The organism is Nocardia sp. NPDC004123 (genome assembly GCF_053603795.1).
Window position 1 is genome coordinate 169,790 of record NZ_JBSGGG010000011.1, and the last position, 55,944, is coordinate 225,733.

Annotated in this window: 54 protein-coding genes (2 of these 54 only partly in view); 30 read left to right on the forward strand and 24 right to left on the reverse strand. The window is 68.9% G+C overall.

The features are described from left to right. The 5 genes from ACWEQQ_RS17895 to ACWEQQ_RS17915 all read left to right on the forward strand — a co-directional run. On the forward strand, positions 1 to 1,514 hold the 3' portion of the coding sequence (locus ACWEQQ_RS17895) for an LVIVD repeat-containing protein (protein ID WP_452343755.1). The gene continues 64 nt to the left of window position 1, outside the view; 1,514 of the gene's 1,578 nt are visible here — the last part of the coding sequence; its start codon lies off the left edge, out of view; it ends in the stop codon at positions 1,512 to 1,514. Between the two features lie 74 nt (positions 1,515 to 1,588). Next, a complete protein-coding gene (locus ACWEQQ_RS17900) occupies positions 1,589 to 2,173 on the forward strand; it encodes a DUF305 domain-containing protein (protein ID WP_452343772.1) in 585 nt (194 codons plus the stop codon). A 129-nt stretch (positions 2,174 to 2,302) separates the two neighbouring features. Further along, complete coding sequence (locus ACWEQQ_RS17905) at positions 2,303 to 3,301, forward strand: adenylate/guanylate cyclase domain-containing protein (protein ID WP_452343754.1); 999 nt, start codon at positions 2,303 to 2,305, stop codon at positions 3,299 to 3,301. A 204-nt stretch (positions 3,302 to 3,505) separates the two neighbouring features. Then, the gene (locus tag ACWEQQ_RS17910; protein ID WP_452343753.1) at positions 3,506 to 4,228 is read left to right on the forward strand and encodes a PaaI family thioesterase; all 723 of its coding nucleotides are present in this window, start codon (positions 3,506 to 3,508) and stop codon (positions 4,226 to 4,228) included. Between the two features lie 101 nt (positions 4,229 to 4,329). Then, positions 4,330 to 4,833 (forward strand): DUF4231 domain-containing protein, encoded by a 504-nt coding sequence (locus tag ACWEQQ_RS17915; protein WP_452343752.1) that lies wholly within the window; start codon positions 4,330 to 4,332, stop codon positions 4,831 to 4,833. Between the two features lie 67 nt (positions 4,834 to 4,900). Here the strand turns inward: ACWEQQ_RS17915 and ACWEQQ_RS17920 are convergent, their stop codons facing one another. From ACWEQQ_RS17920 to ACWEQQ_RS17930, 3 genes are read right to left on the reverse strand one after another with little or no spacing between them, the layout of a single operon-like run. Continuing rightward, positions 4,901 to 6,190, reverse strand: coding sequence for an acyl-CoA dehydrogenase family protein (locus ACWEQQ_RS17920; RefSeq protein WP_379402010.1), 1,290 nt, complete (start codon positions 6,188 to 6,190; stop codon positions 4,901 to 4,903). Positions 6,191 to 6,192: 2 nt separating this feature from the next. Beyond that, positions 6,193 to 6,834: a TetR/AcrR family transcriptional regulator gene (locus ACWEQQ_RS17925; RefSeq protein WP_452343751.1), complete on the reverse strand. Its 642-nt coding sequence runs from the start codon at positions 6,832 to 6,834 to the stop codon at positions 6,193 to 6,195. Next, entirely contained in the window at positions 6,831 to 7,577 is a 747-nt protein-coding gene (locus ACWEQQ_RS17930; protein ID WP_452343750.1) for an SDR family NAD(P)-dependent oxidoreductase, read from the reverse strand. The genes ACWEQQ_RS17925 and ACWEQQ_RS17930 overlap by 4 nt, the downstream gene beginning before the upstream one ends. Positions 7,578 to 7,760: 183 nt before the next feature. Here ACWEQQ_RS17930 and ACWEQQ_RS17935 point away from each other — a divergent pair, with 183 nt between their 5' ends. The 3 genes from ACWEQQ_RS17935 to ACWEQQ_RS17945 all read left to right on the forward strand — a co-directional run bounded on the left by ACWEQQ_RS17935 (position 7,761) and on the right by ACWEQQ_RS17945 (position 11,412). Next, positions 7,761 to 9,944 carry a malate synthase G gene (locus ACWEQQ_RS17935; RefSeq protein ID WP_452348943.1) on the forward strand — a complete coding sequence of 728 codons (2,184 nt, stop codon included), beginning with the start codon at positions 7,761 to 7,763 and terminating at the stop codon, positions 9,942 to 9,944. A 102-nt stretch (positions 9,945 to 10,046) separates the two neighbouring features. Then, a complete protein-coding gene (locus ACWEQQ_RS17940; RefSeq protein WP_452348944.1) occupies positions 10,047 to 10,634 on the forward strand; it encodes a Uma2 family endonuclease in 588 nt (195 codons plus the stop codon). Positions 10,635 to 10,836: 202 nt separating this feature from the next. After that, the gene (locus ACWEQQ_RS17945; RefSeq protein ID WP_452348945.1) at positions 10,837 to 11,412 is read left to right on the forward strand and encodes a TetR/AcrR family transcriptional regulator; all 576 of its coding nucleotides are present in this window, start codon (positions 10,837 to 10,839) and stop codon (positions 11,410 to 11,412) included. Here the strand turns inward: ACWEQQ_RS17945 and ACWEQQ_RS17950 are convergent. After that, positions 11,403 to 12,374 (reverse strand): helix-turn-helix transcriptional regulator, encoded by a 972-nt coding sequence (locus ACWEQQ_RS17950; RefSeq protein WP_452348946.1) that lies wholly within the window; start codon positions 12,372 to 12,374, stop codon positions 11,403 to 11,405. The two genes, ACWEQQ_RS17945 and ACWEQQ_RS17950, sit on opposite strands and share 10 nt — an antisense overlap. A 109-nt stretch (positions 12,375 to 12,483) precedes the next feature. Here ACWEQQ_RS17950 and ACWEQQ_RS17955 point away from each other — a divergent pair, with 109 nt between their 5' ends. The 3 genes from ACWEQQ_RS17955 to ACWEQQ_RS17965 all read left to right on the forward strand — a co-directional run bounded on the left by ACWEQQ_RS17955 (position 12,484) and on the right by ACWEQQ_RS17965 (position 14,832). Continuing rightward, positions 12,484 to 13,323, forward strand: coding sequence for an alpha/beta fold hydrolase (locus ACWEQQ_RS17955; protein ID WP_452348947.1), 840 nt, complete (start codon positions 12,484 to 12,486; stop codon positions 13,321 to 13,323). Between the two features lie 106 nt (positions 13,324 to 13,429). Further along, positions 13,430 to 13,834 (forward strand): MerR family transcriptional regulator, encoded by a 405-nt coding sequence (locus ACWEQQ_RS17960; protein ID WP_452348948.1) that lies wholly within the window; start codon positions 13,430 to 13,432, stop codon positions 13,832 to 13,834. Further along, complete coding sequence (locus ACWEQQ_RS17965) at positions 13,831 to 14,832, forward strand: alkylmercury lyase family protein (RefSeq protein ID WP_452348949.1); 1,002 nt, start codon at positions 13,831 to 13,833, stop codon at positions 14,830 to 14,832. Before ACWEQQ_RS17960 ends, ACWEQQ_RS17965 begins: the two co-directional genes overlap by 4 nt. A 257-nt stretch (positions 14,833 to 15,089) precedes the next feature. Here the strand turns inward: ACWEQQ_RS17965 and ACWEQQ_RS17970 are convergent, their stop codons facing one another. From ACWEQQ_RS17970 to ACWEQQ_RS17980, 3 genes are read right to left on the reverse strand one after another with little or no spacing between them, the layout of a single operon-like run. After that, positions 15,090 to 16,052 carry an NAD(P)-dependent alcohol dehydrogenase gene (locus ACWEQQ_RS17970; RefSeq protein ID WP_452348950.1) on the reverse strand — a complete coding sequence of 321 codons (963 nt, stop codon included), beginning with the start codon at positions 16,050 to 16,052 and terminating at the stop codon, positions 15,090 to 15,092. Continuing rightward, positions 16,049 to 16,276, reverse strand: a complete 228-nt coding sequence (locus ACWEQQ_RS17975) for a helix-turn-helix transcriptional regulator (RefSeq protein WP_452348951.1) — start codon at positions 16,274 to 16,276, stop codon at positions 16,049 to 16,051. The genes ACWEQQ_RS17970 and ACWEQQ_RS17975 overlap by 4 nt, the downstream gene beginning before the upstream one ends. Then, on the reverse strand, positions 16,270 to 16,695 hold the full coding sequence (locus ACWEQQ_RS17980) for a hypothetical protein (RefSeq protein WP_452348952.1): 426 nt from the start codon (positions 16,693 to 16,695) through the stop codon (positions 16,270 to 16,272). The genes ACWEQQ_RS17975 and ACWEQQ_RS17980 overlap by 7 nt, the downstream gene beginning before the upstream one ends. A gap of 99 nt (positions 16,696 to 16,794) precedes the next feature. Here ACWEQQ_RS17980 and ACWEQQ_RS17985 point away from each other — a divergent pair, with 99 nt between their 5' ends. Continuing rightward, positions 16,795 to 18,012, forward strand: coding sequence for a cytochrome P450 family protein (locus tag ACWEQQ_RS17985; RefSeq protein ID WP_452348953.1), 1,218 nt, complete (start codon positions 16,795 to 16,797; stop codon positions 18,010 to 18,012). A 12-nt stretch (positions 18,013 to 18,024) separates the two neighbouring features. Here ACWEQQ_RS17985 and ACWEQQ_RS17990 read toward each other — a convergent pair whose 3' ends face one another. After that, positions 18,025 to 20,577 carry a cytochrome P450 gene (locus ACWEQQ_RS17990; protein ID WP_452348954.1) on the reverse strand — a complete coding sequence of 851 codons (2,553 nt, stop codon included), beginning with the start codon at positions 20,575 to 20,577 and terminating at the stop codon, positions 18,025 to 18,027. A 119-nt stretch (positions 20,578 to 20,696) separates the two neighbouring features. Between ACWEQQ_RS17990 and ACWEQQ_RS17995 the strand changes: the two genes are divergently transcribed. Beyond that, positions 20,697 to 21,974, forward strand: coding sequence for a glycosyltransferase (locus tag ACWEQQ_RS17995; protein ID WP_452348955.1), 1,278 nt, complete (start codon positions 20,697 to 20,699; stop codon positions 21,972 to 21,974). Then, a complete protein-coding gene (locus tag ACWEQQ_RS18000; RefSeq protein WP_452343737.1) occupies positions 21,971 to 22,750 on the forward strand; it encodes an ABC transporter permease in 780 nt (259 codons plus the stop codon). Before ACWEQQ_RS17995 ends, ACWEQQ_RS18000 begins: the two co-directional genes overlap by 4 nt. A gap of 4 nt (positions 22,751 to 22,754) precedes the next feature. Here ACWEQQ_RS18000 and ACWEQQ_RS18005 read toward each other — a convergent pair whose 3' ends face one another. From ACWEQQ_RS18005 to ACWEQQ_RS18040, 8 genes are read right to left on the reverse strand one after another with little or no spacing between them, the layout of a single operon-like run. Continuing rightward, a complete protein-coding gene (locus ACWEQQ_RS18005) occupies positions 22,755 to 23,702 on the reverse strand; it encodes a hypothetical protein (RefSeq protein ID WP_452348956.1) in 948 nt (315 codons plus the stop codon). Continuing rightward, the gene (locus ACWEQQ_RS18010) at positions 23,699 to 24,331 is read right to left on the reverse strand and encodes a nitroreductase family protein (protein WP_452348957.1); all 633 of its coding nucleotides are present in this window, start codon (positions 24,329 to 24,331) and stop codon (positions 23,699 to 23,701) included. Before ACWEQQ_RS18010 ends, ACWEQQ_RS18005 begins: the two co-directional genes overlap by 4 nt. Continuing rightward, positions 24,331 to 25,335, reverse strand: a complete 1,005-nt coding sequence (locus ACWEQQ_RS18015; RefSeq protein WP_452348958.1) for a ScbA/BarX family gamma-butyrolactone biosynthesis protein — start codon at positions 25,333 to 25,335, stop codon at positions 24,331 to 24,333. Before ACWEQQ_RS18015 ends, ACWEQQ_RS18010 begins: the two co-directional genes overlap by 1 nt. Further along, complete coding sequence (locus ACWEQQ_RS18020) at positions 25,332 to 26,267, reverse strand: nucleoside-diphosphate kinase (RefSeq protein WP_452348959.1); 936 nt, start codon at positions 26,265 to 26,267, stop codon at positions 25,332 to 25,334. Before ACWEQQ_RS18020 ends, ACWEQQ_RS18015 begins: the two co-directional genes overlap by 4 nt. Continuing rightward, positions 26,264 to 27,373: an SDR family oxidoreductase gene (locus tag ACWEQQ_RS18025; protein ID WP_452343732.1), complete on the reverse strand. Its 1,110-nt coding sequence runs from the start codon at positions 27,371 to 27,373 to the stop codon at positions 26,264 to 26,266. The genes ACWEQQ_RS18020 and ACWEQQ_RS18025 overlap by 4 nt, the downstream gene beginning before the upstream one ends. Beyond that, a complete protein-coding gene (locus tag ACWEQQ_RS18030) occupies positions 27,370 to 27,651 on the reverse strand; it encodes a phosphopantetheine-binding protein (protein WP_452343731.1) in 282 nt (93 codons plus the stop codon). Before ACWEQQ_RS18030 ends, ACWEQQ_RS18025 begins: the two co-directional genes overlap by 4 nt. Beyond that, a complete protein-coding gene (locus tag ACWEQQ_RS18035) occupies positions 27,648 to 31,259 on the reverse strand; it encodes an AMP-binding protein (RefSeq protein WP_452348960.1) in 3,612 nt (1,203 codons plus the stop codon). The genes ACWEQQ_RS18030 and ACWEQQ_RS18035 overlap by 4 nt, the downstream gene beginning before the upstream one ends. Beyond that, on the reverse strand, positions 31,256 to 33,982 hold the full coding sequence (locus tag ACWEQQ_RS18040; RefSeq protein ID WP_452348961.1) for a phosphoenolpyruvate synthase: 2,727 nt from the start codon (positions 33,980 to 33,982) through the stop codon (positions 31,256 to 31,258). The genes ACWEQQ_RS18035 and ACWEQQ_RS18040 overlap by 4 nt, the downstream gene beginning before the upstream one ends. Before the next feature lie 518 nt (positions 33,983 to 34,500). Between ACWEQQ_RS18040 and ACWEQQ_RS18045 the strand changes: the two genes are divergently transcribed. From ACWEQQ_RS18045 to ACWEQQ_RS18060, 4 genes are all read left to right on the forward strand, one after another. Next, on the forward strand, positions 34,501 to 34,629 hold the full coding sequence (locus ACWEQQ_RS18045) for a hypothetical protein (RefSeq protein ID WP_452343728.1): 129 nt from the start codon (positions 34,501 to 34,503) through the stop codon (positions 34,627 to 34,629). Then, entirely contained in the window at positions 34,626 to 35,492 is an 867-nt protein-coding gene (locus ACWEQQ_RS18050; RefSeq protein ID WP_452343727.1) for a metallophosphoesterase, read from the forward strand. The genes ACWEQQ_RS18045 and ACWEQQ_RS18050 overlap by 4 nt, the downstream gene beginning before the upstream one ends. Before the next feature lie 437 nt (positions 35,493 to 35,929). Next, positions 35,930 to 36,562, forward strand: a complete 633-nt coding sequence (locus ACWEQQ_RS18055) for a TetR/AcrR family transcriptional regulator (protein WP_452349014.1) — start codon at positions 35,930 to 35,932, stop codon at positions 36,560 to 36,562. A 133-nt stretch (positions 36,563 to 36,695) separates the two neighbouring features. Continuing rightward, positions 36,696 to 38,615, forward strand: coding sequence for an alkyl/aryl-sulfatase (locus ACWEQQ_RS18060; RefSeq protein WP_452348962.1), 1,920 nt, complete (start codon positions 36,696 to 36,698; stop codon positions 38,613 to 38,615). Positions 38,616 to 38,718: 103 nt separating this feature from the next. On the opposite strand, the gene ACWEQQ_RS18065 is transcribed toward ACWEQQ_RS18060, so the two are convergent. Continuing rightward, positions 38,719 to 39,288, reverse strand: a complete 570-nt coding sequence (locus tag ACWEQQ_RS18065; protein ID WP_452343725.1) for a TetR/AcrR family transcriptional regulator — start codon at positions 39,286 to 39,288, stop codon at positions 38,719 to 38,721. A gap of 179 nt (positions 39,289 to 39,467) precedes the next feature. Between ACWEQQ_RS18065 and ACWEQQ_RS18070 the strand changes: the two genes are divergently transcribed. The 7 genes from ACWEQQ_RS18070 (at position 39,468) to ACWEQQ_RS18100 (ending at position 45,651) form a co-directional block, all read left to right on the forward strand. Continuing rightward, complete coding sequence (locus ACWEQQ_RS18070) at positions 39,468 to 40,094, forward strand: AMP-binding protein (RefSeq protein ID WP_452343724.1); 627 nt, start codon at positions 39,468 to 39,470, stop codon at positions 40,092 to 40,094. Next, on the forward strand, positions 40,091 to 40,963 hold the full coding sequence (locus ACWEQQ_RS18075; protein ID WP_452343723.1) for an SDR family NAD(P)-dependent oxidoreductase: 873 nt from the start codon (positions 40,091 to 40,093) through the stop codon (positions 40,961 to 40,963). Before ACWEQQ_RS18070 ends, ACWEQQ_RS18075 begins: the two co-directional genes overlap by 4 nt. A 74-nt stretch (positions 40,964 to 41,037) precedes the next feature. Continuing rightward, positions 41,038 to 42,603 (forward strand): aldehyde dehydrogenase family protein, encoded by a 1,566-nt coding sequence (locus tag ACWEQQ_RS18080; RefSeq protein WP_452348963.1) that lies wholly within the window; start codon positions 41,038 to 41,040, stop codon positions 42,601 to 42,603. Between the two features lie 25 nt (positions 42,604 to 42,628). Continuing rightward, complete coding sequence (locus tag ACWEQQ_RS18085) at positions 42,629 to 42,769, forward strand: hypothetical protein (protein WP_452348964.1); 141 nt, start codon at positions 42,629 to 42,631, stop codon at positions 42,767 to 42,769. A 124-nt stretch (positions 42,770 to 42,893) separates the two neighbouring features. After that, positions 42,894 to 43,328, forward strand: coding sequence for a hypothetical protein (locus ACWEQQ_RS18090; RefSeq protein WP_452343720.1), 435 nt, complete (start codon positions 42,894 to 42,896; stop codon positions 43,326 to 43,328). A gap of 191 nt (positions 43,329 to 43,519) precedes the next feature. Next, a complete protein-coding gene (locus ACWEQQ_RS18095; protein WP_452348965.1) occupies positions 43,520 to 44,761 on the forward strand; it encodes a 3-hydroxy-9,10-secoandrosta-1,3,5(10)-triene-9,17-dione monooxygenase oxygenase subunit in 1,242 nt (413 codons plus the stop codon). Then, complete coding sequence (locus ACWEQQ_RS18100; protein ID WP_452343718.1) at positions 44,758 to 45,651, forward strand: IclR family transcriptional regulator; 894 nt, start codon at positions 44,758 to 44,760, stop codon at positions 45,649 to 45,651. The genes ACWEQQ_RS18095 and ACWEQQ_RS18100 overlap by 4 nt, the downstream gene beginning before the upstream one ends. Before the next feature lie 5 nt (positions 45,652 to 45,656). On the opposite strand, the gene ACWEQQ_RS18105 is transcribed toward ACWEQQ_RS18100, so the two are convergent. The 6 genes from ACWEQQ_RS18105 to ACWEQQ_RS18130 all read right to left on the reverse strand — a co-directional run bounded on the left by ACWEQQ_RS18105 (position 45,657) and on the right by ACWEQQ_RS18130 (position 50,423). Continuing rightward, positions 45,657 to 46,439, reverse strand: coding sequence for a hypothetical protein (locus ACWEQQ_RS18105; protein WP_452348966.1), 783 nt, complete (start codon positions 46,437 to 46,439; stop codon positions 45,657 to 45,659). Beyond that, positions 46,436 to 47,179 (reverse strand): hypothetical protein, encoded by a 744-nt coding sequence (locus ACWEQQ_RS18110; RefSeq protein ID WP_452348967.1) that lies wholly within the window; start codon positions 47,177 to 47,179, stop codon positions 46,436 to 46,438. Before ACWEQQ_RS18110 ends, ACWEQQ_RS18105 begins: the two co-directional genes overlap by 4 nt. Positions 47,180 to 47,647: 468 nt before the next feature. Next, on the reverse strand, positions 47,648 to 47,953 hold the full coding sequence (locus ACWEQQ_RS18115) for a DUF202 domain-containing protein (RefSeq protein ID WP_452343715.1): 306 nt from the start codon (positions 47,951 to 47,953) through the stop codon (positions 47,648 to 47,650). Further along, positions 47,950 to 48,354 (reverse strand): YidH family protein, encoded by a 405-nt coding sequence (locus ACWEQQ_RS18120; protein ID WP_452343714.1) that lies wholly within the window; start codon positions 48,352 to 48,354, stop codon positions 47,950 to 47,952. The genes ACWEQQ_RS18115 and ACWEQQ_RS18120 overlap by 4 nt, the downstream gene beginning before the upstream one ends. Positions 48,355 to 48,673: 319 nt before the next feature. Next, positions 48,674 to 49,486, reverse strand: coding sequence for an amidohydrolase family protein (locus ACWEQQ_RS18125; protein WP_452348968.1), 813 nt, complete (start codon positions 49,484 to 49,486; stop codon positions 48,674 to 48,676). Further along, positions 49,434 to 50,423, reverse strand: coding sequence for a LysR family transcriptional regulator (locus tag ACWEQQ_RS18130; protein WP_452348969.1), 990 nt, complete (start codon positions 50,421 to 50,423; stop codon positions 49,434 to 49,436). Before ACWEQQ_RS18130 ends, ACWEQQ_RS18125 begins: the two co-directional genes overlap by 53 nt. Before the next feature lie 276 nt (positions 50,424 to 50,699). On the opposite strand from ACWEQQ_RS18130, the gene ACWEQQ_RS18135 reads away from it, so the two are divergent. The 5 genes from ACWEQQ_RS18135 (at position 50,700) to ACWEQQ_RS18155 (ending at position 54,074) form a co-directional block, all read left to right on the forward strand. Continuing rightward, positions 50,700 to 50,825 carry a hypothetical protein gene (locus ACWEQQ_RS18135; RefSeq protein ID WP_379386308.1) on the forward strand — a complete coding sequence of 42 codons (126 nt, stop codon included), beginning with the start codon at positions 50,700 to 50,702 and terminating at the stop codon, positions 50,823 to 50,825. Positions 50,826 to 50,878: 53 nt separating this feature from the next. After that, a complete protein-coding gene (locus ACWEQQ_RS18140) occupies positions 50,879 to 51,424 on the forward strand; it encodes an HNH endonuclease (protein WP_452343711.1) in 546 nt (181 codons plus the stop codon). A 77-nt stretch (positions 51,425 to 51,501) separates the two neighbouring features. Next, positions 51,502 to 51,768, forward strand: coding sequence for a WhiB family transcriptional regulator (locus ACWEQQ_RS18145; RefSeq protein ID WP_354831710.1), 267 nt, complete (start codon positions 51,502 to 51,504; stop codon positions 51,766 to 51,768). Between the two features lie 130 nt (positions 51,769 to 51,898). Further along, the gene (locus tag ACWEQQ_RS18150; protein WP_452348970.1) at positions 51,899 to 53,575 is read left to right on the forward strand and encodes a VWA domain-containing protein; all 1,677 of its coding nucleotides are present in this window, start codon (positions 51,899 to 51,901) and stop codon (positions 53,573 to 53,575) included. 88 nt (positions 53,576 to 53,663) lie between these two features. Beyond that, entirely contained in the window at positions 53,664 to 54,074 is a 411-nt protein-coding gene (locus tag ACWEQQ_RS18155) for a DUF7144 family membrane protein (RefSeq protein ID WP_452348971.1), read from the forward strand. 123 nt (positions 54,075 to 54,197) lie between these two features. On the opposite strand, the gene gcvP is transcribed toward ACWEQQ_RS18155, so the two are convergent. Then, a protein-coding gene (gene gcvP, locus ACWEQQ_RS18160) for an aminomethyl-transferring glycine dehydrogenase (RefSeq protein ID WP_452348972.1) crosses the window boundary here: on the reverse strand, positions 54,198 to 55,944 show its 3' portion. It continues 1,094 nt past the right edge of the window; only the last 1,747 of its 2,841 coding nucleotides appear in the window; its start codon lies beyond the right edge, outside the window; it ends in the stop codon at positions 54,198 to 54,200.

Sequence of the window (55,944 nt, forward strand, 5' to 3'; positions counted from 1 at the left end):
GGGCGGCCCTGCTGCCGATGCAGGGTGCGACGGCGGATCTGCAGTCCGACATCGCGAATCAGGTGCAGCAGTTCCTGGATGTCGGGCGCACCTCGGTGCCGCGGGCGGACTGCGGGGACGACGCGCTGCCGGAAACCGGTCTGCAGGGCGATGTTCCGGCCGAGGATCGCAACAGCGGGCGCAGCACGCTGGGGTATCGGTGCAATCTGTCGTTCGTCGGCGGCTATGTGGGCAGGGGCGCGGGGATCACCTCGGCGACCTACGACCACTGCTCCTACACCGGGTCGATGTTCCCGGGCAATATTCTCGGGCCCGCGCAGGGTGTGCAGGTGCTGGATGTATCGGATCCGGCGAACCCGGTGGTGACCGGCAGCCTCACCGAACCCGCCATGCTCGCCGGCACGTGGGAATCGCTCAAGGTCAATGCCGAGCGAAAGCTGCTGGTGGGCACCGGCGTTCCCGTCGGCGAGGGCGCCGGGTTCCTGTCGGTCTACGACATCTCCGACTGCGCCCACCCGAGGCTGCTCAATCCGGGTGCGGGCACGAATCTGCTGATGCCGCTGCCGATCACGACCCACGAGGGCGGGTTCTCCCCGGACGGCCGGACCTACTGGGCCTCGGGCATCGCGCCCGGTTTCGTCAGCGCGGTCGACCTGACCGACCCGGCGAATCCGCACGTGATCTGGCAGGGCCTCACCGGCATCGAGGCGCACGGCTTCGGGATCAGCCCGGACGGCAACCGCATGTACCTGTCCGCCCTGGCCGGTTTCACCGTGCTGGACATCAGCGCGGTGCAGCGCCGGGATCCGAACCCGCAGGTCAACCATCTGGGACGGGTGTTCTGGACCGATGGCTGGGCGACCCAGCACAGCATTCCGGTCACCTATGACGGCAAGCCGTACCTGTTCACCGTGGACGAGGGCGGCGCGGGCGGGGTGAAGCTCATCGATATCTCCGACGAGACCAACCCGACGGTCGCGGCCAAGATCAAGCTGGAGATCAACCTGCCCGAGCATCAGGATTCGATGCTGGCCTCGGCCATGGGCGGCTCGGTGTTCTCCTACGACGCCCACTACTGCGCCGCCGATCGGCCGGAGAATCCGACCGCGCTGGCGTGCGGCTGGGAGGAATCCGGCATCCGGGTGTTCGATGTGCGGGATCCGTTCCACGCCAAGGAGATCGCGTACTTCAATCCGCCCGCCCGCAAGGGCCGGAACCTGGAGCTGTGGAACTCCCCGCACGCCCTGGCCTCACTCATCGGTGTGCCGGTGATGGAGTTCCCGTCGGCGGCGCGGGCGGTGCTGGAGGGCAAGTTCGATCCGAACAAGGCGCTCTCGTCGCGGTCCGGCATGGTCGCCTTCGGTGACCTGTCCACCGACTGGTGCTTCTCCCCGCCGGAGTGGCACGGCAACCAGTTGTGGGCCACCTGCAATGACAACGGCTTCATGGTGTTGCAGCTCGCCGACGACGTGTACACCCCGCCCGCCGACCAGCAGTCCGTGGTGGGATCGTGACGGCTGGCCCGGGCGCTCGGGTCCGGCGGCCGGCGGCGCTGGCGGTGCTCGCCCTCGCCCTGCTGGCGGCCGGGATGCTGCTGCGCCCACTGCTGATTCCCGAGAGCCGTTCCGCGCCACCGGTGCTCAGCCGGGTCGAGATCGGCTTCAGCCAGGACATGACCGCCCATCACGAGCAGGCGCTGATCATGGTGCAGCGCTTGGATTCCGCGGTGGATCCCACGGTGCGCCGGCTGGCCCAGCAGATCGCCGATGCCCAGCGCATGGAGATCGGCACCATGCTCGGCTGGCTGCGCCTGGCCAACGCCTCGCCCGACTCCACCCATCCGATGGCGTGGATGACGGCGGATGCGGCTGCCGCGCACGACCATTCGATGCCGGCCATGACCGGTACGAACGGCACCTCCATGCCCGGCATGGCCACCCAGGCCGAACTCGACTCGCTGGCCGCCGCCCGGGGCAAGGCCGCCGAGGTCCTGTTCCTGCAGCTCATGCTGCGCCACCACCGCGGTGGCGTGGCCATGGCGCAGGCGGCCGATCGGCTGCTCGCGTCGGGTCCGGTGAAGGAGGCCGCGCGGGGCATGATCACGGCCCAGTCGCAGGAATCGGGGCTGATGACGATCCTGCTCGCGCAGCGCGACGCCCAGCCCCTCTCCTGAGGTGCGGCTGAGGTACTGCCTGTCGCCCACGGCCGCAACGGTTTTGGAGTCTTCATCGCTCGACTGGCGGAATCGGACGCTGCCGCGGGACGCCCCTGTCTCCGCCACTCGATGTGCTGTACTGGCGGCATGATCGAATCTGGTGGCCTGACCGAGGCGGTCGACGCGGTGGTCGAACGGTCGTTGCTCGGCGGCCCGCGCCGGTACACCCGCGCGCAGGTGGCCGAGCTGTCCGGTGTGCCCGCCGACCGGGCCCGCAAGCTCTGGGTGGCGCTGGGCTTTCCGGCCGCGGCCAGCGACGACGAGGTGGCGTTCACCGACAACGATGTCGCCGCGATTCGCGCCTTCACCAGCCTGGACCAGGCCTCGATCGCGAACGAGCAGAACCAGATCGCCGCCGCCCGCACGCTGGGTCAGGCGATGGCGCGGCTCGCCGAGTGGCAGGCGGATCTGATCACCCGTGAGATCGGCGGCCGGATCGCGGCCGGCGCCGGGCGGCCCGAGGCGGGCCGGGAGGCCACCGAACAGGCCATCGCGGTCCTCGCCGAATTGCAGGACTACGCCTGGCAACGGCACATGGCCGCGGCGCTCACCCGCTCGCTCGCCTCCGGCGGAGCCACCCGCCACCTGCTGGTCGGCTTCGCCGATATGGTCGGCTACACCCGCCTGTCCCGCCACCTCGACCCCGACGAGCTGACCGAACTGCTGGAGACCTTCGAGTCCGCGACCACCGAGGTGATCACCGCGCACGGCGGCTGGGTGATCAAGAATGTCGGCGACGAGGTGATGTTCGCCGCCGAGGACGCCCGCTCCGGCGCCCGCATCGGGCTGGACCTCAATACGGCGATCACCCGTGCGGCCCAGACGATTCCGGAGATGCCCCAGATCCGGGTGGGCCTGGCCTACGGACCGGTCCTGACCCGCTTCGGCGACCTCTACGGCACGGTCGTCAATGTGGCTGCCCGGCTCACCGGTGTGGCCCGCCCCGGCACTGTCCTGGTCGACGACGGCGCGGCGGCCGAACTCGACGGCGACGATGAACTGACCATCCGCCGTCTGCGCAGCGTGCGGGTCAAGGGCTTCTCCCGCTTGCGTTCCCACCTGGTCCGCGAGCGCAAGCGCCGCTAGCCCGACCGCTCCGCCGCGGCCGGGCCCGGGCAACCGTGGGCCGGCCCCGGTGATCCCCGCCCGAACCTCGGCTGTTCCGGCCGATGCCCGGCCTCGTCATCGCTCTCACCGCGAGTGGGAAATTTCACCGGCTGCGCCCCGGCCTGCCGTGGGTATGGTCGAAGGGATGATCGGCCGACCGGCCGGGAGAGGTTGACTGTCAGCATGACTCGGGCCGAGGCGCTCACCATTCCGACGCATGTCCACGGCTATCCGGAGATCGCGTTCGGCGGCTACCTCGCGGGCCTGCTGGCCGCCCATTCCGGCGCGGACACCGTGCGCGTCGACTTCCGGCGTGCCGTCACGGTCGACACCCCGATTCTGCTCTCGCGTCCCGGCGACGGCCGCGTCGCCTTCACCGCCACCGACGACACCCTGCTGGTCGAGGCCGCGCCCGCGGCGCTCACCCTCGATCCGCTGCCCGCGCCCACTTGGGCGGCGGCGAAATCCGCTGTCGAACTGGGGTTGTCGGGCGACCGGACGGTCACCGACTGCTACGGCTGCGGGCTGGCCTGCGAGCCGGGCCGCGGGCTGCTGCTGTTCCCGTCGGAGCTGCCCGGCGAGCAGATGATGGCCGCCGCCTGGACCCCCGACGCCGGGCTCGCCGACGAGTCCGGGGAGCTCCCGCCCGAGGTGGTCTGGTCGGCGCTCGACTGTCCGGGCGGCCGCGCCGCGTTCGTCTTCTCGCGAATGGGCAGCGGCGCGTTCACCGCCGCCATGACCTCACAACAGCTGCGCCCGATGTACGCCGGGGCCGACTACATCTCGCACGCCTGGGTGGTGGCGCGCGACGGCCGCAAACACACGGTCGGCGTGGCGCTCTCGACCGCCGACGGCGAACTGTGCGCCCTGTCCGAAGCGCTCTGGATCGAACCGCGCCGGGGCTGAGCCCGCGCGCCGCGCGCGCCGCGCCGCCGATGCCGTTGGCCGCGAGGCGGACTCGCCGCAACCGCTGAGCGCGGCAACGGCACGCGTGCCACACTGACCGGGTGGCAGGATCTTCGTCGCCCCAGGCCCAAACCGACGCCATGGCAGCGGTCATCGACTGGAATGTCGTCGGCCCCGCGTTCCACGATTTCTGGACCAGCACCTACGCCCGCGAGATCGCCAACACCGGCCGCCTCACCGGCCGATTCCGCAGCTGGGGGCAGATTCTCCGGTTCATCGCGATGGTCGCCAGCGCCGTGGTGACGGGACTGGCCGGATTCGAGGGCTCCCTCATCCGCGCCGCCACCGCCTTCGCCGGCGGGGTGGCCGTGGTGGCCACCGGCAGCGCCGCCATCTTCCACGCCGACCAGCGGGTGGCGACCAACCGCCGCACCCAGCAGTTGCTGCTCTCCGAAGGCTGGCGCTTCGTCGCCGGCGCGGGCGATTACGCGGGCGGCCCCACCCCCGCGAACGCCACCAAGTTCCTGCTCAGTGTCGAGCAGATCCTCTCCACCTACGTGGACGACTACATCAAGACCATCGACGAACCCTCGCCGGCGCCCTGATCGCCGATCGGCCCGCGGACGAGAGGCACCGGATCGCCCTCGTCCGTGGGCCTTTCGATCAGGCGGGCTAGAGGTTTCCGACGGCGTGCTCGAGCCGGTCGGCCACCAGCTGCCGCGCTTGTTCGCGCAGGGCGGGCCGGAAACCACTGGGGTAGACCGGATCTGCGGGCGCGTAGGTCTTCAGGACCTCCTTCGCCAAGGTGATCTTGTGCACCTCCGTCGGCCCGTCGGCGATCGCCATCACCTGGGCGTAGTTCATCATGTCGAGGAACGGCAGATCGGTGCTGACGCCGATGGCCCCGTGCAGATGCATGGCACGCTGGGCGATATCGTGCATGACCTTGGGCATGGCCACCTTGATCGCGGCGATGTCGTGGCGGACCTTGCGGTAGTCCTGTTCCTTGTCGATGCGCCAGGCGGTGCGCAGCACCAGCAGCCGGAACTGCTCCATCTCGATCCAGGATTCGGCGATCTTCTCCTGGGTCAGCTGCTTGCCGCCGAGCACGCCCTTGCCCATCGGCCGCGACACGGCCCGCTCGCACATCATGTCGAAGGCCTTGCGCACCAGCGCGACCGTGCGCATGGCGTGGTGGACGCGGCCGCCGCCCAGGCGGGTCTGGGCCACGACGAAGCCGAGGCCCTCCGCGCCCAGCAGCGCGTCCGCCGGAATGCGCACGTCGGTGAAACGCAGGTGGGCCTCGTGCTCGCTGAAACCGGGGACGGTGAAGTTCCGCACGATCTCGAGACCGGGGGCGTCAGCGGGCACGATGAACATCGACAGCCGCTGATGCGGCGGCGCGTCCGGATCCGTCACCGCCATGACGATGTGGAAGGCGGCGAACTCGGCCGCGGAGTTGAACCACTTCTCGCCGTTGATGACCCACTCCTCGCCCTCGCGCACCGCGCGGGTCCGGAAGGCCGTCGGGTCCGAACCGCCGGTGGGCTCGGTCATGACGTAGCACGAGCCGATCTCGCCATCGAGCAGGGGCTGCAGGTATTTCGCCTTCTGCTCGGGCGTGCCGAAGTGGGCCAGGATCTCGGCGTTGCCGGAATCCGGTGCCTGACAGCCGAAGACGAGCGGGGCCCACAGGGACGTGCCCAGCATCTCGTTGAGCAGCGCCAGCTTCAGCTGCCCGTAGCCCGGTCCGCCCAGCTCGGGTCCCAGGTGGCAGGCCCACAGCTGCTGCTGTTTCACCTTCTCCTGCAACGGTTTCATCAGCGCCCGGATCTCCGGGTTCCGACGGTCGTAGGGGTTGGGGTAGAGCAGGTCCAGAGGTTCCACCTCGGTCCTGACGAACTCCGCGACCCAGTCCAGTTTCTTCTGGTATTCCGGGTCCGTCTCGAAATCCCAAGCCATGATCAGCCTTTCGTGCTCTTGCGCGGTTGGATGAGTCCGTCCAGGACGGTGGTGCAGAGAATGTCGGCGATCTCGTCGGGGGTGTGCTGCCCGTCCGCCCGGTACCAGAAGGTCACCGAATTGAGCATGCCCAGCACGCCGTTGGTGACCACGTGGTCGTCGGTGCGCAGCACGCCCGTGGCCCGGCCGGCGTCGATGACCTGCTGCCACAGCGCTTGCAGGCGGTCGCGCAGCTCCTGCAGCTCCCGCGCCCGTTCGCCGGTCAGCGCGGTGACGTCGCGCAGCTGGATGGCCACGGCAAGGCGATTGGCGATGATCAGCCGGACGTGGCTGTGGATCAGCTTGCGCAGCTTGGTGATCGGATAGTCGGGGCCGTCCGCGATCTGCTCGGCCTCGGCCAGCATGAGCCGGGTGTAGTCGGCGAGGATCTGCCACAGCAGCTCCTCCTTGGATCCGATGTGGTAGTACAGCGCCCCGCGCTGCACATCGGCCCGTTCCCCGATCTCGGCGACGCCGGTGCCGTGGAAACCCTGCTCCGCGAACAGTTCCAGCGCCGCGCGCACGATCCGCTCCCGGGTCTCCCCCGGTCCGCTCGCCGACGCGGGCGGGCGGCCGCGGCGGCGGGCCGGGACGGCGGCGGTCATCGGAATCCACCGTCCAGGGCGAGGGTCGCGCCGGTGCAGTAGGCGGAGGCGTCGGAGGCGAGGAACAGCACCGCCCCCGCGATGTCGGCGGGCACCCCGATCCGGCCGAGGGCGGTGTGCCGGGCCAGTTCGGCGCGCATCTGCGGCGGCCACGCCTTGGCGATATCGGTGTCGAAGGGGCCGCAGCGGATCGTGTTCACCCGCACCGACGGCCCGTAGGTGTGCGCCAGCCCCACGGTCAGGGCCTCGAGACCGGCCTTCGCGGCGGCGTAGGGCACCGCCAGCGGTTCGGGATGCGCGGCCTCGATGGAAGATATATTCACGATCGATCCGCCGCCCGCCGCGGCCATGCGCGCGCCGATGAGCGCCGAGAGCCGGAAGGGCCCCTTCAGATTGGTGGCGATCACCTTGTCGAACATGGCCTCGGAAACCTGGTCCAAGCTGGGATAGAGCAGGGACATCCCGGCGTTGTTGACCAGTACGTCGACCGTCCCGAACTCGCCGTAGGCGGCCTCGGCGAGCGTCTCGCACTGCTCCCAGTCGCCCACATTGCAGGCCACCGCCAGCGCCCGCTGCCCGGTCTTCGCGCGCACCTCGGAGGCTAGTTCCTCACATGCCCCGAGCTTGCGGCTGGCGATGACGACATCGGATCCGGCCGCCGCGAGCGCCAGCACCATCTCGCGCCCGAGCCCGCGACTGCCGCCGGTTACCACAGAGACCTTGCCGGACAAGGGTTTTCCCATGAATCGCACCTTCGCTCGGAGCGGCCGGAAAATGTTCCAACCAGTACATTAAATATACCGATCGATACAATCAACCCCCATCGTTCGAGGCCTCAACCCCGAGGCCGTGAAATACCGCCCGGTAACCGCGAGTAATATGACGCCCGTACTTTTTCCACCCGGCTTCTCGAAATGAGGCAGTAGATGACAGAGCGGATTCAGGTCGGCGGGCTGCAGGTTGCCAAGGTGCTCCACGATTTCGTGGAGAACGAGGCCCTTCCCGGCACCGGTGTTGATTCCGCCGCGTTCTGGTCGGGTGCCGAGGCCGTCATCAATGACCTCGCTCCCCGCAACCGCGCACTGCTGGCGGAACGCGACGACATCCAAGCCAAGATCGACGAGTGGCACCGCGCGAACCCGGGCGCAGGCTACGACAAGGCTGCCTACAAGCAGTTCCTCACCGAGATCGGCTATCTCCGTCCCGAACCGGCCGACTTCCAGATCGGTACCGAGAACGTGGACGCCGAAATCGCCACCCAGGCGGGACCGCAGCTGGTCGTGCCGGTGATGAACGCTCGCTTCGCCATCAATGCCGCGAACGCGCGCTGGGGCTCGCTGTACGACGCCCTGTACGGCACCGACGCCATCTCCGAGGCCAATGGCGCGGAGAAGGGTTCGGGCTACAACAAGGTCCGCGGCGACAAGGTCATCGAGTGGGCCCGCAACTTCCTCGACGACGCCGTGCCGCTGATCACCGGCTCGCACGTCGGCTCCACCAAGTACTCGATCGAGGACGGCGAGCTCGTGGTCGGCCTCGAGGACGGCACCGAGATCGGCCTGGCCGACAACGACGCGCTGGTGGGTTACCTGGGCGACCCGGCCAACCCGACCTCGGTGCTGCTGAAGCACAACGGCCTGCACATCGAGATCCAGATCGACCCGGCCTCCCCGATCGGTTCGACCGACACCGCGGGCGTCAAGGACGTGGTGCTGGAGTCCGCGGTCACCACGATCATGGACTTCGAGGACTCGGTCGCGGCCGTGGACGCCGAGGACAAGGTCCTCTGCTACCACAACTGGCTGGGTCTGATGAAGGGCGATCTGGCCGAGCAGGTGTCGAAGGTCGGCAAGACCTTCACTCGCACCATGAACCCGGACCGCGTGTACACCGCCCTCGACGGCAGTGAGCTTGTGCTGCACGGCCGTTCGCTGCTGTTCGTGCGCAATGTGGGTCACCTGATGACCTCCGACGCGATCATCGACGCCGCCGGCAACGAGGTGCCCGAGGGCATCATGGACGGCCTGATCACCGTCCTGATCGCCAAGCACGCCCTCAACGGCGAGACCCAGCTGAAGAACACCCGCACCGGCTCGATCTACATCGTGAAGCCGAAGATGCACGGCCCGGACGAGGTGGCCTTCACCAACGAGCTGTTCGGCCGCGTCGAAGAGGTCGTGGGCCTGCCGGTCAACACCCTCAAGGTCGGCATCATGGACGAGGAGCGCCGCACCACGGTGAACCTGAAGGCGTCCATCTTCGCCGCCAAGGACCGCGTGGTCTTCATCAACACCGGCTTCCTGGACCGCACCGGCGACGAGATCCACACCTCCATGGAGGCCGGGCCGATGGTCCGCAAGGCCGAGATGAAGGCCCAGCAGTGGATCAAGTCCTACGAGGACTGGAACGTCGACACCGGCCTGGCCACCGGCCTGCCCGGCAAGGCGCAGATCGGTAAGGGCATGTGGGCCATGCCCGATCTGATGGCCGAGATGCTGGTCCAGAAGGTCGGCCACCCGAAGTCCGGCGCCAACACCGCCTGGGTGCCCTCGCCCACCGCCGCCACCCTGCACGCCACCCACTACCACCTGGTGGACGTGTTCAAGCGGCAGGCCGAGATCGCCAAGGGCGGCCCGCGCGCCACCGTCGCCGAGATCCTCGAGATCCCGCTCGCCCCGAACACCGACTGGTCCGCCGAGGAGATCCAGCAGGAGCTGGACAACAACTCGCAGGGCATCCTCGGCTACGTGGTGCGCTGGATCGACCAGGGCGTCGGCTGCTCGAAGGTGCCCGACATCAAGGACATCGGCCTCATGGAGGACCGCGCCACCCTGCGCATCTCCAGCCAGCTGATGGCCAACTGGCTGCGCCACGGCATCGTGACCGAGGCGGATGTCATCGCCTCCCTCGAGCGCATGGCCCCCGTCGTCGACCGCCAGAACGCCGGCGACTCGTCGTACTTCCCCATGGCCCCGGACTTCAACGCCTCCATCGCCTTCCAGGCCGCGAAGGAACTGGTCCTCGAGGGCACCAAGCAGCCCAACGGCTACACCGAGCCGATCCTGCACCGCCGCCGCCGCGAGGCCAAGGCCTTCAACAAGTCCGTCTAGGACACATCCGCTCCACCTCATGAAACGAATCCCCGGTCGACAATGGTCGACCGGGGATTCGCTTTAGACTGGCGAAGTTCCCTGATGAAAGGACAGGAGCCGGTGAGTGTCGCCGACGAGGACGGGTACGGCTACGGACCGTACACCGTGGAAGATCTGCACGGCCTTCCCGATGACGGCAACGCACACGAACTCGTCGATGGCTGGCTGATCGAATTGCCGCCGAGCACTCGCCACGACTACCTCGCGCGGGTCCTGGCGCGCATCGTGGAACGCGCAGCCGAAGACTCCGGGACCAACTCCTACGTCCAAGCTCCGATGGATATCTCGACACCGTCGGGCGCCCGGAAACCCGATGTAGCCGTCATGAGCGCAGCCGCTGCCAGGAACGCTCGCGACCTGGGGCTTTCCCTGTACCCCGGCAATGACGTCCAACTTGCGATCGAGATCGTGTCGCGCGGCTCGGGCAGCGAGCGAGAAGACCGCGGCCGCAAGGTGATCGAATACGCCCGCACCGGAATCGATCAGTACTGGCTGGTCGATTTCGACCCGCATCCACGGATCCAGATCCGCCGCCTCAACGGCGCCGTTTACGGTGACCCGATCATTCTCGAGGAAGCAGGCGTCCTCGAGGTCTCCGACCCATTCCCGATCTCCTTCCCCTTGTCCCGCTTGGCCGACTTTTCTTGACTTCTTCGTCAGGTCAGCCGAATACCCCTCAGAGTGAAACAGCGAGCCGCCCAGGGCTTTTCAGCCTCAGGCGGCTCGTCGCGTTCGAGGTCGATCGGGAAGTTGAGCCCCCGCCTCAGGGCCGCTGGCAGCTCGCCCGGGATGATTCGCTTGGCCCTATGGATGCTAGGTTTCGGCTCAGTGGGCGTAGGAAGGAGGGCGGATGTCTCCGCGGGTTGGGTTGACGACGGAGCGGGTGGTCGGGGCGGCGGCTGAACTGGTCGATGAGATCGGGTTCGAGAAGCTCACGCTGTCGGCCCTGGCAAAGCGGGTGGGGGTGAAGGATCCGAGTTTGTATGTGCACGTGCGGGGGTTGCAGGATCTGCGGGTGCGGGTGGCGCTGCTGGCCAGTGCGGAGCTGAACGAGCGGATCGGGGCGGCCGTTCTCGGCCGTTCGGGGCGGGAGGCGTTGGTGGCGTTCGCCGACGCGTATCGGGCCTATGTGCTCGAATATCCGGAACGCTATGCGGCCACGCAGATTCGGATGGATCCGGCCGAGGTGGCGGATGAGCCGGCGCTGCTGCGCAGTGTCGAGCTGACGGCGGCGCTGTTGCGCGGGTACGGGTTGGGGGAATCCGAGGGGCTGGACGCGGCTCGCCTGCTGCGCAGTACTTTTCACGGATTCGCCACGCTCGAGTCGGCCGGCGGCTTCGCCCACTCACGCTCCCCCGGCGACTCCTGGCCGCACATTGTCGAAGCGCTGCACCAGACGTTGTCGAACTGGCCGTCCTATACATAGCGGCGGGCCATGGCGGCGGTTTCGGTGGCGATGCGGTGGCGGAGGTCTTCGGGGGCGAGGACTTCCGCGCCGGCGCCGAGGCGGAGCAGGTCGGGGATGGCGCGGTCGATGGATTCGATGGGGAGGCGGATGTCGCGGTGGCCGGTGGAGGTGGGGTCGGTGGCCGAGTCGCGGGCGGCCTGCGCGGTGGCGGGGTCGAGGAGTTCCGGTAGGCGGTCGAAGGTTTCGGCGGTGACGCGGATCAGGGCCGAATGGTGGTGGCGGCGTTGGTCGAAGGATTCCAGGTAGGTGGTCCAGTAGGCGACGAGGTCGAAGTCGGGTGGACGGGATACGGGGTCGGCGAGGACCTCGAGTTCCATGATCCGGGAGATGCGGTAGGTGCGTAGGTCGGTGGCGGTGTGGCCCACCAGGTACCAGTTGCCGGATTTGAGCACCAGCCCGAGCGGCTCGGTGGTGCGGGTGACCAGATGTGGTGTGGCCCAGCGGATGTAGGTGAAGCGCAGGGTGCGTTCGTTCCAGACGGCGTCGGCGACAGTGGTGAGGTGGGGCGTCGGCTCGGCTTCGCTGTACCAGCCGGGGGCGTCGAGGTGGAAGCGTTCGGCGACGCGGCCCGCCCGATCGCGCAGTTCCGGGGGCAGGGCGGACATGACCTTGAGGTTGGCGGCGGTGACGATGGCACCGAGTCCGAGATCGGCTGCGGCGCTGGGGAGTCCGGCGAAGAACAGGGATCCGGCCTCGTCGGTGGTCAGCAGCTCGAGCTTCGCGCGGAAGCCGTCGAGGAGGCGGTAGCCGCCGTCGTGGCCCGGATCGCCGTAGACGGGGATGCCGGCGGCGGAGAGGGATTCCATGTCGCGGTAGACGGTACGGATCGAGACTTCCAGCTGGCTGGCGATCTCCTGGGCGGTGACCCGGTCGCGTGTCTGCAACAGCAACAGGATCGACATGAGACGGCTGGCGCGCATGTCGGAAATTCTGCCCGAATCCACTGACACTAGATGTCAGTGAAGCCGACATACGGTCCTCCTCGTTCCGAACGGACCCCGTCCGACCATCGAATGAGGAGACACCACAATGCCTTTCGTCGAAACCCGCACCGGCACCTCGCTGTTCTACCGCGATTGGGGCACCGGCCGCCCGGTGCTGTTCCTGGCGGCGGCCGGGATGGACAGCACCGAACCGCGGGGTGTGATGGCCGATCTGGCCGAGCGCGGCTTCCGCACCATCGCCCTGGACCGCCGCGGCCACGGCCGCTCCGATGACCCGGGGCACGGCTACGACTACGACACCCTCGCCGATGATGTCGCCGACCTGATCGACCACCTGGACCTGCGTGATCTCCTGCTGGTCGGCCATTCCATGGGCGGCGGCGAGATCGTCCGCTATCTGACCCGCCACGGCAGCGCCCGGGTGGATCGCATCGCGCTGGTCGCGGCCGCGCTGCCGTTCCTGCTGGCCACCGACGACAACCCGGACGGCGCCCCGCGCGCGGCCGCCGATGCCCTCCGCGACTCCTGGCACCACCATCAGGACCGCTGGCTCACCGACAATGCCGACCCCTACATCGGTGCCGGCCTCCCCGGCTGCGAGGTCTCCGCGATCGCCCGCGACCGCGTCCTGCAATCCATTGCGGGAACATCGATGTGGGCGACCATCGAATGCAACCGCACGGTGGTCGAAACGGACTTCCGCGCCGAGATGCGCACCATCACCGTCCCGACACTGATCATCCACGGCGACTCCGACGCCTCGATCTCACTCGATTTCGGCGGCCGCCGCCAAGCCGCCCTCGTCCCGGACAGCGAGCTCGTCATCTACGAAAACGCCCCGCACGGCCTCTACCTGACCCACCCGGAACGCCTGACCCGCGACCTCCTCGCCTTCGCGACGTCCTTGGTTCCCGCCTCGGCGTAGCGAATTCGCTCCAGCCCGGCCGCCGCCCGCTCCACACCGATCCGGCAGCCGCGGCCCACGCCCCACTCTTGACTCTGTACCCGGGTACAGGGTTGAGAATGGCGGTATGCGCAGCAGCGAGGTGGCCGCCCGCGCGGGCGTGAACGTGCAGACCCTGCGGTATTACGAGCGGCGAGGTCTGCTGGCGGAACCGCCGCGTTCGGCGGGCGGGTACCGCGCGTATCCCGCAGACGCGGTGGCGACGGTCCGGTTCGTCAAGCGGGCGCAGGATCACGGGTTCAGCCTGGACGAGGTCGAGGTGCTGCTGCAGCTCGCCGCGGGCGGCCCCGAGGACTGCGATACGGCGCGGGAGCTGGCCGAGTCGAGGATGACCCTGCTCGCCGAGCGCATCGCCGACCTGCAACGCATGCGGCAATCGCTGGCCGAGCTGGTGGCGACCTGTGAGCGCCCGCGCGAGGACCGCTGCTGCTCATTGCTGGAGACCTTGCACGAGAAGGGAGATCGGTCGTGAAGCTCGAGATACTGCAGGTTCCGGACTGCCCGAGCGTGGCACTGCTGGAGGATCGCCTCCGGCGGGCGACTGCGGACCGTCGGATCGTGCTCGAGATCAGTCACCGGGTCATCGACGACCCGGACGAAGCGGCCGTGGCGGGCATGGCCGGGTCGCCCACGCTGCTGGTCGATGGCGTCGACCCGTTCGCTGTGCCGGGCCAGGTCCCGAGTGTCTCGTGCCGCCTGTACCGGTCCGAATCCGGTGGCATGGACGGTGCCCCGACAGTCGGCGCTCTCCGCGCTGCCCTGCAACTCGAGTCGATCGATACGCCGGAGGACTCCCGGGCTACCGGCGACTGCTGCGCACCCTCGGAGACCGGGGGCGCCCCCGCGTCCGGACTCACGACCTGGCGCAGCACCGCACAACCGGCGGACCCCGCCGAAAAGGCTATCCACCAGGCCGTTCTGCGCGGCTTCGCCGCCACGGGCCGACCACCGAGTGCAACGGAGCTGGCCCACATCGCCGCGCGATTCGACGCCTCCGCCGCATCGGTCCTGGCTCGCCTACATGAAGCGGACGTGATCCGTCTCGATGCCGCCGGCGCTATCGCCTCGGCCTATCCGTTCTCGACCTCGCCGACCCCACACCGCGTTCGAATCATCAACGGCGCAACGGTTTACGCAATGTGCGCGGTCGACGCACTCGGTATGCCCGCGATGCTCGGCACCGATACCGTCATCACTTCGGCGGACCCGACGACCGCCGACCCCATCGAAATAACCATCCACGCAGGCGAACTCACCGCTCACCCGACCACCACGGTCGTCTTCCTCGGCGCCCGAGCAGGCGAGGGCCCCTCCGCAGACTCCTGCTGCAACGACCTCAACTTCTTCACCGACCGCGAGTCCGCCGAACGCTGGTCCGAGGCCCATCCCCACCTCGACGGCACGATCCTCGATCTGCCTGCCGCCCACCGACTCGGCAACGACATCTTCGGCACCCAGCTCCAGTGCTAATTCACCTTTGCGCCAACCCATATCGCTCCCAGAATCCCTCGACCACGCTCCGCACCGTCAACCCACCCCGAGCACTGAGGAAACACCGATGGGTTCAACCGTCCTCGACATCGTCAACCTGATCCTGGCCCGCATCAACGCCGGCTGGTCCTGGGCCTCGTCGGGCTCGTCCGGCCCGATGCCGCTGTAACAGCGGGCCCTTCGATTTCGTGAACCCCCTCGCCGCACGCGGCGGCGGGGGTTCGCGCGTCTCCGCGTCAGCCGACCACGATCACGGACTTGCCCGTGGAGTGTCCGGCGGCCAGGTAGGTGATGGCGGCCGTGGCTTCGGGGAGGGCGAAGGTTCGGTCGATGCGGGGAGTCAGCGCGCCTGCGGTGGCGAGTTCGGCCAGGGTGCAGAGGGTTTCGGGTTTGGGGAGGGCCAGGAGGGAGCGCAGGCGGTGGCGGGTGAAGGGTGAGAGGAGTTGGGCGCGGACGGAGCGGCCGAGGCCGCCGAACCAGCGGCCGCCGCCTTCGCCGCCGCCGAGCACCAGGGTTCCGGTGGCGGTGAGGAGGGAGCGCAGCAGTGGGAGGGGACGGTTCCCGGCCATGTCGAGGATGAGATCGTAATGGCCGGTGAGGGTTTCGGTGGTGTAGTCGATGACGTGGTCGGCGCCGAGGTCAGCGACGAAGGCGGTGGACGCGCCCGAGCAGACGCCGGTGACCTCGGTGCCGTAGTGCTTGGCGAGCTGGACCGCGAGGTGGCCGACGCCGCCCGACGCGCCGATGATCAGCACGCGCTGGCCGGCCTCGATGCGGCCCGCGTCGCGCAGGCCCGTGAGCGCGGTCATGCCGGAGATCGGCAGGGCCGCGGCTTGTTCGAAGCTCAGATTGGCGGGTTTACGCTGGAGTTTCACGGCGGGGGCGCAGGCGAATTCGGCGTAGGAGCCGGGGACGGTGCCGAAAACCTCGTCACCGGGCCGGAATTCGGTCACCTGCGACCCGACCGCCTCGACGACGCCCGCGACATCCCAGCCGCGGACCCGTTCCCGGGGCGCGCGCAGCCCGAGCGCCAGCCGGGCGATCCGTGGCTCGCCGGTCATGAAATGCCAGACGCTGGGATCCACACCCGCGGCGCGCACGCGGACGAGCACGCCGTCCTGCCCGGTGTCGGGCGTGGGAATGTCGGCATAGAACAACATGTCGACGGTGCCGTACGCGTCCTGCGCAATAGCCTTCATGACTGGTCTTCTTCCGGATACTCGAAGATCTCGTCCAGTGGTGCACGGAACACCCGGGCGATCTGGAACGCCATCTCCAGCGATGGCGAGTACTTGCCCTGTTCAATGGCATTGACGGTCTGCCGGGTCACCCCGAGCCGGTCCGCCAGTTCGGCCTGTGTCATCTCGCCGTGCGAGAAGCGCAGCGCGCGAATGTTGTTGGTGACCCTGGTCGGCTTCACCATGGCCAGGTCCCCCGCCGGTAGGCGACGAGCTTGGCGACCGCGCCCACCACCGCGGAGAGCGTGAAGCCCAGGTAGATCGCATTCGCGATCCAGAATCGGTCGCCGTTGGCCATGGCCAGTACCAGCGCGGTGACCGCGCCGAGCACGACGAAGGCATTGCCGGCCTGCGTTCCACGCATGTCGATTTCACGGTCGCGCTGATCCCGGCGGTCCCGATCTCGTGACCCGATGGCCACGGCGATACTGGCCACGATCGAGACCACGATGGACCCGCCGACCGTCCACAGCAGTGGCTCGACATAGGCCACGTCCACCACCGCGATGTGCCGCGCACGCGCCAGCACGACGATCAGATAGATCACGTACGAGACCACGGCCGCGACACCCAGGATCCAGGTTCGCTTCTCCTCGTAGGGCATGCACCCAGTGTAAAGAAAACACGACTTCATGTACAGAATTTTTTACATTTCGACGAATTGTCGTTCGCCGCAATCGATTCCATCGACTAGGGTCGCGGTATGGCCGATATCGAAGCCCCGGACCGGATCGAATCCATCAGCCCGGAGTTCTTCGCCGATCCGCACGCCCACTACCGGCGCTGGCGCGAGCACGGGCCGGTGCGGCGAGTCCGGTTCCCCGACGGAGTGATCCGCTGGGTCATCCTCGACTACGCCGCGGGCCGCGCCGCACTCTCCGATCCGCGCCTGCAGAAGGCGGCCGCGGTCAGCGACGCACTGCTCAGCAGCAAACGCGGTGTGCCGCAGTCGGATCCGAATATGCTGGCGTTGCTATCCCACATGCTCAACACCGATCCGCCCGGCCACACCCGGCTGCGGAAACTGGTGACCCGGGCTTTCACCCCGCGCCGGGTGGCCGCGCTGGGCCCGCGCATCGAGGAGATCACCGGCTCGCTGCTGGATGCCCTGGAGGGCCGCTCCGAAGTGGACCTGCTGCGCGAATTCGCCGAGCCGCTGCCGATCACGGTGATCTGCGAGCTGCTCGGTGTGCCGCTCGGCGATCGTGCGGACTTCCAGGAGTGGACCCGGGCGCTGGTCGCGGTCGCGGGCCTGGACGAGGACCGGGCCCGCGCCTCCGAGGCCATGGCGGCCTACCTCACCCAGCTGGTGCGGGCGAAGGCGGTGGAACCCGCCGCCGATCTGCTGTCCGCGCTGGCCGTTCCCGCCGACGACGGCGATGCCCTCACCGAGTCCGAGCAGGTCGGCATGGCCTTCCTGCTGCTGGTCGCCGGGCACGACACCACCGTCAATCTGATCGCCAACGGCACTCTCGCCCTGCTCCGCAATCCGGCGCAGCTGCGGGCCCTGCGCGCCGACCCCGAGGCGATTCCCGCTGCGGTGGAGGAATTCCTGCGCTTCGACGGCCCGGTGAACATGAGCACCATCCGGCACACGGCCGAACCGGTCACCATCGCGGGCACGGACATCCCCGAGGGCGAATTCGTCTTCGTCGCCTTGGCCGCCGCCAACCGCGACGCCGACCGCTATCCGGCCCCCGACGCCCTGGATCCCGCCCGCGACACCACCGGCCATCTGGCCTTCGGCCACGGTATCCACTTCTGTGTCGGCGCCCCGCTGGCCCGCCTGGAAGCGCGGGTCGCCTTCGCCGCATTGCTGTCCCGGTTCCCGGACCTGCGCCTGTCACCGGCCGCCGAGGCGCTCGCCTGGCATCCGAGCACCCTCATGCACGGGCTGCACGAACTGCCGGTGCTGCTGTAGTACCCGCCGGGGTCAGCGGGCCCGCAGGGTGACCGGCAGCGCCGACGGAGAGAGCACGAAATCCCGGTTCGAGGCCCGCACCCGGTGTCCCGGCACCGGGGTGATCCGCCAGCGGGACAGCAGCGCCGCCGAGGCCAGCGCGATTTCGAGCATGGCGAAGTGGTCGCCGAGGCAGCGACGGCGGCCGACGCCGAAGGAGATCATCGCCTTCTTGGCGGTGTCGGCGGCGTTCTCGGCGGACCAGCGTTCCGGATCGAAGGATTCGGGGTGGGTGAACCAGCGCGGGTCGTGCTGAACCATGTAGGGGCTGAACATGATCGCGGCCCCCGCCGGAATGGTGACGTCCCCGACGGTCAGGTCGGCGCTGGCGTTGGCGGCGCTGATCCAGGGTCCCCAGAATCGAATGGTCTCGGAGACGACCTGTTTCAGGTACGGCATGGCGGCCAGGTGTTCGGGCCGCACGTCACCGGTGCCGACCACGGCGTCCAGTTCCGCGTACAGGCGTTCGGCGATGGCCGGTCGCAGGCTGACCTCGTGCCACAGCCACCCGGTCAGCGACGCCATGGATCCGACGCCGCCGGCGAGCATGAGGATGGCTTCGTCGATGATGTGGTCGTCGGACAGGCGCGCCCCGGTCTCGCTGTCGGTGTGCCGGATGAGCGCCGACACCACATCGTTGAAATCCTCGTCGCGCCTGCGGTATTCGCTCACCACCGCCCCCACGGCGGCGCGCAGGTGCCGGGACTTGCTGCGCCACCGGTAGTTCGCGATGACCCGCAGCCTGCGCAGCTGCGGCGGCAGTGCGGTGCGCACGATGACCTGACTGAGCAGCCACGGCACACTGTCGCGGATCTCGCGGCGCGCACTGTCACCGAAGTCGGCCGTGAACAGGGTCGCCGACACGGTATCGAGCACCAGTCCGTGCGCCTCGTCCATGAGATTCACCCGCTGACCGACCGGCAGTGCGGCGGCCCAGGCATTGGCGATATCGGCTGCGGCTTCGGCATATTCGGCCAGTCGGCTCTGCCGCAGCGCGGGCGAGATCATCCGGCGGCGCAACCGGTGTTCGGGCCCGCGCAGCACATTGACCGCCCCGCCGGCGATATCGTCGATGGCCTCGCGCAGGTCCTCCCGCTCGAATTCGGCGTCGCTGAGATTGACCTCGCGCAGCAGGTCCGGGGTGGTGAGCACGTAGCCCGTCTGGCGGCCGAAGTGCACGCGCACGATCGGCCCGAGCGCGGGCAGCGAGGTCACGAAGCCGGGTGCGTCGGTGAGCGCGCGCAGACTGTGCCCGAGCACCGGCACGCTGCCCGGGGCGGTGGGGATGTCCGCCAGGCTCCGCGGCATGACGGGCGGCGGCGCGGCGGCCAACCCGGCACCGGCGTCCCGGTAGACCTCCAATACCCGTGCGATCTGGTGTGATTGGCGCACGGTGTCGGCCTGTCCGGCCAGTTGCGCCCGCAGTGCGGCGAGCACCGAGCGGTCCGCCGCCAGCTTGGCGAGGGTCTCGCTCAGCGCCTCGACCGACGGATCCGCCGACCGGATGCCCGCGGGCACTGATTCGGCGAGATCGGGATCGCAGTACACCACCGGTAGTCCGACGGCGGTGGCCTCGAGCAGCACCATGCCCTGAGTGTCGAATCCATTGGAGGGGAACAGCAGTGCGTCCGCCGCGGCCATGGCGTCGAGGCAGGCCGCCTGGCTCACCCTGCCGTGCAACCGGATTCGCTCGCCGAGCCGCCGTTCCACGATGCGTCCGACGGCCGCGCCGTGCAGGTCGCCCTCGCCGTAGATGTCGAGCACGCAGTTGTCGGCGCGCCGCACCGCCTCGATGGCTTCCAGCAGCCGCTTCTCCCCCGACAGCCGCCCGCACCACACCAGCCGCAGCGGCCCGTCCGCGGGGCGCGTCACGGCGGTGCGCGCGTCGAGCAGCGCGTCGTCGACGCCGTTGGACACCACGGTGATCGGGCGGGTGAGACCGTGCGCGAGCAGCAGGTCGGCGAAGTACCGGGTCGGCGCGATCACCTGGTCGGCGGCCTGGGCCTGTCCGCTGATCGTCCACCAGGCGTGCCGGGCGGCGGCCGATTCCCCGGCCCGGTGCGGCATGTGATGGTCGTGCGGCACATAGCGGCCGTGCAACCCGCGCAGCGCCAGCGCGGTGGCGTAGGGCGCGGGCGAGGTGTGCTCGATGAAGGCGTCGTCGCGGCTCTGCGCGGTGTGCACGAGCGGAATCCGGTGCCGCCGTGCGGCTTTCATGCCCGCGATGGCGACGCCGTAGGTGCTCTGGGTATGCACGATATCGATCGGTCCACGAGCGGCGAATTCGGCGTCGATGAGCGCGGCATTGCGCCGGGTCGGTGCGACGACCGCGAATCCGTTCACGGCCGGAACCGGCAGCGGTTGCAGCGCAACGACATCCGGGTCGGGCGCGGCCGCCGGATCGGGCACGGTGAACACGGTGACCCGGTGCCCGGCGCGTTCGAGTCCGCGGCGCAGCCCGGTGACGGCGGTCTGCACCCCGCCGAGCGAGGCCGGGTGGTAGTCCACGAACATGGCGATGTGCATCAGCGCAACCCTACGCAGCGCCGCCCCTCAGTGAAATGCCCACATTTCCTAGGTCTGGACGCCGGCCCGCAGAGCACCCCAGGGTCAAGGGATCCCGTCCCCACGCCGAGAGAGGCCGCATGCGCATCGCGATACCGCTGACCGGAACCCGGGGCGATGTGCACCCGATCGTGGGCCTGGGCGTCGAATTGCAGCGCCGCGGCCATGAGGTGCTCATCGGCGCGCCGCCGAATCTGGTCGAATTCGTCACCGCCGCAGGCCTTCCCGCGCAGGCCTGCGGACCGGACGTGCAGCGGCTCTACAGCTCCGACGAGGGCCAGCGGGCGCTGGCCGCGGGCAACACGCTGCGGCTGATGCAGCTGGTCGGCAAGCAGATGGCCGAGTACGGCGAGCGGATGAACCGCGAGGTCATCGACGTGTGCGCGAAGGCCGATCTGATCGTGGCCAGCACCGTCACCGAGGATCGGGCGTCCTCGATCGCGGAGGCCATGGGCGTGCCGCTGGTCAGCCTGCACTACTACCCGGCACGGATGAACAGCGCCTACCCGTTCCCCGGTCTGCTTCCCGCACACTGGAATCCGCCCGCCCCGGTCAATCGGGCCACCTGGCTGCTGGCCGAGAACCTGCGCCGCGTGGTGTTCCTGCGCTACCTCAACGAGCTGCGCGGCATGCTGGGGCTGCCGAAGTCGTACACCAGCCCGGCCGCGGCGCTGGCGCGGGCGCGGGTGCCCGAGATCCAGATCTACGATCCTGCCCTGGTGCCGAACCTGCCGGAGCAATGGGACGACCGCCGCCCCTTCACCGGCTTCCTGACCCTGGATCACGCCACCCGCGCGGCGGTCGGCGAACTGTCGGGCAGCCACGACGACATTCTGTCCTGGGTGGAGGCGGGCGAGCCGCCGGTGTTCTTCGGCTTCGGCAGCATGCCGATTCGCGATGCCGCGGCCGTGTTCGCCATGGTGGAACAGGTGTCCACCCGGCTCGGGGTGCGCGCCCTGGTGCACGCGGGGTGGAGCGACCTGGATGTCGCGAACACCGTGACGGGCGACCGGATCAAGCTGGTCGGCAATTTCGCCTACGACCTGATCTTCCCCCACTGCGCGGCCGCCGTGCACCACGGCGGCATCGGCACCCTGTTCGAGAGCCTGCGGGCCGGACTGCCCACGGTGGTGTGCTCGGTGTCGTTCGAGCAGCCCATGTGGGGCGGGCAGGTGGAGAAACTCGGTGTGGGCGCACATCTTCCGTTCACCGCCATGACCGCCGACCGCCTGGCGGGCGCGCTGGCGCCGCTGCTGAACGCCCGGACCCGGCAGCGGGTCGAGGGCTTCGCGGCGACGCTGCGGACCACCGGGGTGGCCGGGCACACCGCGGATCTCATCGAGGCCGCCGCCCGGTGACCGCTCCCATGCTCACGGCGGTACGCCATTTCGTCCCCGACACCCTGGTCATGTTCCGGCGCTGCGCCCGCCGGACCCTGCGCAGCACGGACACGCTGGTCATCTCGCTGACCATGCCGATTCTGATGATGCTGCTGTTCACCTACGTGTTCGGCGGCGCGATCGAGGTCGGCGGGTCGTACCTGAACTATGTGGTGCCGGGAATCATGCTGCTGTGCACGGGTTTCGGCGCGTCGATCACCGCGACCAGCGTGTGCACCGATATGACGCGGGGCAGTATGGACCGCTTCCGGACGCTGCCGATGTTCCGGCAGGCACTGTCGGCGGGGCATCTGAGCGAGGGCCTCGTGCGCACCATGGCGGCCATCGCCATCGCGGTGGGTGTCGCGGTGGCACTGGGTTATCGGCCGGGTTCGGGGCCGCTGGGCTGGCTGGGCGCGGCCGCGCTGATCGCGCTGTTCGTGATCGCGATCACGGCCGTCGCGGTGGCGCTGGGCATGGCGGCGAGCAATCCCGAGGCGGCGGGCGGGCTCACCTACGCGATCACGTTCATTCCGTATGTCAGCAGCGCGTTCGTGCCGACCCGCACCATGCCGGGCTGGCTGCGCGGTATCGCCGACCGGCAGCCCGCGACCCCGGTGGTCGACACCGTGCGCGCGCTGCTGGACGGCACCGCCGCCGATCGGGCGCCGGCGGCGGTGCTGTGGTGCCTGGCCATCGCGGTGGTCGGATTAGCCTGCGCCGCCGTGTCCTTCCGGCGTTTGTCCTATCGCTGATCGGTCAGCCGCGGGTGGCCACCGCCGCCTGCGCGATCAGCGTCAGGTACAGGGTGAGGATGAACAGGACCGCGGGCAGCACCGGGTACTCGTCGTCCCGCGACCGCACGAACCGCCATGCCCCGATCGCCGGGATCAGCGTGAGTGCCAAGGGAATCCAGCCGACGACTGCGGCCACGCCGTGCCACTCCCACGGCTTTGCGACGGCGATCTCACCCACCGCCGCCGCCAGTGCGCACAGTACCGACGCCCCGGCGCTACCGAGTGCACCGAGCGCGTTCGAGTAGTACATCTCCCCCGGCCGCACGCTGCGCGAGGTCTTGCGGGCGAACTCGAATTGCAGGAAGGCTCCGGCGAACACGACGGCCACCACCGCGACCCGGCCGTGAGGCGCCGCCTCGCCGGTGTCGATGGCCGACAGCACGACATACGCGGTCACCAGCAGCTGCACCGGATAGGTGACCACGAGGTTGAGCATGATATCGGTCCGCACCGTCTCCGAAAGCTGTTCCAGCGCCCAGAGAATCAGGCCGTACGCGAGCACTGCCGCGATGGCCACCGCCGAGCGCACCGACAACGCGAGGCTGCCCAAGATGGAAACCACCGCGATCACCCCCATGGCACTGCGCAATTCGAGCGCACTCACCGCTCCGGTGACCAGCGGCCGGTCCGGATTGTGCACCCGGTCGTACTCGAGGTCCTTCTGCTCGTCGACCATGCGCAGGTACAGCAGCACGATCGCGACGATGCCGATACGGGCGGCGGTCGCGCCGGTCGGATGCCAGGCGACGCCCGGCTGCGTCAGCAGTGCCGCCGTCCCTTCGAGGGCCAGCACCCAGAGGATGCCGTACAGCAGATAGTGCGGCTTGTACATCACCTTGGTGAACCGTGCGATCCGGCCCGCCGAGGTGAGAAGGCCGGTGCGGGAAGGGATTTCGGCGAGATCGGTCACGGCGCCGCCACCTCCCCCGGCGTCGGCCAGCCGTCCCAGCCGGTCAGTTCCGCGGCGGGTGTGCGGCGCACGGGTTTGCCGCCGCCCGGCAGCAGGTGCGCGACCGGCAGCATGGCCACCTGGGTGACCTCCTCGAACGGAATGCCCAGCAGCTCGGCGACTTCACGCTCGTAGGCCAGATGCGCTGTGGTCAGCGTCGATCCGAGTCCGCGTGCGCGCAAGGCCAGCTGGAGATTCCAGACCGCCGGATAGATCGACCCGTAGAAGCTGGCCAGCCGCAGCGCCGAGGGTTCGGCGGGCGGGCGGCCCAGCGTGCACACCACGATCAGCGCGGGCACCTCGCCCAGGTGGTCGGCCAGGTGCTGCCCCGAGGCCAGATCGGCCAGCTGATCCGGCCGGGGTGTGCGGCCGGAGAGGTTGGCGGCGAACCCCTTCCGGTAGTACTCGCCGATCCGGGATTTGAGTCCGGGGTCGCGCACCACCACGAACCGCCACGGCTGCCGGTTCGAGCCGCTGGGCGCGTGCACCGCGATCTCCAGGCACTCCCGCAGGTCGCGGTCGTCGACGGGGCGCTGCAGGTCGAGGCGTTTGCGGACCGCGCGGGTGCCGGTCAGCAGATCGGTGTCCATCAGTCGCCGTCCTCCGCCAGTGCCAGGTCCCCCGCGAATTCGAGGTCGATCCGGGCCGCCACGGCGCCGGCCTGGCGGATCTCACAGTGCACGACGGTGGCGTCCACCCCGGAGTCGGTGCGCTCGGCCACGCACACGGCGGGCAGGTCGAGTTCCACGAACTGGTCGAAAGCGCTTGTCACGCTGATCAATCGGCGGTGCGGGCCCACAGTGGTGAGGGCGACCTGCCGGCAGGCCTCGATGAGCAGGTTGCCGGGCACGTGGTCGAGCTGATGGTCGAACAGGATCGGATGGGTGGTGTCCGCGACCAGCGCGGCGCGGGACCGGCCCGGGGTGGACTCCGGCGGCCCGATCACCACATTGCGGGGATTCTCCCGGCCGACCAGCGCCGCGGCGGCCCGCGCGCCCGGCGAGGCGGGAATCTCGAAGGGCCCCAGGCCCAGGTGTTTCCGGTAACCCGCACGGATGGCGGCCCACTGCCGCGGATCCACCCAGGAGAAGGAGCCGTCGACGGAACCCATCGGAACTCCCCGGCAGCTGATGTCGAGGACCAGGTCCAGGCCCTCCAGCCGCTCACCCCGATGGTGTTCGCGCAGCGCCCGCACCCGCAGTTCGAGATCGGCGGGCGCGGAACCGATCTCCCAGATCGCGCCGTCGATGCCGGTGCCGTTGAAGGTGCGCACCAGGAAGGCGCGGTCGGTGGGCACATCGAAGAACTCGTGGGTCACGGCGATGGAGGCCTGCCGGGCGGCCTCCATGACCGCGATCAGGTCGTGGTGCAGGCCCAGCGCGCCGGCGTGATCGCCGTAATGGCCGTGCATGCGCGGCAATTGGGCGCCGGCCACGAAGACGCCGGAGGTCTCGGCCTCCAGCGAGGTCACGAAGACCTCGGCGACCGCGTGCCGGTGCGCGAGCGCGCGCGGGATGGTGCGCAGGTGGGTGGCGCGCACGGCGGCGGCCCGGGTGAGCGGGTGCGCGGTTCTGGGTGGCTGTGTCGTCGTCATGGTCTGGCCTCCAGCCAATCGGTCGCGCTGACCGGGCGCAGGGTCTGCGACCCGGTCCCGGCGCGCATGGGTAGGACGTAGGAACCCAGCACGATGAGCGACCAGGGGTCGAGCTCGCGGCCGCTGAACCACGCCACCTCCAGCAGCGCGGCCTGGGCGGCCGCGGAGCCGGGTTCGGCCGCGGAGATCCGATCGTCCAGGGATTTCATTGCGGCGGAACCCAGTTCGGTGCACAGCCGGGCGATGGCGTCGGAGCGCTCGAAGCTGCGGGCGGGGGCCCGGTCGTAGAGGTCGCGGGCCAGCGCGGCGGCCGCGTCGGTGCGGTCGCGCGCCTCGAGCGCGTGGGCGAACACCTGGGCCCGGGTGGTCTCGTCGAAGTAGATGGCGAGTTCGCGCAGCACGTCGGCGGGATCGTCGGGGGAATGCACGAGATTGAGCAGGTAGTTGTGCCGGCCGAGCAGGTAGCGCAGTTCACCGGGCTGCCGTTTGCGGGGGTCGGTCGCGCCCTTGGCGGCGGTCAGGCGCACCGGTGTCGGCAGGTCGGCGACCGGGCCGCGGACCACGAGCACCAGGACGTCTGAGATCCCCACCAGCAGGTCGGCCAGCCGCCGCCGTTCCGGAGAGGCGATGTTCCACGCGAAGTACCACAGGGCGCGGGCCACATGCCGGTCCACCACCACGCGGCGGGCGTCCACCACCTGGAAGTCGTTGTCCGCCAGCCACGTCAGGGTCGGTTCGACAGCCCGGGCCACGATGGCGTCCGGTTTCAGCAGCAGCAGCGAGTGCTCGCGGGCGAAGGCGGCGGCGTCGATACCGAGCCGCTGTGCCTGCTCGACGGTCTCGAGCACATAGGTGTCGGTGAGGTAGGCGTCGACCTTCTCCTTCGACGGAGTCGCGTCGGCGAGCAGGGTGCGCAGGGCGTCGTCCGTCACGACCGGACCCCCGCTCCCGGTGCCGATGCGCCGATTCCGGTGCGCGCCAGGGTTTCCGCGATGGATGGCAGCGGCGCGCCCAGGTAGCCGGACTCCAGGCAGTGGTCCAGCAGCGCCCGCAGGTAGTCCTTCCCGGTCCGCGGTGGGAGCCGGTCCAGCAGGCGGTCCGCGTTGCTGGTGTCGAAGGACAGCCGGCGCTGGAAGTAGCTGGTGTAGAGCGCGCCGATGCGCAGGTAGTACTCGCGCTCGATGGGGTCGAGATCCTCGGCGCGGAAGGAGGATTCCGGCACGAAGGTCGCGACCTCGAAGGACGGGTACTCGGCCAGCACGTCGGAGACCTCGCGCAGTGACAGCGTGTCCCGGCCCACCGCGTGCAGGGTGGATCCGGCGACACTGTCGAAATCGGTGACCGCTGCGGCGATCACATCGGCGACGTGGTCGACCGGGGCGAGGGCGAGCGTGGCGTCGTAACGGCCCGGCAGGGTGCGCAGCTTGCCCTCGACCATGAGTTTCACCACGGTGTAGAGGTTCTTGTACTCGCGGATCACGCCGTCGCCCAGCGCGCCGGTGACGATGCCCGGACGCACCACCGCCCACCGCAGACCGCGTTCCCCGGCCGCCCGGATCACCTGTTCGGCCCGCAATTTGCTCTGCTCGTAGCCGTTTCCGAAGGATTGGCCCGCATCCAGTTCGTCCTCGCGGATGACCCCGTGCCGCAGGCCGCACACGTAGGCGGTGCTCACGTGCAGCAGCGGTACGTCCCACGCGAGGGCCACTGCGACCGCGTGCTCCGCGCCGCGCACATTGAGCTCGTCATAGGTCTCGGCGGTGGCGTCGAAGGCGGTGGTGGCGGCGCAGTGCACGATGATGCCCACCCGGCCGGCGAGATCGGCGGCCGTCGCGGGGTCCAGCCCGAAGAGCGGCCGCCGGACGTCACCGGTGATCCGCAGGTCCGGCTCGTACCCGCTGCCGTCATTGCGGCGGATATCCGAATTGCTGTGCAGCACGGCGGCTACCGGGCGGCCGGCGGCGCTGAGCCGGGCGGCGACTTCCGATCCGACCAGTCCGCTCGCGCCGGTGAGCAGGACGGTGTTCCGTTCGCTCATGCGCTCACCTCCAAGGTGCGGGTGACCAGATCGACGACCTGGCCGACCCGCAGCACCCCCATCAGCTGTTCGGGCCGGTAGCGCGGCAGCGCGAAGCTCTGTTCGAGCACCACGGTCAATTCCATCAGCCGCAGCGAGTCGAAGCCGAGGTCCTCGATCAGGCGCAGCTGGTCGGTCCGTTCCCGCGCGTCGGCGGCACCGTCGAATTCGGCGGGCCGCGGGGCCATGGTGGCGATGATGTGCCGGACGCGCTCGGCGACAGTGGCTTCGGTGGTCATGACTGCTCGCTCTCTCGCAGGTGGGGCTGCTGGCCGCCGCTGGCCAGCAGGTCGCGGGCCTCGTCCAGGGGCAGGTCGGCGTCGAGATACCCGGCCAGCCGCAGCCAGTCGTAGCCGAGGGTGAGGGTGCGCTGCCACTGCTCGCGGGAATCGAAAGAGGCCGGGAAGTCCCGGCCCGCACCGGTATCCGCGGCCAGGCGCCGCACCGTGGCGACGACGGCGTCGACACGGGCAAGATCGTTCAACGCGTCGCCGCCGTTTCGCAGGGTGCGCGAGAACCGCACGCGCGCAGCAGATTCCAGTTCCGCGATCAGCGTGTCCCGCTCGGGGGCGTGCGCGGGCAGCAAACCGGCGACCGTGCCGACCGGATCCACATCGGCGGGCAGCGGATGAATGCCGAACGCGCTCAACAGCACTCGCACACTCATGGCGATGAGCCGGTGCGCGGCGACATCGGCAACCTCGCCCTGCGCGTCCTTGACCGCGCCCACCAGATCCTCGCGGGCGTTCTCGAGCACCACGTTGGACCACACCAGATTCAGACCGGCCCCGATGAACCGCCGGGCGGGCAATGCCGACAGCGTCGCGATTCCCTCCCCGCGCGCCGCACCGGTAAGTCCCAGCGCGGGCGTCGCCACCACGGCCACCGGCGTATACGCCTCCACCGGTTTGCACATGGCCAGGGCCGGTTCGAGCACCTCGCCGCCCCGCCACTGCAACCCGACGAACCCCAGCCGGACGAACTCCGCCAGCTCCGCCCCGATATCGCGCGGAGCGCGCGCCATGACATCCCGGATCGACTGCCGGAACACCACCGAGCGCCACGCCTGGGCTCCTGCCTCGGACAGCACGAAAACCTCGCTGTCGGAACGCAGCACGTGCAGACGTCCGGCCAGCGGCCAGGTGGTGACGACGGGACGCCGCGTGAAGATCAGATCGTGCGGATCATCAGCGACGCCCGCCACCCCGAGCTCTGCGGCCAGGGCCACCGTGGCAGCCCACCGTGCACCTACCCGCTCCCGAGACACCGGGTCGGCAGTGGCGGGGATCGTCGGAGCGATCTCCCCGCCGGAATCCGATGATTCAGTCGATTCGAGCGGCGCGAGCCGCCCGGAATGGGCCTCGCTACTCGCGTCGTCCCGGTCTTCGGCGCGGGTCAGCTCGCGATAGCGGTCGATAAACGCGTCGGGGGCGGTGCGATCGAGTTGCTGTGGCAGCCATTTGGTTTCGAGGTAGGTTTCGCCGCGGCCGGCGAGCCATGCCTTCATGGCTTGCCGGAGGCCGTCTTCGGCCCAGGCCTCGGCTTCGGTGTGGGCTCCGAAGGCGCGCAGGGCGATGGCGTAGCCCAGGGCGTGGCGGGCACGGCTGGCCCACCAGTCGGCGACGAGGGTGGTGAAGGCGTCGTGGGTGAGGATTCCGCGCAGCTGGTCCAGATCGACCGTGCCGGGTCGGATGACCGTGGCGCGCAGGAAGCGCTGGCAGCGGTTGAGGCCGTCCTCGTCCGGGTCGGTGGCGGCCCGCTCGAGTTGGCGGCGCAGCTGGGCCACCGAGCGGGTGCGGACCTCGACCCGGCGGCCGTCGAGGAACAGGACGGTCGGCAGGGTCGGCAGCTCGTCCGCGCCGGGGGCCACCACCAGGAAGTCGATGTCCGAGCCCGCATTGCCGAAACCCTCGGCCAGCGAGCCCTCGAACAGGACAGCGGCGTCCGCGGGAACGACGACCGAGCGCAGCGCGCTGTCCAGGAGCTGTCGCAGCCTGTCCATGGGCATCCCGGGTCGCGGCACGGGTTGTGCCGGGTGCGGTACCGCCTCGGATCCGCCATCCGAGGCGTCGCCGACCTGCGTGAGCCCAGTCGGCTGTGGCTTGTCGACCGCGGCCCCTTCCGGCTCGGAGGAAGTGGGTTGCCCCGCAGCAGTATCCGCCTCGTGCAGTACCGCGCCTGCGAGGGCGCCGTCCCGCAGCAGCTGCCACATGTGGCGGCGGCGGGGTTTGCCGCTGGAGGTCCGGCGGATGAGGCCGCGCGGCCCGGTGACGATGTGCACGGTCTGGGCGGGTCCGAGATGGCCGCGAATGAGGGCGCGGGCCTGCGGAATCCAGTCGCCGGGCGCGGTCTCGGCGAACAGCGCGACCCCCTGGAGTCCGGCCTCGACGAGGCCGACGGCGGCGAGCTTGCCCTTGGTGAGCCCGGTTTCCTGGGCGACCCGGGATTCGATGTCCTCCATGAACACCGAGCGGCCGCGCACCTTGATGCTGGTGCCCATGCGGCCGAGGACGAAAACCTCGCCGCGGTAGAGGAATCCGGCGTCCCCCGAGTACAGGCGGCCGTTCTCCAGGCGGGTGGACGAGGTCGCGCTCGCCTCCCCGGAGTAGCCCAGCGCCACCGAGTCTCCGGTCACCACCATCTCGCCAAGGACGCCGTCGGGCAGTTCCCGGCCCTCGTCGTCGACCACGGTCACGGTGGATTCGGGGGTGGAGAAGCCGAGCCCGGTGATCCAGCCCGCACCCGCCACCCGGTGGGTGTCGTCGAGCATCGCCTCCTCGAGCACCGGAACCGCCTCGCCGAAGCGCAGATTCGGATTGTCCAGCCGCAGCGCGGTGATGGGCCGCCGGGTGGGCGAGGAGGTCACCATGAGCGTCGCCTCGGCCAGCCCGTAGGCGAGGGTGAACGCGCCCATCGAGAAGCCTTGCGGGCCGGTCAGATTCGCGAAGGCTTGTAGATCGGCCACCTCGACCGGTTCGGAGCCGATGGCCAGCGTCCGCCAGCCCGACAGATCCAGCCCGGCGATCTCCTCGGGCCGGACCCGGTGCGCCACATAGCCGAGCGCGAACGACGGCGACGGCGCGTGCTGAGCGTGGGTCATGGCGCGCAGCCAGCGCAGCGGGTCGCGCACGAACTGGTCGGGGCGCATGAGGTACAGGTCGGCCTGGTTGGTGACGCCCTGCAGGAACGCGCCGACCAGGCCCATATCGTGGTACAGCGGCAGCCACGACACCATGGTCTCGCCCGGCCGCCAGTCGATGAGGCGGGTGATCATGGCGATGTTGTTGGCCAGGTTGTGCCAGCTCACCCGCACGCCGCGCGGTGCGCCCGAGGAACCCGAGGTGAACTGCAGCAGTGCCACTTCCGACACCTCGGCGAGCTCGCGCGTCGCGGGGGCGGCGGGCAGCGCCGCGGCATGGACGACCACCGGTTCGTCGGTGCGACCGGCCGCGAGGCAGGCGCTGCGCACGAAGGTCTCGAACTCCGGGGAGGTGACCACCAGGCGGGGCGCGGCCTGTTCGACGATGCCCGCGATGTGCGCGACGATCTGCTCCAGGTCGCCGAACATGGGCGGCGCGACCGGGGTGAACACCCCGCCGCACGCCCACACCGCGTAGAAGGCCGCCACACACGGGAATCCGGTCGGCATGATCACGCACGCGCCGTCACCGCTGCCGAGTCCCGCGGCCCGCAGCAGGTCCGCGATCGACCACACCTGGTCGGCCAGCTCCCGATAGCTGCGGTACTCCCATCCGTCGGCCTCGTCGGCCAGGTACAGCCCGGTGCCGGCCGAGGGCTCGATCAGCCACCTGCGCACGGTCGCTTCGTCGTTCACGTGGTCGATCACTGGTCTCCTTCGGGAAGCACGGTGACGGTGCCGGCGGCCCCATCGACTCGAATACGCATGCCGGTGCGCAGTTGGCGGGTGATGCCGGGCAGCTGGACCACGGTCGGCACGCCCAGCTCACGTGCCACGATGGCCACGTGGGTGAGCGGGCTGCCGCGTTCGATGACCAGCGCCGACGCCGAGGGCAGGGCCGCCACCCAGCCCGGATCGGTGCGGTAGGCGATGAGGATGCCGCCGGCCACGTCGCGGGGTTCGTCCACGATCACCGCGGCCCCCTCGACAATGCCCGCCGCCGACGGGGTTCCGGTGAGCACCGTGCCGGGAGTGGCCGCGGCCGTCGCGGTGACCGGCACCCAGCCCTGCTCGGCCAGTTCGGCATTGCCCAGCCGCGGTCCGACGGTGCGGAAGCGGGCCGGGGCCACCAGCGTGGAATCCTTGGCGCGCAGCGACTTCCGCACCGTCACCACCTCGCGCAGACCGTCGGTGTCCGCGCCCTCGTAGCAGCCGCGTAGTTCCTCGACGGTCAGCTGGAAGACGTCCTCGAACTCGTCGATGACCCCGCGCGCCGCCAGATCTCGGCCCATCACCCGGATCATGCGCTTGACCATGCCGAACGCGCGGGTGCGGCAGAAGCGCAGCCGCTCACGGTGGGCGGCGCAGCGGGAGACCTTGGCGCGCAGGCGTTCGTAGACGCGCCGCCGGACGCCGTGGCCGAGGTGCTCGTCCAGGTAGGCATCGGCCTCGCCGGCGCGGTTCGCGGTCACGGTGTCGCCGACCCGGCCGACCGCACTGCGCAGCATGACGAACAGATTGGCCGGATTCTCGCGCAGATCCGGTGTTTCCAGCTTCAGCTCGTCGAGGCTGCGGTAGCCGTAGCGGTCCAGATAGTCGTCGAGGGCGGCGAGGAACTCGGTACGACCGCCGACTCGCAGCGCGTCGTGAATCGCCTCCGGCGCAGTCGAATTGATGATGTCGTTCAGTTCCGGATCAGCGCGCACGACCCGGGCGAGCTCGGTCATGGCGCGGGCCGGCTCGGCGGATTCGACATCCGCGCCCGGGCCGACCACGGCGTAGAGGAACCATTCCGGCGCCTTGGGCAGGAACAGCTTGGTCAGCAGGAACATCAGGCCGGAAAGGGTGAGCAGGATGGCGTCGAGCACCATGAGCGGCCCCCACCGCCGCACCAGGTCGCCCTCCACCGTGCGATAGGAGCGGTAGGCCTGCTCGCCGGTCAGCGCCGTGTAGTCCACGGCGTCGTACTCGTCGTAGACCCGGTAGAAGTCGGTCATGAACTGTTCGACCATGTCGTCGATGCCGAACAGGCGCCGCGCGTAGATCACCGTGGTGCGCGCCCGCGAGCGCAGCCGGGCCGCCGTGCTGTCGAATTCGAAGGGGCGCAGCGTCTTCGCGATATCCGTCGGCAGCGGTTCGGCCACGCCGAGGGCGGCCTCGAGCACCCGCCGGTTGAGCGGGTAGCCGGGCGCGATGCCGACCATACGGTACCAGTGCAGCAGGTTGTAGTAGACGCGGCCGTGAAAGCTGCCCAGCAGCACGGGAGTCCACGCATCGGTCTGCCGCAGCTGCTCGGGCGGCACCCCCAGGGAGGCCGCGTAGCCGCGGTATACGCGGCCGTAGATATCGGCGGCGGTGGTGTAGGTCAGCGGTGAGGTGACGCCGCTGAAGCTCTCGATGATGTTGGAGTTGTCCCAGATTCGTGCCTCACCGGGACCCACCCGCTCGCCCGCGCCACGCAGCTCGACCTCGCGCGCGGACAGCGTCGACGCGGTCGCGGTGATCGGCCGGGTCTGCAGCAGCCACACGCCGGTGTCGTCGATGGCCCATTCGATGTCCTGTGGCGCGCCACACGATATTTCGACCTTCCGGGCGATCTCGGCGAGCTCGGCGGTCTCGGCGTCGGTCAGCACCCGCGCGCCGCGTCGGCCGGCCTCGACCTCGACCGTCGCGCAGCCCTGCCCGTCGCCGGGATCGAAACGAATATCCTTGTCCCCCAGTGTGATATCGATCAGCGCACCGGTGTCCCGGTCCAGGATCATCGAGTCGGCGTCGACCGCGCCGGAGACCAGCCCCTCCCCCAGCCCGTAGACGGCGCTGATCACCAGCTCGTCGTCCGCGCCGGTCATCGGATTCCGTGTGAACACCACGCCACTGGATCGCGCCGAGATCAATCGCTGTAACACCACCGCGGGCGCGTAGGCGCGAGACAGGCCGTGCGCGAACGCATATCGCACCGCACGCTCGGAGAACGCCGACGCCCAGCAGTCCCGCACCCGGGCGATCACCGCTTCGAGACCGTGCACGTTCAGGTGGCTGTCGAACTGCCCGGCGAACGAAGCCTCCGCCCCGTCCTCGGCCGACATGGACGACCGCACCGCGATCGGCTCCGGCCCGAGCCGCGCCCAGGCCTCGCCGATCACCGCCACCGCCGCCTCGGACACCTCCGCGACCGCCAGCGCCCCGCGCAGCTCGGCGGCCCGCGCCACCGCGGCCTCGACCTCCCCGACCGCCGCGAACCCCGCCAATTCCCCGGTCAGGCCCGCCGCGCTCGCGAACCCATCGAACACCTCCGTGCCGAGCACCACCCACCCGGGCACCCGCACCCCCACCTCCCCCAATGCGTACAACCCCCGCGCCTTCCCACCCCCGTACGCGGCGACATCCACCGAATCCGACCAAGGGCCGAGCAACCGCACAACCTCTCCCATCCCCCTGAGGCCAGTCAGATCACAGCGAATGCCGGAGCAAGATCAGGGGTTCTACTTTGAGTAGTCCACGTTTCAAACGCGCACCAGCCCAAGGTTCTTGGGTCTGCCTCACCCCGGTTCCTCGAGCCACCATCACGGCCGAAGCCACGCCGTGCAATTCGCACACCGAGTGACACGGCCGGATAGCGTGAAGACCTCCGATAGCCCCCGGCGGGCACCGACGCGACCCGCGAACACCACGTATGCTGTTGCACAGCAACATGTTCCGGTGCAGCGCGCCGAAGCCCGATCGCCAACGGCAAGGTGGTTGGCTTTTCAGGAGAACGGGTCAGTGTGGGCGGGCATGCGTTGCTCCCGATCGGGAAAGGGCGCTGCTCGATTCGACCGATAGGCAGTGCCGATCGCCGCGCCATACCGGGCGCCACCGCACCGAGACTGGGTGCAGCACACCGCACGACCTCGGCGAAAGCCGGTGTGGTCCCAAGGAGAACCCGTGCGGTCCCGGAGAGAGGAGAGCGGTGGCCCGGCTGCAGATCGACGCGGTGTCGAAACGATTCGGCGCCGAGTACGCGGTGCGCGAGGTGGGCCTCGACATCGCCGACGGTGAATTCCTGGTGCCGCTCGGCCCCAGCGGGGCCGCATCATGAACCCGGCGAACATCCTGACCCTGGTCCAGCTCACCGACACCCACCTGCGCGCGAACGGTGAGCGCGTCCTCGACGCGGTCGACACCCATGCGGTCCTGCTGCACGTCCTCGACAAGCTCCGCACCGGCGGGCGGCGCATCGACGCGCTCATCCTGTCCGGCGATCTGGCCGACACCGGCGCACCCGAGGCATATCGGCGGCTGCGCGCGGCCGTGGAGCCGGTGGCGGCCGAGCTCGGCGCGCAGGTGCTCTATGTGATGGGAAATCATGACGAGCGAGCGGCATTCGGGGTCGAACTGTTCGGGCACGAGCCCGGTTCGGCGGCGGCCACCGCACCCTGCGACCAGGTCCTCGAGGTGGCCGGGCTGCGCGTCATCGGCCTGGACTCCACCACGCCCGGACAGCACCACGGCCATCTCGAAGACAGCCAGCTGCACTGGCTGGCCGCCCAACTCCGCGAGCCCGCGCCCCGGGGCAGCCTGCTGGTGCTGCATCACCCGCCGCTGCCCTCGGCTGTCCCCGCCGCCGAATTCCTCAAGCTGCGCAATGCCGATCGGCTGGCGGAGGTGCTCACCGGCACCGACGTCCGCATGATCCTCTGCGGCCACAACCACATGACCGCGGCCTCCGCGCTGGCGGGCATCCCGGTATGGGTCGGACCCGCGCTGGCCTATCGCATCGACGCCATGTCACCGACGGGCCGTCAATACGGCATCGCCGGTTCGGGTTTCACCCGGATCGACGTCCTGGACACGGCCATCATCGCCAGCGCGGTCGAGACGACACCCACGACCCGGCTCTACGACAAGTCCGACACCGAGGTGCAGGAGCGTCTCCAGGCTCTCGAGTCCGGAAGGGGCTAGCGGTGTTCGTCACTGTCGCCCCGCAGGATTCGCCGCCGATGCTAATCCCGGCACCGGCGGCGCGCCCGCACCGCGCCCGGCTCCGCCGCCTGATCCGCCGGGCCACGCCCTACCCGTACCTCACACCAACACTGATACTGCTGGTGGTGTGGACCTATCAGCCCCTGGTCAGCCGTTGTGTATAGCCGGTCACTGACCAGAGCAATCGATCGAACTGCTGTTGCTCGCGGTGACCGGCAGCTCGGCCGGGCATCGGACCGGTGTGCACACTGCGGGTGTGGCCGGTGCCGAATTGGGCCTTCGGCCGGACTGTCGTTCGACTGCGGGTAGCTGGTGCTGATGGGTCTCGGCGGAAGTGGACGGAGTATCGACGGATTGAGCCACGGGTGGCTACGGGTGTTGCCAGAATGGGCTAGGTTGAGGTCGTGACCGACTCGATGGGCTCGGAATCCGCTGCGGCGACGCGGTGGGCGGGCGTGCGAATGGACCAGCGGCGCAGTGAGCGCCGTGCACTGCTCATCGAGGCCGGTTTCGAGCTTTTTGGGACCGAGGGGGAGGGGGCGGTCACGGTCCGTGCGGTGTCGCGCGCCGCACAACTGCACACCCGCTACTTCTACGAAAACTTCGCGAATACAGACGAATTGCTCGGAGCGGTGTACGACGCTGTGGTCGACGCGCTGACCGAACACGTGCGGACGGCGATCACGCCGGACCCGGGGCCCGCGCGGCGTCGGCGTTTGATCGTGCGATCGGTGTTGGAGTTCTGTGCCGCCGATCCACGCCGGGGACGTGTGTTGTTCACCGAGGCACGGGCGAATCCGGTGCTGGTGGCGCGGCGCGAGGCGGGGCAGCGGATGCTGATCGAAGGGGTGCTGGAACGTAGTACCGCCGAACGACCCGGCGAGGATCCCCGCCTCGCCCGCGTCAGTGCCGCGATGTTCACCGGTGCGGTAGTCGAACTGATCCAGGAGTGGATCGCGGGTCGACTGGGTGAGGACCTGGAGGTGGCGGCCGCGTACGCGACGGAATTGTCGCTGCCGCTGCTGGCACCGTTCGAATCGGTGGTCTGACCGGCTGCAATTCGCCTGAGCAGGGCCGCGAAGGCCGACGCCGGTGGTGACTTGTGTAAACGTTCTGGACACAGTCGTATCCAATTGTTCTATTCTGGACACGCATGTAGCCAAAGTTCGATCGGAGCATTCCTTGAAACCGGCAACCGAGATCACCGCCGCCGCCAACCAGGCCGCAGCCGATTACTTCCCCTGGCAGGATCGCGCAGACTTCCACGACGTCGACCGCGGATTCCTCGCGGGCTTCGACGAGGGGCTACTCCGTGACAGGGACGGCCGAATCCACTATGACCAGCAGCCGCTGGACTACATCACCGATGACGCCCCAGCTCCGGCGGTCGTGCACCCCAGCCTGTGGCGGCAGTCGCAGCTCATCAAACGCAGCGGCCTGTACCGGGTGGTCGACGGGCTGTATCAGGTGCGGCTGGGTTCGCATCTGACGATCGTCGATGCGCCGGAAGGGCTGGTCATCATCGACACCAGCACCGGCGTCGGGCTGGCCCGGGCGGCGCTGGAGTTGTTCCGTGCGGAGTTGCGAAACGACAAACCTGTTGTGGCCGTGATCTATACGCACACCCATGCCGACCACTTCGCCGGGGTGAAGGGCGTCGTCGACGAGGCGGATGTGGCGGCGGGGCGGGTGCCGATCATCGCGCCCGGCACCATAGAGTCCTTCGACCGGCACGCCTTCGGTGAGAACGTCATCGCCGGCAATGCCATGTTGCGCCGGATGGGCTATACCTTCGGTGGGCTGCTGCCGCAATGCGATTGCGGCAGAGTCACGATGGGTTTGGCGGCCGGATCCGAGAAAATCGGCACCGATATGAGTTATCTGTCGCCGACCGACCCAATCACCCGCACCGGTGAGGTGCGCACGCTCGGCGGATGGACCTTCGAATTCCTCTACGCGCCCGATACCGAGGCGCCCGAGGAGATGCACATCTGGATTCCCGAGATCAAGGCGCTCACCTGTGCGGAGAACGCCAACCACTCGATGCACAACATCCAGACCATCCGTGGCGCCCGCACCCGCGATGCCCGCAATTTCGCCCGCTACCTCGACGAGACTCTGGTGCGCTGGGGCGATGAGGCCGAAGTGCATTTCGGCCCGCACTCGTGGCCGGTCTGGGGCAACGAGAACGTGGTGGCCTTCTTGGAAGGTCAGCGCGACATGTACAAGTTCATCCATGATCAGGCGTTGCGACTGGCCAATCAAGGACTCACCCCCTTGGAGGCCGCCGAGGTCGTCGAGTTGCCGGATGCATTGGGCAAGAAGTGGTTCAACCGCTACTACCATGGCGGTCTGCATCACAACGTGCGCGCGGTGTTCCACAAGGAGCTCGGTTTCTGGGACGGCGACCCGGCCACCATCTACCCGCTTGTTCCGGAGGAGAACGCCCGGCGGCATGTCGAACTGATCGGCGTGGACCGGATCCTGGAGGAGGGACGCAAGGCCATCGCCGCCGGTGATTACCGTTGGGCCGTACAGGTTCTGCACCATCTGGTATTCGCCGACCCCGATCACACCGAGGCCCGCGAACTGCAAGCCGATGCCTATGAACAGCTCGGTTACCAGGCCGAGGTGCCGCAGTACCGGGCGATATTCCTGACCGCCGCCCTCGAACTGCGCGACGGCATCCAACTTCGCGGTGACGTGACCGCCGACGTCCCCGACGTGATCGGCGCGATGCCGATCGACCTGCTCTTCGACTACCTCGCGATCCGCGTGATCGGCGACAAGGCCGCCGACGTCGACATCCGCGTCAACTTCACCTTCACCGACTGCGGCGCCGACTGGACGATGTGGGTCCGCAACGGCGTCCTCAACGCTCGCCCGGGTCATGCCGCCGGCGTCGGGACCACCCTCATCGGAGCTCGCGCAAGCATGGCGGCCCTGCAGCTTCCGGCTGCGGCCCGGGCGGCCATCGAGAAGGGCGATCTCCGCATCGAGGGCGACCCGGCGCCTCTGGTCGCCCTCGCCTCCATCCTGGACTCCTTCGACCCGGATTTCGCGATCGTCACCCCGGATCGCCTGGAGACCATCGGTGGCTGAGCGGTGAAGTGAATCATGTTGCCCGGCCGGATATTTCGATCTTCAGCGGCTTCCGGCCGGGCGGGGAGAGCGGCGCGGGTACGTCTATCTGGTGAACTCGCCCTCACCGTGCGGGCGCAGACAATGCGTGCAAGATCAAGGTGGTGATCTCGACGTAGGCGTCGGCGTCCGACATCCGGAGGCGCTCGACGAAGGTTCCGTCGAGCACGGACTCCAGCAACAGATTCACTGCCAAGCCCAGGAATTCCGCGTTCGCCGGACGGAACGATCCGTCCGAGATGCCCTCGTCGATGAATTCGCGCAACCGGTCGGCCGAGGCGTGGGCGTTGCGGCGGTACAGATCATCGGCAGGCTCGAAGGCTCGCATGTCCGCATAGCAGGCACGCGAGAGGGTCGCCATTTCGTCGCGAACTCCGTTGATATAGTTGATGATTCGTTCTCGCGGTGCGTCCGCCGCGCGGGCTTGCCGATCGATCTTCTCGGCTCGGACGCGAAAGACGCGCTCGAACGTTTTGATGATCAGCTGCTCGCGGCTCGGCGCAACGGCGTACAGGGTGGACTTCGAACACTGCAGCCGGCTGGCGATTTCGTCGATCGTCAGGGAGCCGAAGCCCTCGGCCAGGATGATGTTTTCCAGGTTTTGCAGGATCTCGTCGCGCCGCTCCTCGGTCATCCGGCGCACCGTGCCCGTCCGGCGTGAATTGGTCCGCGTAGCTGGCATCGGTGATCCTTCGCTTCCGACTCTCCATTGGCTCGAAATTCAGGAGCTAATCGTACAGAGACTCTTGACCGGGTACTCATTTGGGTACAAACTTACCGCGAACCGTACCCATGGCTGGCTGAAGGATCCCCATGCCCGAATCAACGGCGATCGAGCGGATACGCGAGGCCGACAGCTTCTGCGAACTGTTTCAGGCCACAGCGGCGGCACGCGCCAACCAGATCGCGCTGCGCACCTCGGATGGCGCGGTGTTGATCACCTGGCGGGAATACACCCAGCGAGTACGGCACATCGGCGCGGGCCTGGCGGCGCTCGGCGTCTCCCGCGGCGACATAGTCGCGATCATGCTGACCAACCGGCCCGAATTCCACCTGGTCGACACGGCCAACTATCACCTCGGAGCGACCCCGTTCTCGATCTACAACACCAGCAGCGTCGAGCAGATCGCCTATCTGTTCAGCAATGCCGAGAACACCGTCGTCGTGTGTGAAGCGCAGTTCCTACCGAAGGTGCTCGAGGCACGCCGCGACGGCAAGGTCCAGCACGTCGTCTGCGTCGACGGAGACGGCTGTCGCGCAGGCGAATTCGAAGCCGTTACGGGTGGAGCAGATCAAGGAGTTCACAATCCTGCCCGTGCACTGGGAGCCCGGCGGAGACGAGCTCACCCCCACCCTGAAACTCCAGCGCGGCCGGATCTCGGCGAAATACGCCAACGAGATCGAAGCGCTCTACACCACGAAAGCGAGTGTCTGATATGAACCAGCCATCGGATTCACCAAAAGGACTGCACGGCAAGACCATCGCCATTACCGGCGGCGCCCGGGGCATCGGCCGGGCGACCGCGGCGGCGTTTCTCGCTGCCGGCGCCAACGTCGCGATCGGTGACATCGACGCCGAACTCGCCGCCGAGACCGCCGCCGAACTGTCCGCCCGCACCGCCGCCCGCATCCTCGGACTGCCGCTCGATGTCACCGACCCGGCCTCCTTCGCGGCCTATCTCGACGCCGCCGAAGCCGGGCTGGGTCCGCTCGACGTACTCGTGAACAACGCGGGCATCATGCCGACCGGATTGTTCTCCGACGAGGATCCCGCGATGACCGCGCGGATGGTGGACATCAACGTGACCGGCGTCCTCACCGGCTCGCGGCTCGCCGTACAGCGGTTCCGGTCGCGGGGCAGCGGACACGTCGTCAATGTCGCGTCACTGGCCGGCGTGACGGTATTGCCGGGCCTGGCCACGTACTGCGGGACAAAGCGTTTCGTCATCGGGTTCACCGAGACGCTCGAGCGTGAGCTGCGCACCGAAGGTGTGGCCGTCACGCTCGTACTGCCGGGCGTCGTGCGTACCGAGCTGTCCGCCGGAACACGAATGCCCAGATGGATGACAGGCATCTCGACCGTCGATCCCGAGGACGTGGCTGCTGGAATCGTCGCGGCGGTCGCGAAAGGCAAACGGCGAGCGGTGATTCCGAAATCGCTCGGCCGACTTCTCGCATCGATGACGATCCTGCCCGCCACCGCACAGTACGCGCTGCTGCACGCGCTGAAGATCGACGTCGGTGCCACGCACGTCGACCCCGTGCTCCGGGAGCGCTACCACCGACGGCTCACCGGCGGCGCGGCATGAGCGCGTCGGGCCCGGAGGCGGTAGCGGAGGAGCGTAACCACGCAGGGACCCCGCTCGTGCCGGAAGAAAACGGCATGAGCGGGTCGGGTGCGGAGGATGCAGCACAGCACGACCCCGGCAGGACCGATGAGATCGAGGTACTGTCTCCGATCCACGGCACGGTCCTGGCCAGGGTGCCGAATGAGCGGCCCGAGGCGGTGGCCGCGATCGTCCGGGAATTGCGTGAGCAGCAACGGGAATGGGAGGCGATCGGGCCTCGGGCCCGGGCCGGGTGGCTGCGCAAGCTCCGCGATTGGCTGCTCGCGCAACAGGACCACATTGCCGATGTGCTGCAGTCCGAGTCGGGTAAGCCGCGTGCCGAAGCGGACATCGAATTGCCGTTCGTGGCCGAGGCGATCAGTTATTTCGCCCGGCACGCAACGGAATTCCTCGCCGACGAACGCGTCCGGCCGTCAGGACTGCTGAGCACACCGAAGCGGATGATGCGGATCCACCGTCCTTACCCGGTGGTGGGGGTGATCTCGCCGTGGAATTTCCCACTGCTGATTCCCGGCGCGGACGCCATCACGGCCCTGCTCGCCGGTGCGGCGGTGCTGCTCAAGCCCTCGGAGGTGACGCCGTTGACCGCGCTGGAATTGCAGCGCGGCTGGCGGGAGATCGGGGCGCCGCCGGTGTTCGCGGTGGTGACCGGCGACGGCGCGACCGGTGCCGCGGTGGTGGAGAACGTGGACTACGTCCAGTTCACCGGGTCCACCCGCACCGGGCAGGTCATCGCGCACCGCTGCGTGGACCGGATGATCCCCTACAGCCTGGAACTCGGGGGCAAGGATCCGGCGATCGTGCTGGCCGACGCGGACCTGGATCGCGCGGTGCGCGGAATCGCTTGGGGCGCACTGCTCAACTCTGGGCAAGCATGCGTTTCGATCGAGCGGGTCTACGTCGAGGCGCCTATCTACGACCGGTTCGTCGCGAACCTGGTGGACTACGTCGCCGCGCTACGCCAAGGCGACGACCGCGTGCACCACTCCGTCGACATCGGCGCCATGGCCACACCGGCCCAGCACGCGATCGCGCAGCGTCATATCGATCAGGCTCTCCAAGCCGGGGCCAGAGCGCTGATCGGTGGCGGTGATGGCTGCAACGGTGCCTTTCTCGCGCCGACCGTGCTCGTCGACGTCGACGAGACGATGTCGTGCATGCGCGAGGAGACCTTCGGGCCGACCATTCCGATCGTCAAGGTCGCCGACGCCGCCGAGGCCATCCGGCGCGCGAATCAGTCGGGCTATGGCTTGTCGGCGTCGGTGTGGACCCGTGACACGTCCCGCGGCGAGCGGATCGCCCGTGTGCTCGAGGCCGGTGCGATCAACATCAACGACACGGTCGCCAATCTTTTCGAGATGGGGCTGCCCCACGGCGGGTGGAAGCGGTCGGGATCCGGCGCACGTTTGGGCGGAGCAGCGGGCCTTCGCAAGTACACACGGCAGCAGGCGATCACCGCACCGCGCGTGCGTCCCCTGCCCTGGGAACCGCTGTGGTACCCGTACGGCCCGCGAAAGGCGCGGGTCGTGCGCCGGTTGCTCGCCGCGGTCGCCGCGGTCGGCAGCGCGTCGATGTGGCGGCTTCCGGCGCGCAATCGATGACGAAACACACAGTCCCCGAACATCAATGAGCATCGAGCAGAGAAGAACCGTGAATCCTTTCATCCTGGATGAAGACCACGTCGAATTCGCGGCCGGACCCTCCGCCACCTACGACGACCGTTTCGACGCGCAAACACTGGTGAAAGCGGATGCGTTGGCGAACTGATTTCGCGGAACAGCGCGGGGAACGGGGCGAGTGTGGACCCGCCGCACTCGCCTCTCGACCTCGCCGGTCGGCCGGGCTGCCGCCCGATCGACCATCGTCCGAGCACCAGGGAGACCCGTTGTCCATGGAAAACCGTGCCCCGGAGCGCATTCCGGCCGAGAGCATGCGCTCGACGGCGGCGCGGAGGTGGGCCGGCTACCTGCTCGCCGGCGTGACGGTCGGCCTGCTGTGGGTGTTGCAAACCGGGCCGTTGTGGGAACACGGCCTCCGGCTGGGGGTCGTGCTCCTGGTGGTGCCGACCGCGGCGCACCTGATCAGACAGCGGTGGGCGGCCGGCAAGCCCACCACCGCTCCCCGGATATCCCTGCGACGGCTCTCCGCGGCGAAAGCCGCCCTCGTCGCGGCCGCGATGACCGCGACCTGGCTGCTCGAGCCGATGCTGCCCGAGGTCCGTCGGCTCGTCGGCCTCGCACTCGCACTCACCATCGCGGTCGGCGGTCCGTTGCTGCATCGGCACCTGACCGTCCCGCCGGTCGATGCGGGATCCGTCCGATCGTGAAGGCAGAGCGCCCGCCACGAACGACTGCGTTCGCGACCGCAGCCGCATCGGCGCTGGACTACTGCCGCCGCGCCTCAACGCGCAGGTACACCTCGCTGAAGGTCACCTTCGCCACCGCCGCGTGACATAGCCGAAGGTAAGAGCGGGAAAACGATGGAAGGCAGGTGATTTCGTTGAGCGGAACGATACCGATGACGCGCCGATCCCGTGTGACGGACATCGCCACCGAGTCGCGATTTCGGATGCGCTCGGCGGCCGGTGCGGTTATCGACGCCCGCGACGCGGTGTCGGCCGCGATCGCGGCGCTGACGCCGATGGTCCGAGAGCACGCCGAACGCGCCGATCGCGATCACGTTGCAGAGCAGGCGGTGATCACGGCGATAGTCGAGACCGGGCTGTTCACGCTTGTGCGTCCGCTCGCCGAGCATGGGCCCGCGGACCTGCTCGGCTTCTTCGAGGCGGTGCGCACCCTGGCGGCGGCCTGCCCGTCGACCGGCTGGGTTGCCGCGATGCTGGGTGCCGCGACGTGTCATGTCGCACTGCTGGAACCGCCTGCGCGACAGGAGGTGTGGGGATCGACGCCGAATACTCTGGTGACCGCGTCGCACGCGCCTGCCGGGCGGCTCACGCCCACCGAGGGCGGGTATCTGCTGGACGGTGCGTGGTCGAACGTGCCCGCGATCGAGCATTGCGGGTGGGTCATGCTGGCGGCGTTGACAACCGGATCCGACGGAGGTCCGGTCGGCCTCGCGACCGCTGTCGTGCCGCGTTCGCAGCTCGCCCTCGGCGACTATTGGAACACCGTCGGCCTGCGCGGTACGGGCAGCAGGCGCGTGACGGCACGGCAGACGTTCGTCCCCGCGCATCGGATCCGCTTCCCTCCCCAGCCCGGCGGTGCGGACATGGTCGGCACCGAGCCTCCGTCCGGTCCCTACCCACTCGCGATCGTGTACAGCCTGGCCGCGTGCATGCCGGTACTCGGCGCCGTCCAGGGCGCGTTCGAGGAGTACTTGGACCGTGCCGGTCAGCGCGCCGCGTTCAGCCTGGCTGGTGCGCGGTCGGTCACCGATCCAGCGATCCAGGCCGCAGTCGCGCGCGGGCTGGCCGAAATCGACGCGTCGATCCTGCAATTGGAACGGGACGCGAGTGAATCGACCGCCGCGGTGGCCGCCGGCACAGTACTCACAACGGAACTGAGGCTGCGCACTAGGCGCGACCAAGTACGGGCCATCGAGCGCGCGCTCGACGCCCTCGAATTGTTGCGGCGGTCGGCCGGGGCGGAGGCCATCCGCGAGGGCGCAAGCATCGAACGGGTCTGGCGGGATGTGCATACCGCAGCGGCCCACCTGGTCAACCAGCCCGAACCGGCTCTGCGGCTCTATGGCCGATGGGCATTCGGGCTCGAAATCAGCGACGACATGGTGATCGCGTGAACCCGAGAACTTCCCACTACCCCAAGGAATTACGGTCCGAAACCAGATTGCGCGAAGGCGGGCCGCACGCCGAAGGCCCGCCGCCGTCGATGCTCGAACGCATGACGCTCATCCTCGATCTGTTCGACGATCGGTCGGTGCGCATGCGGCTCGACGAAGTCGTGGCGCACACCGGACTTCCGCGGTCGAGCTGCTACCGCATCCTCGAGCAGTTGGCCGGGCTGCGCTGGCTGCGCCAGTGTCCTGGCGGGTATGGTCTGGGACCGCGCGCCCTGCGGCTGGGCGGCGGCCACGACACCGACGAGGATCTGCGCGTCGCGGCGCTGCCCGCACTCGAGGAACTGCATGCGTCCACCGGTGCGACAGCGTATCTCGGCCTCCTCGACTTCGACGAGGTTGTGATACTCGACCGGGTTACCCGACTCCCGTCTGCCTCGGCGGTCCGTGTCGGGCACCGCGCGCCCGCCTATGCGACCGCCCTGGGCAAGGCGCTGCTCGCGGGTATCGACCCGGAGGAGGCCGAGACGAGCCTGGCCGGCCGACTGCGACCGTACACGCCCGCCACCATCACGAGTCTCCCGGTGCTGTACGCCGAGCTTCACCGCATCCGCGCCCGCCATGGGCTGGCGTTCGACTGTGGTGAGCATCTGCCCGGAATCTACGGCGTCGCAACGGTCATCCGCGGTGCCGACGGCATCCGCGGCGCGCTCGGGGTGAGCACGCCCGGCACCGCCACCACCGTTGAACGATTCGCCCCGCTGGTCATCGAGGCGGCCCGGCGGGCGTCGTCGCGGCTGAACCCGGACGGCACCGAGCTGTCGTCATCGACGCCCGCCGACACGCTGGTCGCACAGGTGCTGGCACTGCTCGACGACGATGCTCTGCTGTGAACCGGTCAGCGGTGGGAGGACCCGCCCGAGGATCCGCTGCGGAGCCCGTTGGACGATCCGCTGGGGAGCCGGAGGATCGCGTCGGGGACGCCGGTGCCGTCCGGATCGACCAATCCGGTTTGCGCGTACGGACTTTCGCCCGGCGCGGATTGCAAGGTGATCAGATACTTGCGCACCCCGTCGACCAGTCCCGCACCACCGCCCACCAGAGTTCCCGCCAGTCCGCCCGCTCCGGAGAACACCAGCACCGCGGCCGGCACCGTCGCCACGCAGGCCGGGCCTATCACGGCGCAGGTGCTCAACCCCAGCACACCGCCGATCACCGCGCCCACCGCCATCCCGATGGCGGTGCCGATCAGCGGCCCCCGGCTGAGGCTATTGGCCAGATCGGTGAGCGCGAGCTGATTCTCGATCGGTGACCCGATCGGCTGCAGCGCCGCGGCCGGAACACCGCCGACGTCGGGAGTCAATGTGAGCGTTCGTTTTCCGTCGTCGATGCGCTGAGCCACGGGCACGCTCCCATTGCCGACGAACACCGTCAGCGGAATCGCATCGACCGCCAGTCCCGCGTTGTCGTGCACCTCGATCGACTGCCCGTCGGCGGCCACGGCGAAGCTCCCGCCGTCCAGGACGGTCCGCACCGACTCACCGACCGCGCTGACCGTGTAGTGGACCGGCGGGCCGACGTCGGCGCGCCCGGGCCCGGCCGCGACGACGGCACCGGCACCCACCAGCGCGGCGAGTCCCGCGACCCCGAGCGAAGCGGTTCCATTGTGCCGGGCGGTCATCGGTTCTCCTCGGGTGCGGTCGCCGCCGGCTGGGAGCGATTGGGCAGGTACGGCGCGTATTTGCTCTCGCCCGGATTGGCCCGCAGCACCGTGAAGTAATCGAACAATGCCGCTGCCGCAGTGGGTCCACCACCGACCGCCAACCCGACCAGTCCGCCGACACCACCCATGAGGGTGACTACCGGCAACACCACCAGTGCGCACCCGAGAGTCAGGACTACGCAGGAGGCCCCCGCGACCGCGAATCCGACGCCCACACCGACCACCGCGCCGATCGCAGTGCCGATCAAGCTGCCGATCGAGGTGCCGATGCTCACCGAATTGATGAGATCGTTCATCGCCAGCTGATTTTCGAGCGGGGCCGCGACGGGCCGAATGTCCCGGTGGCGCACCGCATCCCAGTCGGGCGTGGAGACCAGCGACCGGCCGTCGGCGGAGATCCGTTGATCGATCCCGATCCGCTGCCCGTCCAACCGGAATGCCGATGGCAGCTCATCCAGGATCTGCCCGGCGACGTCTCGGATGAGGACCGAGGTCCCGTCCGGCGACAACGCGAAGGTCCCGCCATCGAGGGTGGTGGTGACCGAATCTCCGGTCGGCTCGGCGGAATACGACACCGCCGGTGTCGGAGCGGCAGCCGGGGGCGCTGCCGAGGCGCTGACGGAGGTCACCAGGCCACCGATGACGGCGGCGGAGGTGAAGGCGGCGAAAGCGGACGTCGTCGTCCTGCGTGAATTCATGGTGTTCCTCTGTAGCCGAATCATTCGATCAGCTGACGGAATGTGAGAGCGGTCACTTCGACCGAATGGAAGTTAGCGAGCCGTGAGCAGGAGTCACGCCACGATTTCGGTGAGTGGCATCCGACCGCGCCGCGGCCCGAGCCGGAGGTCAGCGGCACCCCGCGACTGTTCCACTCACCGAAACCGGATCTGAAGCAGCGGAATTCACGGGCACCCTGGCGGAGTCTCTCTCGCCTCTGACGCGAAGGCCCAATGCCGGCAACGTCCATCGTCGGCACCGCCGATGTGCAGCCCATTGCTCCGGGCCCGGCCATCGTCGCCCTACGGGCTGAGCCGGGATCTGGTGCCGCACAATTACGTTCGTCACCACGATTGGCCAGGCTTTCAGCCGGCGGCGATGTGGAAGCCGATGTTGCCGGTGACGGATTCGGGGGTCGTTGATTACACATTTAGTCCAGAAACGCGGACTCACATCACAATGGCGGTAACCAGTACCACAGCGGAAGCCATCACGAGCAGGGCCACCACCAGCGGTGTAATCCGGTGCATCCCGCTGTAGCAGTCCATCCGCAAGCGTCGCCCGCGCCTATGACCCGCGGCGGCGACAACCATGAGGACGAGCGCGGGCACCACGATCCCGATCTGGGCGGACCAGCCCACAAGCCGCGTCGAGTAATGCACGAACGCCAACGCCACCCCCATTGCCGAGGCCGCTGTCCGGCGCCAAGCCAACGCCGTTCGTTCGGCCTGCAACCCAGGATCACGCTCGCTCATGCCACCGCCACAGCCACGCCGACAAGCAAGCAGATCATCGTGATCACCCCGGCAAGCAGCACCATCAGGTTCGAGTCCGGCAGCGACCGATCATCACGAATGGCCGTATCCACCGCCCGCCAGCGTACGTACGCGCCCGCGGCCACCACCGCCGCGAGCCCGATCACCGCGGTGGCCACCACCGTGCGCATTACCGGAATAGCAAACGTACGCACCAGCTCGTGCACAGCAACGCCTCCCGCAAGCAATGCCAAAGAGGTTCGAATCCAAGCCAGGAACGTCCGCTCGGCAGCGAGCGTGAACCGGTAGTCGACCAACACGTCTTCGGCCCCGGGAACAGCATTGAGCGGCTTCGATTCTGGGTCACACGGAGAATCCATAGCATGCAGGCTCTCGAGCATCCGCCTACCGAAGAGCGCACGTCTCTCTCACCGAAACAAAGCGAGCCGGGCGACCCCGCGCATGGCGTCCGGGACTGCTGCAACACCGCCCCAGTCAGCGGACAATGATCAATCCCAAACCACCGCCATAAGCAGGCGGCCGAATTATCCACCCATTCCTGGAATCTGCTCCCGACCTCCCCCCTGAGATCCGTGGGCGGGGCGAATTATGAACGCCTGGTGCGACTTCCGGCCTTCTGGTCGGCGATCGGACGGACCGGCATCCCTGGTGTTGCAGCGGCACATCGTGAACGCCTTCGTCCGCTCGGGACTCAAATGATCACAGTCCGAACACCCGCCGCGCGTTCCCGTCCAGGTACAGCTCCCGGGTCTCGTCGTCCAGGCCCAGCTGCCCCAGCCCGTCGAGCGCGTGCTGCGGCATGATCATCGGATAGTTGGTGCCGAACAGCACCTTCCGCCGCCCGCTCGTGGTCTTCAGATACGCGACCAACGCCGGCGGCAGCCGCTTCGTGGTGTACGCCGAGGTGTCGATGACCACGTTCTCGTGCTTGCGCGCCACCGCGATCATCTCCTCGGTCCACGGATAACCGACATGACCGCACACGATCGTCAGCTCCGGGAAATCCAGGGCGATCCGGTCGATATAGGGAATCGGCCGCCCCGGCTCCGAGGGCCGCAGCGGCCCGGTGTGCCCGACCTGCGTGCAGAACGGAATCCCCAGATCCACGCACGCCGCGTACAGCGGATAGAACCGCGCGTCGGTCGGCGGCACCTCCCACAACCACGGCAGCACCCGCACCCCCTTGAACCCCTCTTCCCGCACCCGATGCCGCAGCTCCCGCACCGACTCCATCGGCCGCCGCAGATCCACCGAGGCCACCCCGATCAGCCGGTCCGGCGCCTCCGCAACCCATTGGGCCACTTCGTCATTCGAGATGAGCACGCCCTCCGGCGCGCACCACGCCGACAGCAGCGCCCGATCCACGCCGCCGGCGTCCATGGCGGCCAGCGTGGCCTTCAGCGGAATCTCCTCCGACGGGATGACATCGCCGGTCCACCGCCGCAGCGAGTCGAAGATGTCACGCTCGAGAAAGCGACCCGTCGGATGCTGTGCCCAGGCGTCGATCGTCATCACTGACCACCCCACTGCTCTCCGGGTCCGCAGCGCTCGCCGGCTCCGGACCGTCCAGACATTCCAGGAACGCGGCCACCGCCGGATTGGTCTCCGCACTGCGCCACACCGCGTACAGATCCAGTGTGGGCACCGGATCCACGATTTTCACCGCAACCGGCATACTTCCCGGTCCACCCATCCCCATGGAGATGGCGCGCGGCAGCGACGCGAACCCCACCAGCGGCCGCACCGACACCATGTGCGCGGTCGCCCCGGGATCATCGGCGTACTGCGTGACATTCAGCGAGATCCGCGACTGCGCGGCCGCCCGGAAGATGTTGTCGTACATGGCCGGGCACTGCTCCCGCGCGAACAGCACACACTCCTGGTCCTGCAATTCGGCGAACGGCACCCCCGCCCGGTCCGCCCACCGATGCCGCCTGCCCACCACCGCCACCAGCGGCACCCGATGCAGCAGCCGCCGGTACCGGAACTCCGGCGTGCTCGGATGGCCGTACACCATGGCCACATCCAGCGCGCCCTCCGCGAGCGCGGTGAGCTGCGGGCCGGTCCGCTTCTCCCACAGCGACACCTCGACATCGGGATACCGCTCGGTCATTCGGACCAGCGTGCCCGGCAGCACGTGCCGGCTCGCGGGCAGGTTGTAGCCGACATTCACCGTCCCCACCCGGCCGTCCGCCAGGGCCCGCGCCGCCCGTGCCGCCCGATCCAGCTGCGCCACGATCTGCCGGGCCTGTAGCTCGAACTCCCGCCCGGCCGGCGTGAGCCGCACCTCATGGGAGTTCCGCGCCACCAGCGTCACGCCGATCGACTTCTCCAGCTTCTGCAACTGCGCGCTCAGGCTCGGCTGCGTCAGATGCAGCCGCCGGGCCGCGCGCCCGAAGTGCAGCTCCTCGGCGAGGGTGATGAACGAGACCAGATGTCGGATCTCCATGGGCCGGCTCCTCGGTAATACCCGCCACGCTCGTCGCGATACCAGCCACGCTAGCCCCGGCAGGTAACCGGCGATGAATTGCGGATCTCCGCGGAACAAATGGCCGATGGCCTTCGTTGTACCTCCACGGCTCCAGGTCCGCGCTCCACGCGGGCACCCCGGAGTCAGGGGGCGAAAAAATCACCCGACAACGGCAGGTCCGTTGTGCCACCATGTTTTTCACCGATGATCAGCCGACCGTCACGGTCGTGACCAGCAGGAGAGGAGGAGACGGCAATGAATCCGAGGTTCAGCGAACAGTATCCGAGTTCGCCCGAACAGCGCGCCCTACTCGTGCGCCATGCCGAGCGCAGCCTGCGCGGCGACGACCGGAACATCGGCCGTCTCCAGGCCCACGCGTAAGCGGGCAACTCCCTCCTTCTGTTCCATCCCTTTCACGAAACATGGTGACCCCCATGCTGTTCCGTCACGCCGACGACCCGGAGATAACCACCGACAACTGGATACACGCCGGAGTGCTGCTGCTCAACGCCTCCTACGAGGCGTTGACCACGATCCGCGCCGAGCGCGCGGTGGTGCTGCTGCTCGGCGGCGCCGCCGAGACCGTCACCGATCGGCGGCCGCACTTCCCGATCCGCTCGAAGCACCTGGAGCTGGCGCTGCCGGAGACCATCCGGCTGCACCGCTACATCTACCTCGAGCACCGGATCCTCGTGCACGACGACGACAGCCGCGCCACCCTGGCCGCGGTCCTGCGCCGCGACCGCTACCGCTGCGGGTACTGCAACGACTGGGCCCGCACCGTCGACCACATCCGCCCGCGCTCGAGGGGTGGGCCCAATACCTGGGCCAACCTCGTCGCCGCGTGCGGTCCCTGCAATACGTACAAGGCGGACCGGACTCCCGAGGAGGCCGGCATGCGCCTGCTGTGGGAGCCCAAAGCCCCCAATGACAGAGAGCGGGCCCAGCGTCAGGTCTGGAAGGAACTGGCGGCGTCCTGAAGACCGGGACCGGGACCGATCTCGATGAACGAAGAACACCCGCACCGCGTGATCGGACATGAGAGGAGCGAGATCCGATGACGAACACTGCACTTCGGGAGCCGACCCTGGCGGATCTGCTCCCCATCTCCGACTCGAAGGACTACTGGCAGCGCGCGGCCTGCAAGGGTGACCCGAACCACGAGGCGTGGTTCCCGTACCCCTCGCAGGACTTCGACTACGCCCGCACCATCTGCGCGGCCTGCCCGATCCGCCGCGAATGCGGTGACTTCGCGGCCCGCACCGGCCAGTCCGGCGTCTGGGGCGGTCACGAGTACGACCGCGGCAAGCTGATTCGCGACTGACACCTCGGCGGTGGCTCCCCTCGGAGTCACCGCCGTTGTCGTCGCTGGCCCGCCGGGTCCAGGCCGGTCGCACTGCGCGTAACCGCCTGGCACAGGTGGCTACCATCCCGTCAACATAGGATGGTCGCTCGTGGGAACTCATCGCGCCGCGGGCGGGTCACGAGGTGTCAGCAAGGGACCGGTTATCGCAGTCGTCGCGGTGACAGTGCTAGCGCTGGCCGTCGTCGGCTGGGCCTGGCTGTCGGATCGATCCAAGGAGCGCGACAGCCGCGCCGCCGCCTCCTGCGTGGAGGGCACCGCCACCCTGAACGTGACCGTCGATCCCGACATCCTCACCCCGGTCAAGGCCGCGGCCGACCGCTTCAACGCCACCAAACCGCACGTGCGCGACCACTGCGCCGAGGTGGCCGTGGCCGCACAGCCCTCGGCCGCCATGGTCGCCGCCTTCACCTCCGGCAAGGCGTGGGATCCGGCGCTGGGCCCGCAGCCCGCGCTCTGGATTCCGGAGTCCTCCCGCTCGGTCGAGCAGATGCGCGTACCGGGCCTGATCGCGGGCACCCCGGCCCCCATCGCGGTCAGCCCCATCTCCCTGGCCGTCCCCGACGACCTGCGCCGCGCGCTCGAGACCGCCAAGGTGCACTGGTCGGACCTGCCCCGGCTGCAAGAGGGTTCGCTCGCCGACCTCGGGCTGCCCACCTGGGGCAAGCTGCGCCTGGCCATGCCCGCCGGGGACGGCTCGCTGGCCATCGCGGCCGCGGTCGGCTCGGGCGTCTCCGGCACCGATCCCCTCGACGAGAAGGCCGTCGCCACCGGTCAGGTGGTCTCGGCCATCTCCGGCCTGGCCGCGGGCGCACCCGCCGCCAAGGACGTGGCCGGCGCGCTCACCGACCTCTCGGGAGCCCCCGACCCGGCCACCGCTCCAGTGCACGCGGTGGCCGCCACCGAGCAGCAGATCCGGGCCCGCAACGGGCTGACCGCCTTCCGCCCCGACGGCGCGGGCCCGGTCGCCGACTACCCGGCCGCCCAGCTCACCGGCTCGTGGGTGGACCAGACCCAGAATCTGATCGCGGGCCTGTTCGCCGACTTCCTGCGCGCCCCCGACCAGTCGAAGCTGTTCACCGACAACGGTTTCGGCGCCGCGCCCCCGGCCACCGCCCCGGTCCCGGCGAAGGCGGTCCTGGACAAGGTGGGCCAGATCCTCGCCCATCCGGTGCTCGGTGTGCAGGCCACCGTGCTGCTCGACGTTTCGTCCTCCATGTCCACCACCGAGGGCTACGGCACCCGTCTCGCCAATGCGGCCGCGGCACTGGAGTCCACGATGGGCGTCATGCCGCCGGGCTTCGGCCTGGGCGTGTGGGAGTACTCGAAGAACCTCGACGGGAACAACCCCTACAAGGTCCTGACCCCGACCGCGCCGCTGTCGGACGATCAGCGCACCGCCATCAGCCAGGCCCTGACCACGGTCACCGCGAGTACCTCCAAGCCGGACCGCACCTATCCCACGCTGCAGGCCGCCTACAAGAACGTGCTCGCCAACTACGCCGCGGCCCGCACCAATTCGATCCTGCTGATCACCGACGGCCCCGAGGACGATTCCACGGTCACCGGCGATCAGCTGCTCGCCGACATCGCCGCCGTGACGGATCCGGCGCATCCGGTGCGGATCGACGTCATCGTGGTCGGCGGGCCCGGCACCCAGACCCTGCAGACCCTCACCCAGCGCACCGGCGGCACCTACACCAAGGTGAACACCACCGCGGAGCTGCCGTTCGGCACCGCGGTCTCACAGGCGCTGACCACGCCCTGACCGGCCCGAATTCCAGGGCGGCAAGGGCACGGCAACACGGCGGCAGCGCTTTCCGCATTCGCCAGCAAACCCGTGGCATATTCGGCGAATGGCACAAAGCACTGGTCCCGAACCCACACTGAAACAGGGCTTCGCCGCCGGAACGACGATCGCGGCGGGCATCCTGCTGCTCGTCGTCGGCGCGCTGTCGATCCTGCAGGGCATTTCCGCGGTGGCGTCGGACGACCTGCTGGTCGTCGGCTACGACTACGTCTACAAGATGAACACCACCGGATGGGGCTGGATCCACATCGTCCTCGGCATCCTCGAGATCGTGGTGGCGATCGGCCTGCTCCGGGGCACCACCTGGGGCCGGGTCGCCGCCCTGGTCCTGGCGGCCCTGTCCATCGTGGAGAACTTCCTCTGGATTCCCTACTACCCGGCCTGGTCGCTGCTCATCATCGCGCTCGACGTCGTGGTGATCTGGGCCATCTCCACCTACAAGCCCGTCACCGTCTGAGCCCCGGCGCGATGACCGTGCCCGCGGCACCGCCGCGCCGATAGTGCCTGCGGCACAACGGTGAAGCGCCCCATCGGTTCCGGAACCGATGGGGCGCTTCACTGTTCGACGGTCAGTCGCCGATCACTCGGCGTACGCGTCCAGCGGCGGGCACGAGCACACCAGATTGCGGTCGCCGTAGGCGCCGTCGATGCGGCGCACCGAGGGCCACACCTTGGCCCGGGCGTGCTTCACGCCCATCGGGTAGACGGCGAGTTCGCGGCTGTAGGGGTGATCCCATTCGCCCACCAGGCATTCCGCGGTGTGCGGCGCGCCGCGCAGCGGGTTGTCCTCGACCGGCCAGACCCCGGCCTCGACCTGGTCGATCTCGCCCTTGATGGCGATCATGGCGGTGATGAAAGCGTCCAGCTCTTCGAGGTTCTCGCTCTCGGTGGGCTCCACCATGAGGGTGCCCGCGACCGGGAAGCTCATGGTCGGAGCGTGGAAGCCGTAGTCCGCCAGGCGCTTGGCCACATCGTCGACGGTGACGCCGGTGCGCTTGGTGATCTCACGCAGATCCAGGATGCACTCGTGGGCGACCATGCCGTTGTCGCCGGTGTAGAGCACCGGGAAGTGCGGATCCAGCTTGCGCGCAATGTAATTGGCCGAGGCGATGGCGGTCAGGGTGGCGCGGCGCAGGCCGTCGGCGCCCATCATGCGGATGTAGGCCCAGGTGATCGGGAGGATCGAGGCCGAGCCGTACATGGCCGCCGACACCGCGTGCGAACCCTTTTCGAGGGGATTGCCCGGCAGGTACTGCGCCAAGTGCTCGCGCACCGCGACCGGGCCCACGCCCGGGCCGCCGCCGCCGTGCGGGATGCAGAAGGTCTTGTGCAGGTTCAGGTGGCTGACATCGCCGCCGAACTTGCCCGGACGGGCCAGTCCGACAAGGGCATTGAGGTTCGCGCCGTCCACGTACACTTGGCCGCCGGCCTCGTGCACCAGCCCGCACAGCTCGGCCACCTCGTGCTCGTACACGCCGTGGGTGGACGGGTAGGTGATCATGATGCAGGCCAGCCGCTCGGCGTGGTCGGCGATCTTGGCGCGCAGATCGTCGAGGTCGATGTCGCCGTTGGGGCGGGTTTTCACCACCTCCACCCGCATGCCCACCATGGCGGCGGAGGCGGCATTGGTGCCGTGCGCGCTGGAGGGGATCAGGCAGGTGTCCCGGTGCGAGTCACCGCGATCCAGGTGGTAGCGGCGAATGGCCAGCAGGCCCGCGTACTCGCCCTGGCTACCGGCATTGGGCTGCAAGGAAACCCGGTCGTAGCCGGTGACCGCGCACAGCCAGCCCTCCAGGTCCTCGATCAGCTTGATCAGGCCCGGGGCGTCCTCGACGGGGGCGTAGGGGTGCACCCGGTTGAAGCCCGGCCAGGTGATGGACTCCATCTCCGCGGCCGCGTTCAGCTTCATGGTGCAGGAGCCGAGCGGAATCATGCTGCGGTCCAGGGCGATGTCCTTGTCCGACAGCGCGCGCAGGTAGCGCAGCATGGCGGTCTCGGTGCGGTACCTGGTGAACGCGGGCGCGGTCAGGTACTCCGAGGTGCGGACCTCGATGTGCGGGCGCTGCTTGCCGTGGAAGAGCGCGCCCTCCGGGCCGACCGGGATCTCCGCGCCGAAGCAGTCCAGCACGTCGACGATGTGGGCGTCGGTGGTGACCTCGTCGCAGGCGATCGCCACATGATCGGCATCGACCAGCCGCAGGTTGATCCCGCGCCCCTTCGCCTTGGTCACAATGGATTCCGCACCCGCGGGCACGTGCACCAGCACGGTGTCGAAGAAGCTCTGGTGCACCACCGCGTCGCCGAGTCCGGCGGCCAGCCACTGGGCG

Bases quoted from the DNA above. Each gene is read 5' to 3' on its own strand.
- ACWEQQ_RS18050 (WP_452343727.1), top strand. From the start codon at position 34,626: ATGAACCCGGCGAACATCCTGACCCTGGTCCAGCTCACCGACACCCAC.
- ACWEQQ_RS18090 (WP_452343720.1), top strand. From the start codon at position 42,894: ATGGAAAACCGTGCCCCGGAGCGCATTCCGGCCGAGAGCATGCGCTCG.
- ACWEQQ_RS18120 (WP_452343714.1), bottom strand. From the start codon at position 48,354: ATGCTCGAGAGCCTGCATGCTATGGATTCTCCGTGTGACCCAGAATCG.
- ACWEQQ_RS17960 (WP_452348948.1), top strand. From the start codon at position 13,430: ATGCGCAGCAGCGAGGTGGCCGCCCGCGCGGGCGTGAACGTGCAGACC.
- ACWEQQ_RS17955 (WP_452348947.1), top strand. From the start codon at position 12,484: ATGCCTTTCGTCGAAACCCGCACCGGCACCTCGCTGTTCTACCGCGAT.
- ACWEQQ_RS18040 (WP_452348961.1), bottom strand. From the start codon at position 33,982: ATGGGAGAGGTTGTGCGGTTGCTCGGCCCTTGGTCGGATTCGGTGGAT.
- ACWEQQ_RS17990 (WP_452348954.1), bottom strand. From the start codon at position 20,577: ATGCACATCGCCATGTTCGTGGACTACCACCCGGCCTCGCTCGGCGGG.
- ACWEQQ_RS18030 (WP_452343731.1), bottom strand. From the start codon at position 27,651: ATGACCACCGAAGCCACTGTCGCCGAGCGCGTCCGGCACATCATCGCC.
- ACWEQQ_RS17950 (WP_452348946.1), bottom strand. From the start codon at position 12,374: ATGCGCGCCAGCCGTCTCATGTCGATCCTGTTGCTGTTGCAGACACGC.
- ACWEQQ_RS17920 (WP_379402010.1), bottom strand. From the start codon at position 6,190: ATGGCTTGGGATTTCGAGACGGACCCGGAATACCAGAAGAAACTGGAC.
- ACWEQQ_RS17930 (WP_452343750.1), bottom strand. From the start codon at position 7,577: ATGGGAAAACCCTTGTCCGGCAAGGTCTCTGTGGTAACCGGCGGCAGT.
- ACWEQQ_RS18055 (WP_452349014.1), top strand. From the start codon at position 35,930: ATGGGCTCGGAATCCGCTGCGGCGACGCGGTGGGCGGGCGTGCGAATG.
- ACWEQQ_RS18145 (WP_354831710.1), top strand. From the start codon at position 51,502: ATGACGAACACTGCACTTCGGGAGCCGACCCTGGCGGATCTGCTCCCC.
- ACWEQQ_RS17905 (WP_452343754.1), top strand. From the start codon at position 2,303: ATGATCGAATCTGGTGGCCTGACCGAGGCGGTCGACGCGGTGGTCGAA.
- ACWEQQ_RS18155 (WP_452348971.1), top strand. From the start codon at position 53,664: ATGGCACAAAGCACTGGTCCCGAACCCACACTGAAACAGGGCTTCGCC.
- ACWEQQ_RS18105 (WP_452348966.1), bottom strand. From the start codon at position 46,439: ATGACCGCCCGGCACAATGGAACCGCTTCGCTCGGGGTCGCGGGACTC.
- ACWEQQ_RS18010 (WP_452348957.1), bottom strand. From the start codon at position 24,331: ATGGACACCGATCTGCTGACCGGCACCCGCGCGGTCCGCAAACGCCTC.
- ACWEQQ_RS18080 (WP_452348963.1), top strand. From the start codon at position 41,038: ATGAGCGGGTCGGGTGCGGAGGATGCAGCACAGCACGACCCCGGCAGG.
- ACWEQQ_RS18025 (WP_452343732.1), bottom strand. From the start codon at position 27,373: ATGAGCGAACGGAACACCGTCCTGCTCACCGGCGCGAGCGGACTGGTC.
- ACWEQQ_RS17970 (WP_452348950.1), bottom strand. From the start codon at position 16,052: ATGAAGGCTATTGCGCAGGACGCGTACGGCACCGTCGACATGTTGTTC.
- ACWEQQ_RS17910 (WP_452343753.1), top strand. From the start codon at position 3,506: ATGACTCGGGCCGAGGCGCTCACCATTCCGACGCATGTCCACGGCTAT.
- ACWEQQ_RS18115 (WP_452343715.1), bottom strand. From the start codon at position 47,953: ATGAGCGAGCGTGATCCTGGGTTGCAGGCCGAACGAACGGCGTTGGCT.
- ACWEQQ_RS18125 (WP_452348968.1), bottom strand. From the start codon at position 49,486: ATGACGATCGACGCCTGGGCACAGCATCCGACGGGTCGCTTTCTCGAG.
- ACWEQQ_RS18110 (WP_452348967.1), bottom strand. From the start codon at position 47,179: ATGAATTCACGCAGGACGACGACGTCCGCTTTCGCCGCCTTCACCTCC.
- ACWEQQ_RS18140 (WP_452343711.1), top strand. From the start codon at position 50,879: ATGCTGTTCCGTCACGCCGACGACCCGGAGATAACCACCGACAACTGG.
- ACWEQQ_RS18095 (WP_452348965.1), top strand. From the start codon at position 43,520: ATGACGCGCCGATCCCGTGTGACGGACATCGCCACCGAGTCGCGATTT.
- ACWEQQ_RS17980 (WP_452348952.1), bottom strand. From the start codon at position 16,695: ATGCCCTACGAGGAGAAGCGAACCTGGATCCTGGGTGTCGCGGCCGTG.
- ACWEQQ_RS17935 (WP_452348943.1), top strand. From the start codon at position 7,761: ATGACAGAGCGGATTCAGGTCGGCGGGCTGCAGGTTGCCAAGGTGCTC.
- ACWEQQ_RS18075 (WP_452343723.1), top strand. From the start codon at position 40,091: ATGAACCAGCCATCGGATTCACCAAAAGGACTGCACGGCAAGACCATC.
- ACWEQQ_RS18015 (WP_452348958.1), bottom strand. From the start codon at position 25,335: ATGACGACGACACAGCCACCCAGAACCGCGCACCCGCTCACCCGGGCC.
- ACWEQQ_RS18085 (WP_452348964.1), top strand. From the start codon at position 42,629: ATGAGCATCGAGCAGAGAAGAACCGTGAATCCTTTCATCCTGGATGAA.
- ACWEQQ_RS18135 (WP_379386308.1), top strand. From the start codon at position 50,700: ATGAATCCGAGGTTCAGCGAACAGTATCCGAGTTCGCCCGAACAGCGC.
- ACWEQQ_RS17995 (WP_452348955.1), top strand. From the start codon at position 20,697: ATGCGCATCGCGATACCGCTGACCGGAACCCGGGGCGATGTGCACCCG.
- ACWEQQ_RS17925 (WP_452343751.1), bottom strand. From the start codon at position 6,834: ATGACCGCCGCCGTCCCGGCCCGCCGCCGCGGCCGCCCGCCCGCGTCG.
- ACWEQQ_RS17985 (WP_452348953.1), top strand. From the start codon at position 16,795: ATGGCCGATATCGAAGCCCCGGACCGGATCGAATCCATCAGCCCGGAG.
- ACWEQQ_RS17900 (WP_452343772.1), top strand. From the start codon at position 1,589: ATGCTGCTGCGCCCACTGCTGATTCCCGAGAGCCGTTCCGCGCCACCG.
- ACWEQQ_RS17975 (WP_452348951.1), bottom strand. From the start codon at position 16,276: ATGGTGAAGCCGACCAGGGTCACCAACAACATTCGCGCGCTGCGCTTC.
- ACWEQQ_RS18130 (WP_452348969.1), bottom strand. From the start codon at position 50,423: ATGGAGATCCGACATCTGGTCTCGTTCATCACCCTCGCCGAGGAGCTG.
- ACWEQQ_RS18065 (WP_452343725.1), bottom strand. From the start codon at position 39,288: ATGACCGAGGAGCGGCGCGACGAGATCCTGCAAAACCTGGAAAACATC.
- ACWEQQ_RS18070 (WP_452343724.1), top strand. From the start codon at position 39,468: ATGCCCGAATCAACGGCGATCGAGCGGATACGCGAGGCCGACAGCTTC.
- ACWEQQ_RS17945 (WP_452348945.1), top strand. From the start codon at position 10,837: ATGTCTCCGCGGGTTGGGTTGACGACGGAGCGGGTGGTCGGGGCGGCG.